Origin of the sequence: Acinetobacter sp. XS-4, assembly GCF_023920705.1 — a bacterium.
Taxonomy (GTDB): domain Bacteria; phylum Pseudomonadota; class Gammaproteobacteria; order Pseudomonadales; family Moraxellaceae; genus Acinetobacter.
Genome location: NZ_CP094657.1, coordinates 3,112,967 through 3,170,637, shown reverse-complemented (window position 1 = coordinate 3,170,637; position 57,671 = coordinate 3,112,967). Strand labels below are relative to the sequence as shown.

The following is a 57,671-nucleotide window of genomic DNA, read 5'->3' as shown; positions in this document are numbered from 1 at the left end:
TTCATGCCGACACCCGGTTTAAATACATAGGCAATGATAATGCCTAAAACTAAAGCAATACTGGTGACTACTTCAAAATAGAGAATGGTTTTTGCACCGACTTTGCCCATTTTTTTGATGTCATTTGCACCATAAATACCGAGCACAACTACACAAAAAACAATGGGTGCAATCAGCATTTTAATTAAAGAAATAAAACCATCACCCAAAGGCTTTAAAGATAGAGAGAAATCATGAAAACCAGCCCCAACTGCAACTCCAAGAAAGAGAGCACAAAGAACCTGTAAAAATAAACTACGTTTAAGCTTTTGCCACATAAGTCATCAATTTAAGCAAGAGGAGAATATTTCTCTTTCAAGCAAAAAACCGGCCAACTCTAAAATCAGCAGAGCGTTTTGGAAGAATATGCAAATTTCATGTCGGGATGTTTTGCATTGCTCAGTTTTTTTATAAATTTTTATCTAAAATCGAGTATCCTTAGCGCCAAATTTTGGAACATATTAATCATGGCGCTTAAAGCAACAATTTATAAGGCAGACTTGAATATTGCCAATATGGACGACCATATTTATGGTGATTATCAACTGACGCTTGCCTTGCATCCTTCGGAAACTTTAGAACGTTTAATGGTTCGTTTAATGGCCTTTGCTCGTTTCGCAAGTGATGAGCTTGAGTTTACAAAAGATCTTTTTGAAACTGACGAACCAGCGTTATGGCAAAAAGATTTAACAGGTCAGTTAGAAGCATGGATTGAAGTGGGTCTGCCGTCTGAAGATAAAGTCAAAAAAGCCAGTTCGCGCTGTAAAAAAGTTGCGGTTGTTGTTTATGGCACACAAGTCGAAGAATGGTGGAAGCGAAACAGTAAGATTAAAACGTTAAGTAACGTTCAGGTTTGGCAGATTGCCCCTCAAAGCACAGCTGAGCTAGAACAACTCTGTGAACGCACCATGCAACTACAATTAAATGTGATGGACAACGAGTGGACGCTTTTAGGTGAAAAGGGTCAGGCCAATGTTGTTTGGACACAGTTACAGTAACATAGAAAAGCGCAACAAATTCTACAGATTGAGTTGGTACACTAAGTACTAATTACGATTTTAGAAATTCAGTTTAAGGGTTAAACCATGTCAAATGAATTAGAAATTATCGATTTAAAAGTAGGTGAAGGCAAAGAAGCGGTTAAAGGCGCTTTGATTACAACTCACTATACAGGTTGGTTAGAAGACGGCACTAAATTCGACTCTTCAATTGACCGTGGTAATTATTTTGAATGTGTGATTGGAACAGGCCGTGTGATTAAAGGTTGGGACCAAGGCATTATGGGAATGAAAGTTGGCGGCAAGCGTAAATTAATCGTGCCTGCTCATTTAGCTTATGGTGAGCGTAAAATGGGTAAGATTATTCCAGCTAATTCTAATTTAATTTTTGAAATTGAATTATTCGATGTGAAAACTCGTGACTAGTGAAAAATTGAAAGCCCTTTAGGGGGCTTTCTTGTTTATATGAGCTTTAAATATAAATACATTATTAATTTATATTTTAGCTTTTTGAATATTTAAGATTATTTTCAGATTATTTGATTATAAATGCTGACTGAAAAACTGTTCATTTGTGAGCAGTGTGATATTAAGACCAACTTTCAAAAAGTTCGTGCCCTAACATCAAATTTCACATAAGTAATCTATATTGTTATTGAGACGCTATTTCATGATTATCCGCTTTGCATCTCCTTTGTTGAACATATCACTTGGCTTGGCCTTGGCAGGTTTGTCAGGCATGGCATTAGCCAAACCACCTAAACTGGACGCTTCAACACTCACGGTGATTGGTTATCATGAAATTACCGATACTAAAAATGCGTTAATTCCTCAATATGCGGTGACGACTCAACAATTTACACAGCACGTTGAGTGGCTGCAAAAGAATGGGTTCCATTTTATTACGGTTGATCAGTTGATCCGTGCTCATCAGGGCAAATTTCAACTGCCTACAAAACCGGTTTTATTAACTGTAGATGACGGTTATCAGTCTTTTTATCAAAATGCTTATCCAGTTATTAAAGCTAAAAAGATTCCGGTTGTTTTGGCTGTAGTGGGTTCATGGTTAGAACCAAAAGCTGGTCAAAAAGTTGATTTTTCGGGTGAAGAAATTCCACGTGATAAAATCTTAAGCTGGAATGAACTTAAAGAGATGCAAGATAGTGGCTTTGTAGAAATCGCCAATCATAGCTATCACTTACACCGTGGTATTACAGGGAATCCGCAAGGCAACTCTGAACCTGCCGCAACGACTCGTTTTTATGATGTTAAAACTCAAACTTATGAAAACGATAAACAATATCAGGCACGAATCTATGACGACCTGAAAAAGAACAATGACTTATTAAAAGCGCATGGCTTACGTTCGCCGCGTATTATGGTGTGGCCATATGGTCGTTATAATATGCAAACTGTCCAAATTGCAAAAAAATTAGGCATGCCTGTGACCATTACACTTGATGATGGGGCAGACCATGCAAAACAATCTCTACAAAATATGAGCCGTATTTTGGTAGAGGGCGGAATGACAACTGATGATTTGGCTCAAGAAATTAAAAACCGTGAATTAAATTTAACGGATAATAATCGTCCGCAAAAAATCATGCATGTCGATTTGGACTATATTTATGATCCAGACCCGAAACAACAAGAGCGTAATCTAGGTCACTTGTTAGATCGAATTAATGGTATGGGTGTAAATACAGTTTATTTACAGGCATTTTCAGATCCAGATGCAAATGGTTCTGCTGATATGGTCTATTTCCCAAACCGCCATATTCCAATGCGTGCAGACTTGTTTAACCGTGTTGCATGGCAAATTCAAACCCGTACTTCTGTAAGCCGTATTTATGCATGGATGCCGTTATTGGCGTGGGAACTACCAAAAACCGACCCTGTTTCTAAGGACTTGGTCGTGACTCAGCAGGAAAAAACGGGTGAACACCTTAATATGGGTTATATCCGTTTAAGTCCATTTTCAAAAGATGCACGCCAAACTATTCGTGAAATTTATCAGGATTTGGCTAAGTCAACGCCGTTTAACGGACTTTTATTCCATGACGATGTAACTTTATCTGATTATGAAGATGCAAGTCCTGATGCTTTAAAAGCTTATGCGAAACAAGGGTTGCCAACAGATTTAGCAAAAATTCGTGAAAATGATCAAGACTTACAGAAATGGACTGCATATAAGACAAAATATTTAGATGATTTTGCAATGCAACTCGTTGATGACGTGCGACAATATGAACCGTTCTTGGTCACTGCACGTAACTTATATGCGCAAGTGGCTTTAAAACCATATGCAGAAAACTGGTATTCACAATCGCTTGAAGAGTCATTAAAGCGTTATGATTTTACAGCTATTATGGCAATGCCTTATATGGAGCAGGTCGAGAATTCAGATCAGTTCTATAAAGACATGATTGATCGCGTGAAACAATATCCTAATGGCATCAAGAAAACCGTTTTTGAATTACAGGCAACCGACTGGCGTAAAAATGAAAAGGTACCTTCAACTGAAATGGCAGCAACAATTCATTCACTGTATCAGCAAGGTGTAATGCATGTCGGATATTACCCTGATGACCCAATCAAAGATCACCCGGATGTTGACGTAATGCATAAAGCATTTGCCGAAAAATCATCTCGTCTTGTGCCGTAGTCGAGGCTGAAACATGACAATCTTTGCTGCAATATGGTCGCATGCCTTAAAATTCGTTTTTTATTATCCATTATTCATGTCGTATTTATGGATGATTGGTGCGATCATTTTCTATTGGAAAGAACGTCAGGCTCCGCCTTACGATCAACCAGCCCCTTTAGAAAGTTATCCCAAAGTCGCTGTATTAGTTCCTTGTTTTAATGAAGGGGATAATGCAGAGGAAACCATTAGCCATGCTTTAAAACTGGACTATCCTCATTTTGAAGTCATTGCGATTAATGATGGCAGCTCAGATAATACAGGTGAAGTACTTGATCGTTTAGCAGAACAACATGAAAAACTACGTGTTGTTCATTTGGCGCAAAATCAAGGTAAAGCCATGGGATTGCAAGCCGGGAGCTTAATGACCGATGCCGAATTCTTAATTGGTATTGATGGTGATGCTTTACTTGATCCACATGCAGCAAAGTGGATGATTCGTCATTTCCTTGAAAATCCAACAGTTGCAGCCGTTACTGGAAACCCACGTATTCGTACTCGTTCAACTTTATTGGGGCGTATTCAGGTCGGTGAGTTTTCTTCGATTGTGGGCATGATTAAACGTGCACAGCGTACTTTTGGTCGCTTGTTTACCGTATCTGGTGTAATTACGGCTTTTCGTAAAAGCGCCGTTCACCAAGTCGATTATTGGTCACCCAATATGTTGACTGAAGATATCGATATTACGTGGAAGTTACAGCGTGCAGGTTGGGATATCGAGTTTGAACCAAATGCCTTGGTTTGGATTTTAATGCCTGAAACCCTAAATGGGTTGTGGAAACAACGTTTACGTTGGGCAATGGGTGGCGCACAAGTATTAATTAAAAATATTGATGTGTTCACTAAACCAAAATTGAATTTTTTATGGCCTTTAATGTTTGAGCTTTGCTTAACTTTAGTTTGGTCATATTTAATGCTGGCAATGGCTTTGTTGTGGTTGGTACATTTTATTTTCCCAGTCCCTGCATTAGCAGTTGTGAGTTCCCCATTTTTACCTTATGGTACCGGTATTTTATTGGGGGCAACCTGTCTAATTCAGTTTGCTTTAAGCAAATGGATGGATAGTCGTTATGAACCGCATCTAGGAAAAAACTATTTCTGGATGATCTGGTATCCATTGGTCTTTTGGCTAAGCACTATTTCAGCAACCATTGTGGCATTTCCAAAAGTCTTACGACGTGGAGATGAGAAACGAGCACGTTGGGTGAGCCCAGATCGGGGCATTCGTTAGAATGAAATGCAAGAGTCATGAGATTTTAAAGATCGTGCTGTATTGATGTCTGGGGAAAAACCACAGCACTTCGTTAGGTAAAGAGAGAAATGAAGACAAATTCGTTGATTATTGATTTACGCCGCCAGTTACCATGGCATAAACGCTATGCTTCTACAACAAGCACAGCCATGATGTGGGCGGTTTGGTTGTTGTTGTGGCGTCCATTTGTATTTATCTGGGTATTGGCTGAGTTACAAAAAACTCATTTGGTACACCGTTTATTTAGTGCCTTTGGTGTGGGTATTGAACATGGTCTTACAGCATTAATTGCTTGTGCAATTTGCTTATTGTTATGGAGTCATTTGCTACCAGAGCGTCGTGTCGGTGGCAGTGCACTTAAAGCAAAACAGACTGATGATTATGCGCGCTATTTTGATTTACCTGAACATCAAATTGAGCAGGGGCGTAGCCAAAAAATTACAGTCGTTCACCACGATGAATTAGGTAAAATCGTGAGAGTTGAATAACGATTACCCTTAAAAAATAAAACCCACTTAAAGTGGGCTTTATTTTTTAAGAATGAAGAAATCCAAGGATACGTTGCTTGACTTGATCTATGTAAAATTCATCATGAGTGACACGGTACATTAAGATCGCACCTTCATAATCAGCAATACTTTGTTTTGCTAAAATCTCAGCTTGATCTTGAGCAATACAACAAGCAAAAATAGACTGGATCGCAAGTTGCCAGTCCTGAAAAATATTACGTATTTTGGCTAAAATTTCAGGCGAGCCATATGCTACTTCCATTGAAATTACACCAATTAGACAACCATTCACCCCTTGGGTAAAAAATTGAACAGCACGTTTATGCATTTGCTCGAAACGTTCAATGGCTGAGTGTTCTGAATTTATAGCAGTTCCAAATAAAGAATGGATTAAATATTGATGAGTGCTATTTAACACCTCAAGTAAAAGTGCTTCTTTATTTGGATAATAGTAATAAAAAGAAGCTTTGGTGAGGCCGCAAGCCTTTGCCAGCATGTCCATGCTCGTTCCTGTATATCCATAAGTTTTGAACTGCAAAGCACAGTGCTTAAGCAGGTCTTCTTTGGTTAGTTTTTGCGGTCTCATTTCACATCATCCAAAACATAAAGCAGGTTTATAAAAAACCATCAAAAGTGGTGCGGATTTTACTCCAGATCTGTTCAGCATCTTTTTTAAAGTAGCCCATGTGGCCAATGGATTTCATAGCAACATCTTGAGGTTGAAGACTGACGTATGAGATTTGAGCTTGTCGATAATGTTGCATAAATGCGTGGCAAGAAGCGGGTAAAGCCCAATCATCATCTAGAGCAGAGACCGCATAAATTGGAACTTTGACAGAGGCATATTGTTCAATTAAGTGTTGCTGTTCTGGGTCTGCAAAAAAATATTTAGGGTTTTTACACCATTTACGCCACTGTTTATAAACATTGAGGGGTAAATCAGAACCCATATTAAATTTGCTCCAAGGCAAATAACCTGTCACGGCAACGATAGGTGGAAACACGATATTCCAGACCACTTGCACTTTAAAACGTTCTTTAAGTGGCATGTAGCCATGCCAACCAGCACCTGTACCAAATGTATAGCACGCCAATAATTTATCATGATTAGGTAGCAAACCTAGTGCATGGCCACCATAGGAATGACCAACCATCAAAAGAGGTAATGGTTCTTTTGATAAATATTCAATTGAACCTGCTAAGTCATATTGCCCCCAATCTAAATAAGACATATCAAATCCTTTCAAAGATTTTGGACTCGATTTTCCAACGCCTCGATAGTCAAAGGTGAATATTTGATAGCCAAATTGCGTCATATATTCAGCGAAGCGGCGGTAAAACTCATGGGGTACACCTGTCGCACCAGCAACGACAATATTTGCTTTAGCTGGTGTCGTTGTAAAGTAACGTGTGCCCTTGAGTTGATAGCCATCTAAAGCTGGAAATTGTATAGTCTGGCTAAGCTGTTCATTTATTTGAGTTGCTGATTGCATTGCTTTTCTCTTTATTTTTCTAGCGTGGTGAAGTTTTATTTACCTTTAAAAACAGGTGGTCTTTTTTGCAACATGGCAAAAACACCTTCTTGAACATCTTCTGTGCTTAGCAAAGGTTGAAGATGGCCCTGTAATTGGCTAAATGCAGTTTCATAACCTTCATTCATAGCTTCACGTGCAGAAGCGAGAGTGGCTTTTACAGCAAGTGGTGCAGCTTGAGCGATATGTTCAGCCAGTTCTATTGCACGGTTGATTTGAGTACCTTCTGGGCATATCTCTGTAATCAGGTTCATATCAAAAGCTGCTTTGGCATCGAAGCTGTCACCTGTTAACAAATAGCGCATGGCTTTGGCCCAACCCGCGGCTTGAGTAAATCGTGCTGTAGCTCCACCAAAAGGTAAGATGCCGCGTTGAACTTCCATCTGTGCAAATTGAGTATTTTCACTTGCTAAAGCAATATCTGCATTCAGAAATAGTTCGATACCAGCGGTATAGCAATAACCCTGAACCGCTACAATCAAAGGTTTACTCAGTTTTCTTCCAACTGTACCCCAAGGGTTAACTTCTTCATCACTAAAATCGAAAACACCAGTAGCGAGCTTGGGTTGTAACTCAACTAGATCTAATCCAGCCGTAAAATGTTCGCCATGAGCAAAGATAATTGCACAGCGAAGAGCATCATTATTTTCATATTCGGTAAGTGCCAGTGATAAATCTTTAATCAGGTGGCTATCAAAGGCATTACGTTTTGCTGCCCGATCTAGACCAATTAAAAAAATATGTCCGCGGATTTCACGGCTGACTTTTCCTTCTTGATTTGACATTTTTCCGATGTCCTTTGTTTATTTTTAATAAGTTTTTAAACGATCGTTTAAAAATTGTCAAATACAATTTGTTGACTAGTCCGTAAACAAAAATAAAAGGAGGATTAAAATAAAACTAAGTTTTATTCTTAAGATCAATGTAAAGATGAGGGGGGAGAATAACCTGATGAGTGTTCTCAATCAGGTTATAAATATTATGTTGGACGGCGTGAATACATCAATAGCCCTATGCATAACAGGGTTAAACCTAAAATAAGATGTGAGCTGAGCTGTTCATGGTTAAACCATGTTCCCCAAAATGTAGCTAAGACTGGGGTGATAATGGTAATAAGTAGCACAGTCGTCGGTTGTAGTATCTTGATGAGTTGATAATAAAAAATCATGGCAAGTACAGATGAAAAAACCGCGCTGTAGAGTACTGCTAGCGAAATTTTCAGGCTTGGAAATTCAGTGGGAAGATGCGACCAAAAGAAAGGTAACAAACATATATAACCGACCCATGAGACAAGGGTAGCGCCTGTCATTTGTGTAATGGGTGGAATATGCGCTCCAACAGATTTCACGGCAAACGTCGACAAGACATAAAACAGCATAGCGATCAGTTCTAATACAATACCAATGCGGTTGAGCTGCAAACCTGATGAAGACAGTCCTAAAGTAAAACTCATTCCGACAAGAGCAATACCGAGTCCAAGCCATTGCCATACTGAAAAACGTTCACGTCCTAATAAAAAGGAGCTAATCAGTCCAGATAGCAACGGAGAGGTGCCGTAAATAATTGAAATAATGGCAGAGGGGACTTTATCTGCACCCATGTAGCAAAAGGCCATTGAACCAAATAAGCCAATAGCTCCTGCACAGTAACTTAAAACAGCTTTTTTAGTAAAGATGAGCTTTAAACGGAAAAACCTTAGACATAGTAAAGCAATTGGAATCGCCAAACTGAATCGAATAAATAATCCCCATGACCAGTGAATTTCTTGTACTGTCCAGACGGCCGCGAGTGGAGTAAGCGACCAAATAATGACGACAGCAACAAATTGGCCGGCTGTAGCAAGGCGAGTCGGAGATGAAGATAATGCTACAGCCGGCTGAATCTGCGGGGTGGCTATACTCTGTTGTTCAAATAATGGCTTCATATAAAGCTCCAGAAATTTTGTACTTTGGTGTTTTAAAAGGGCATAAAAAAAGCCGCGTTTTATGGCGGCTTGTGATGAAAATCAGGGGATATATTACAAATTAAATATCTCGACTTTCATATCCAAAGCGCCAAATTGTCCAAAATTAGGACGTCGCCAATTGACCACATAGAACTTAATCTCTGGGGCGTATGATTGACGCGCTAGACAACATTGGGCTTTAGATAAAAACATGATAAGTATATTAAAAATACAGATGTTATTTTTATAGCATAGAAATAGGAAAGTACAAATTATATTCAAGTATGAAACATAGATTTTTTGATTATATTAAATTAGTAGTTTGCTTAACTTCATATTTTTCTCATAATATTCCCGTCAAATTGATCTCAATAAGCAGCTGTTTTTATGTCACCTCTAGAAATCTTTGCAGTCTTAATTAGTCTCATTGGAGTCGGATTAACCGTCATCCGTAATATGTGGTGTTGGCTGTTTAATTTCTTTGCCTTTGTTTTATATGCCTATTTGTTTTACGAATTTAAGCTATATGGCGAAACAATTTTGCAGTTCTTTTTTATGGTCGTAAATTTTTATGGCTTTTACTATTGGTTCAAAGGAAAACAGCAAGATCACGACATTCGAATTGAACCCATTGCAGTTCAAACCGCAATCATCCAAATGATTATTGCTGCGGTAGGTGGTTTACTGTTTGGTTTAGTTCTTAAAAACTTTACCGATGCAGCAGTGCCGATGCTTGACTCACAGCTTGCAGCATTTAGTTTGCTCGCAACTTATTGGACCAGTCGTAAGCATATTGCAACATGGGTACTTTGGGTGTTCGTTGATATTATTTATGTGGGCATGTTTATCTATAAAGATTTATTTTTAACAGCTGCTTTGTATGCAGCATTTGTTTTGATGGCGGCTTATGGTTGGTATCAATGGGAAAAAGTTAAAAAGAAACAGCTTTTAGCCTCAAACCAGCTTTAATTTAGAGAGTGATCATGCTGTTAAGCTTAGATGTTTATAAACAACAACAGTTTGATCTAATCGCTGCAAAAATAATGGCAGAGCCAAAACAGTATTGTGAATTTAGTTCAGTGTCAGATTTTTATAATGCTGCATGGCTCAAAGATTTCCCACAAGGTAGCCAGATTTCTGCCACTGGTTTAGATGACGGTGCTGAAGAGTTTTATGCGGTTGTTCAATTTAAACAGCAGTATTTAAAATTTGATATTAAAGAAAGCTTTTCGGCACTGATTTTTCAAGATATGAATGGAAAAGTATTGAAGTGTAATTTTTAATTTAAGAAATAAAACCACAAAAAAAGCGACTTAACGTCGCTTTTTTTTAATAAATAAATTTTGAAATTTTATTTGCTGTTTCAATAACGAGGCTTGCGATATCCTCTTTAAATGTTCTTTCATCGTAAGTTGTAATTGGGCAACTCACTGAAATAACAGCCACCATTTTACCATTGGACTGTTTAAAAATAGGTGCCGCACAGGCTGCCATATCATGATTGTAATGACCCCAGCTCACCATGGTTTTTTGGGTTTTTACATACACTAATCTTTGTAATAAGTTTTTTAAATTGGTTGGAGTCAGTTCAGAAAAACTATCCCAATCATCAAAGTTACGGTAACGCTGACGTACTTCAGTTTCAGGTAAATCGGACAATAACATTTGACCAATGACAGTTGCATGGGCAGGCCAGCGAGTTCCTAAGCTAATGTTGCTTGTGAAGGTTCCCATCGACTGAATGTTATTTACAAAAACAATGTGCGTGCCTTCTAAAATAGAAAGGTGTACGGCAAGTTTAGTTTGGTCACGTAGTTCTTTCATTAATGGTGTCGATAAATCGAGTAATGAAAGTTTAGATAAACTATTAAAACCAAGTTCCATGACTTTTGAATCGAGTGCATAAGTTTTTTGAGATGCTTTTCTTAAATAGCCACAAGATTCGAGTGTATAGATCAGACGAAATGCACTAGAACGGTTCACTTCTAAAATTTCAGCAATTTCTGTAATGGTCATTTCTTGCGCTTGTTGGTTAAATGCTTGCAAGATAGCTAAACCCCGTACAAGTCCGGGTACTAAATATCGATCATCATTTTTTGTTGTTTCCGATTCTTGCGAATCTTCTTCAATTGCTATGCTCATTCGTTCATTTTCCTATAAATAAAACATGATTCAATTTGGGGCATGCTGCTTTATTTTATAACTATTGTAATTGTTAAAAATGCATAAAACAATTTTTATATTTAAAACTTTGTTTCTTGTTTGAAACGTAACAAAATATTTAAAATTAATCAAATCTATGAATTTTATATTTATTTTTACTTTGACAAAAAATGATCAAGCAGATTATGCTTAGCTCATGTTTTGAAAATCAAATTATGTTTTGTATATAAAACAAAATGAGGACGCAAGGTATGAGTTGGATCTCAGTTTGTCAGCAGGGTGACATTAGCGAAGATGAGCCGAAAGCCATCGAAATTGAAGGAAAGAAAATAGGCGTATTTTTTGTCGATGAAAATTACTTTGCTATCGAAAATGTTTGCCCTCATGCGTATGCCTTATTAACCGAAGGATTTATCGAAGATCAAACTGTTGAATGTCCATTGCACGAAGCAATTTTTGACATTCAGACAGGTGAGCTCAAAAGTGGACCCGGGTGTAGAAACCTATGTACTTACCCAGTTCGTGTTGAAGGACAGGATATTCAAATTCAACTCTAGTCCTCTCATGTACAAGGAAGCAGAACAATGAAGACATTTAATGAAAAGTTGGCAAGCTGGATTCATGCAACGCCATCAACTGAAGCAGGCATCAACAATATTCAAGTTCCAGGCCGATCTGAATTGTTGGTTTGGCAAACACGTTATAAAGAACCGACTCTCTATGAACAAGATTTTGTAAAGAACTTGATTCAGGCATTTTCTGCGGGCGCAACAGAATTAGATCATGTTGTTTCTGCACTTAATCAGCAAGGTTTCCGTGGTGAATCTGGTGATGAGTGGACTTCTGCAAGCTTTACAGAAGAAATGCAACGTTTAGGTTATTGAGTCAGGGAAGAATAAAATGAACGCAATCGTATCAACTTCACAAAGTGCTGAAGAATATTTAGAACTTGGTTTACGCGACCAATGGCATCCGGTTTTAGCAAGTTGGGAAGTCGCTGCTAATCCAGTTGGAATTACTCGTTTAGGTGAAAACATTGTGGTTTGGCGTGATGCCGAAGGTCAGGTTCATGCGCTTGAAGATCGCTGTCCGCACCGCGGTGCTCGTCTTTCCCTTGGTTGGAACTTGGGTGACCGAGTTGCTTGCTGGTATCACGGTGTTGAAGTTCGTGCTGATGGTGTGGTTGCTGATGTGCCAGCCGTTCATGAATGTCCAATGACTGGAACTAAATGTTTAAAGAATTATCCGGTAATTGAGCAACATGGCGCAATCTTTATTTGGTTTGGTATTGATGCAAATGAACAGCCAAAACAGCTTGAGTTTCCAGAGCAACTTGCAAGCGAAGAGTGGAGCGCATTTCTTTGCCAAGCAGATTGGAAAGTAAACCATCAATACGCCATTGATAACGTGATGGACCCAATGCATGGGACCTATTTACACTGTACTTCACATTCTATGGCAGATGGTGAACGTACCGCAGAGATGAAGCACCGCACAACCGATAATGGCTTCGTTTTTGAAAAAGAAGGCCAAACAGGTGTGAACTTCGACTGGGTCGAATATGGTTCAACAGGTGCAAGTTGGTTACGTCTTTCAATTCCATATCGTAAACAATTTGGTCCAGGTGGTGAATTCTGGATTGTGGGTTATGCAACTCCAATTGATGCTAACAATACTCGCGTATTTTTCTGGCGTTGTCGTAAGGTAAACGGCTGGCAACGTAATGTATGGCGCTTCTTATATCGCAATCATTTAGAGCAGTTGCATTGGGACGTATTGGAACAAGACCGAATTATTTTAGAAAACCTTGCACCAAATGCACGTGAAAAAGAGTTCCTCTATCAACACGATGTTGGCCTTGCTCGTTTACGCCGTTTAATGAAAAAAGAAGCTGAGAAGCAATTAAAGAAAATTGCTGCGCTAAATGCATCAAACCGTATCGAGATGCAGGAAGAAGCTCATGGCTAATGTAGCGTTGCTGCAAGGCAAAAAAGTTTTAGTGACTGGTGCTGCACGTGGTTTAGGCCGAGATTTCGCTCAAGCCATTGCTGAGGCAGGTGCTGAAGTTGTGATGGCAGATATTCTATCTGACTTGGTGCAACAAGAAGCACAAGCGTTACAGAAACAAGGGTTAAACGTTCATGCTGTTACTGTTGACCTTGCCAATGCAGACTCTATTGAAAATGCGGTTACAAAAAGCGTGGAAGTATTACAAGGACTAGATGGCCTTGTGAACTGTGCGGCACTGGCAACCAATGTCGGTGGAAAAAATATGATTGATTACGATCCTGAACTTTGGGATCGGGTCATGAATATTAATGTGAAAGGTACATGGCTCATCAGTAAGACATGCGTTCCCCATTTAAAGCAATCGGCTGCCGGCAAAATTATTAATGTTGCTTCTGATACAGCACTTTGGGGCGCACCGAACCTGATGGCTTATGTTGCGAGTAAAGGTGCAATCGTTGCCATGACGCGTTCAATGGCAAGAGAGTTGGGGCAGTCCAATATTTGCGTAAACACGTTGTCTCCAGGGTTAACTCTGGTTGAAGCAACCGAGTATGTACCTCAAGAACGTCATGATTTATATGTCAACGGAAGAGCGATTCAACGTCAGCAACTTCCACAAGATTTAAATGGAACAGCATTGTATCTACTGTCGGATTTGTCCTCTTTTGTGACAGGTCAAAATATTCCGGTCAATGGCGGTTTTGTCTTTAACTAAGGAGTGGTCAAATGATTACAGGGATCGAGATTTTAAAGTTTGGAGTTGAAGATAGAGCCGCTTCAAACAAGTTTTTAGCAGATTTTGGTTTAAGCAAAAGTACTTCGGATATTGAAGGTACAGATCTTTACCAAACTCAAAATGGCAGCAAGATTTATCTATTTAATTGTGATGATGCGCGTTTGCCCGCTGCAATTGAACAAGGTTCAACTTTACGTGAAGTGACTTGGGGCGTTGATAGTGCTCAAGACCTTGAAGACTTGGCAGCTCGTTTGGCTGATGTAGAAGGTTTTAAACGTTCTGAAAATACAGTTCAGTGTCTTGACCCAAATGGCATGACCATTCGTTTTGAACAAAGCTTTGTTAAAGATGTGTCTGAACTCAAAACGCAAGGCATTAACCAATATGGCAACATTCAACGTGTTAATGCAGCAAGTCCTGTCTATGAAAAAGGTCAGCCTGTTGCGATTGGACATGTGGTGTTCTTTACACCAGATTTGGCAACAACTGAAAACTTCTATATTGAAAAAGTAAGCTTTCATTTATCGGATGCCTATAAAAATCGCGGTGCATTCTTACGTTGTCGCGGTGAAGGTTATCACCATGATTTATTCTTGCTCAGTGTTCCAAATAAACCTGCTGGCTTAAATCATGTTGCGTTTGTAGTACGTGATATTCACGAGGTGATTGGGGGCGGTTTAAATATGAATCGTTCGGAATGGTCAACCTTTATTGGGCCGGGACGTCACCCAATTTCTTCTGCTTATTTCTGGTACGTCAACTCACCATTGGGTGGTGCATTTGAATATTACACCAACGATGACTATTTGACAGAAGAATGGCAGCCACGCGTGGAAGAACATCGTCTAGAGCTTTTCACCGAATGGGCGATTGAAGGTGGTCTTGATGACACAACTCGCCGTCAGGTGAAGCCTGTTTAACAGGTATTGCTGAACAAGGAAGATGGCTATGGAAAAGATCGTAATTGTAGGTGCCGGACAGGCAGCGGGTTGGGCAGTAAGTACCTTACGTCAAAATGGTTATATTGGCGAAATTCACGTGGTTTCAAATGAAAATCAAGTGTTTTATGAGCGTCCGCCACTGTCTAAGCAAGTACTTTCAAAAGAAGCAACTTATGAAAGTTTGAATCTGTTTTCTCCTGAGCAAGTTCAAGAATTCAATATTCACTGGCACAAGCCGGAAATTGCGACAAAAGTCGACCGTGAACAAAAACAGGTTCATCTCGAAAGTGGTCAGGTTTTGCCCTATGACAAATTACTGATTGCAACTGGAAGTCGTGCACGTGTGCCAGTGAATACATGGCAGTTCATTCCAAATGTTGTGACCTTACGTAATGTCTATGACTGTGAACGCTTGGCTAAAATTTTAAAGAATGCAAAGAATGTTGCTGTGATTGGCGGCGGATGGATTGGTCTTGAAATTGCTGCAACTGCACGTAAGCAAGGTAAAGAAGTTCATATTTTTGAATATGGCGACCGTTTATGTGCAAGAAGTGTGAGTCCTGAAGTCTCTGCATTTTTAAAAAATATGCATGAGACTCAAGGTACACAAATTCATTTAGACAGCAAGAGCCTTCATTTGGTTGAAGCTCCAGATAAAAAAGTTGAAGTGGTAAACCACCCTCAAAATAGTCAGTTATTTGACTGTGTTGTGGTAGGTGCGGGTGCTGAAATTGCCAAAGAGTTAGGTGTACATGCTGGTCTCGATGTGAAAGATGGCATTGTGGTGAATTGCTTTGGGCAAACTTCAGATCAAAACATTTATGCCGCAGGCGATGTCGCAATTCATCCGAGCTTGGGCTACTGCATCCAGTCTTGGGCAAATGCACAAAATCAGGCAATTGCCACAGCGAAGTCGATGCTCGGAATTGAAACTGAATATAGTGATATTCCATGGCTTTGGTCTGATCAATATCACTTCAATATTCAGATTTTAGGAACATATCAGCCTGAAAAAACCAAAGAAGTGGTGATTCGCCAAGGTGGTGAAGATCAGGTGAGCTATTTATATCTGGACCATGAAAATCGTTTGCTCAACATGATTGCCGTTAATGATTCTAAACTGGTCAAACTGGCAAAGCGTTGGATGCAAGCCAACACCATTTTAGATCCAAACCTGTTAGCAGATTCTGAATTTAATGTCATGAAGTTAAAACCGTAAACATTAAATCTGGTTCTCATTACCAAATCGAAGGAATGACACATGAGTAATGAAGAAAAAAGTGGATTGAAGCATTGGGTACCTGCTTTTGTCCTTATGGTGTGTGTGGTACTGGCATTTTTCGACAAGATTAGTATTGCGGTTTTATTTTCAGATCCTCATTTTCAAAGTGCAATGGGAATTGCTGAAGATAAGGCCAAGCTCGGATGGCTCATGACAAGTTTCTTGCTTGCTTATGGTTTTTCATCAGTTTTTCTAAGCTTTTTGGGTGACATTTTTAACCCAAAGAAAATGCTGTTTTGGAGCGTAACGTCGTGGGGTTTACTCATGTTTTGCATGGGATTTACTACCAGTTACTCAGGCATGTTGATTTTACGTGTGTTACTTGGTTTGGCAGAAGGTCCATTGTTTGCTTTGGCCTATGCCATTGTTAAGCAGACTTATACAGACCGCCAGCAAGCACGTGCTTCAACCATGTTCTTACTTGGAACGCCAATTGGTGCATTTCTCGGGTTCCCAATCACGGCAAATGTCTTGGCGCACCATGACTGGCATACCACTTTTTTTGTGATGGCTGGTTTAACACTAATCGCCATTTTCAGTATTGTTTTTGGCCTACGTAATTTGCAACTTAAGAAAACTGTCGAAATTGATGGTGAGAGTAAACGTACCAATTTCAAAGGTCACATTGCCAATACTAAATTGCTCTTAAGCAATAGTGCATTCTGGTTGGTTTGTCTCTTTAACATTGCTTTGATGACATATTTATGGGGCTTAAATAGCTGGGTTCCTTCTTATCTTATTCAAGACAAAGGATTCAATCTCAAAGAATTTGGGATGTATTCAAGCTTTCCATTCATTGCCATGTTAATTGGCGAAATCATCGGTGCATTCTTATCTGACAAGTTAGGTCGCCGCGCCATTCAAGTATTTAGCGGCTTATTACTCGCGGGCATTTTCATGTATGTGATGGTTCTTATGACCGAGCCATTATTGATTATTGCTGCTATGTCTTTAAGTGCTATGGCGTGGGGTTTTGGAGTAGCGGCTATATTTGCTCTGCTTGCAAAAGTAACGACTTCAAATGTAGGGGCGACTGCGGGTGGAATATTCAACGGTTTAGGTAATTTTGCAAGTGCAATTGCACCTGTTCTTATCGGTTACATCGTGATGCAAACACATAGTTTTAATTTGGGAATTACCTTCTTGGCTGCTGTCGCTGTCATTGGATCGTTGTTCTTGGTTCCTCTCTTAAAACGTTATTAATTCACTGTATAGGAGTTTAAAAAATGACTACACAACAATTCGAATCGTGGGCACAACCAGAAAATGCTTCTTTAGAAGATTGGTTAAACACGCGTATTGCTCGCTTTGAAACACGTAAATATGACTTTGATGCTTTGAAGTTCCAAGCGGATTACGACCCGAAATATCGCCGTGCACAAATGCGTTACATGGGTACGGGTGCAACAGGTGTTGTAAATGACGGCAACACTGTACCAGCAGAAAACTTCACATTTTCAACCATGGTTTTGCCACCACAGTGTGAAGGTCCTTTGCACATTCACCACGATGTTGAAGAAGTTTTCTTTATGCTTCGCGGCGAAATTGATTTGTTCATTGAGCACAACGGTGAAAAATTTGAGACCCGTTTAAAAGAGCGTGACCTGATTTCAATTCCACCGGGAATTTACCGTGGTCTGTTTAACCCAGGTCAAGAAGATGCCTTGATGTGTGTGATGTTGGGAACAGGTAAACCCACCATTCCGAACTATCCACCAGAGCATCCATTGTCTCAAATCAAACGTTAATTGTTTGATGAAGTGAATGAAAGGAAAGAATTGAAAATGATGACACTCATTGAAAAGTTAGCAGAATTTCCAGTGAAAATGGTCACTGTTCAAGGCCAGCAACAAGCTTATCGTGAAGCGGGTCAGGGCGAGTACCTTGTACTTTTGCATGGCATTAGTTCAGGTTCTGCTTCATGGGTGAATCAACTTGAAGTGTTGTCTCATCATTTTCATGTCGTTGCCTGGGATGCACCGGGCTATGGCAAATCAGATGAACTTTTAACTGATCAACCCAATGCTACCGACTACGCAAAGCGTTTGGCAGCATTGTTAGATGTTTTAAAAATTGAAAAAGCAATTGTGGTCGGACACTCATTAGGTGCCTTACAGGCGAGTGCATTTGCTGCACTTTACCCAGAGCGAGTGGAACACTTGGTTGTCGCTAACTTAGCTCAAGGCTACCAACGCCACGATGAACAGACACAAACTCAGGTTTTTGAAAAAAGACCAAAAATGTTGAAAGAGTTAGGTGCTAAAGGAATGGCCGAAAGCCGTGGGCCTCATTTGATTTATAAACAAGAACCACAAGCCTTAGCTTTAGTTTCAGAGGTGATGCAACAGTTGACCCTAAAGGGGTTCACACATGCATCGTACTTACTGGCATATGACGAAATACGTAATTATTTAACTCATTTAAAAGTCCCATGCACAGTGATTGCAGGGCAGCAAGATCAAATCACTCCTGCGTTAGGTATACAAGCGCTTGCTCAGGAATTGCAGTTGGAACAGCGCTTCGTCATAGAAGATGCAGGACATTTAAGTTATGTCGACCAACCGCAAGCATTTAACCAAATTATGTTGACGATTCAGGAACAATCGTAAGAGAGATTAAGGATTATGAGCTTCCAAGTTGAAGAAAAAGTTGCAGTTGTTACCGGTGGCTCATCTGGGATTGGGCTGGCTGCTGTTGAAATACTGGTTGCAGAGGGTGCAAAAGTAGCTTGGTGTGGTCGCGATGAAGAACGTTTAAATGCGTCTAAGCACTATATTTTAGAAAAATTTCCGCAAGCCAATATTTTTACCAAAGCATGTAATGTGTTGAAAAAAGAAGAAGTTCAGCAATTTGCTAAAGACGTCAAACTCAATTTGGGCAATGTGGACATGCTCATTAACAATGCTGGGCAAGGGCGTGTTTCAAACTTTGAAAATACGCAAGATGAAGACTGGATGAAAGAAATTGAGCTGAAATATTTCAGTGTTTTACATCCGGTACGGGCTTTTCTTGACGACTTAAAACAGTCAGCAAATGCCTCAATTACCAATGTGAACTCGTTACTAGCATTGCAGCCAGAGCCACATATGATTGCGACTTCATCTGCACGCGCTGCACTGTTGAATTTAACCCATTCTTTGGCACATGAGTTTACTCAATATGGCGTTCGTGTGAACTCGATTTTACTTGGAATGGTTGAGTCTGCGCAGTGGAAACGTCGTTATGAAACTCGTTCAGATTTGAATCTGTCTTGGGAGGAATGGACTGGCAATATCGCAAAAAACCGCGGTATTCCCATGCAGCGTTTAGGTCGTCCAGAAGAACCTGCACGTGCTTTAGTTTTCTTGGCATCACCATTGGCATCTTACACCACAGGTTCGGCAATAGATGTCTCGGGTGGTTTTAATAAACATTTATAAATATTAGGTGCTGTCATGAAAAAGTTGATGATGATTGGTTTTGGCGCAATGGCAGCAGAAGTGTATGCCCATTTGCCTCAAGATCTGCAACTCAAATGGATTGTAGTGCCATCTCGCAGCATTGAAAAAGTTCAATCGCAAGTGTCTTCTGACATTCAAGTGATTTCAGATATTGAGCAATGTGATGGTACGCCAGACTATGTCATTGAAGTGGCAGGTCAAGCAGCAGTGAAAGAACATGCTCAAAAAGTTTTAGCGAAAGGCTGGACCATTGGTCTGATTTCGGTGGGTACTTTGGCTGATAGCGAATTTTTAATTCAGCTTAAACAAACTGCCGAAAAAAATGATGCCCATCTGCATTTACTTGCAGGGGCTATCGCAGGCATTGACGGTATTTCTGCGGCTAAAGAAGGTGGTTTGCAAAAAGTCACTTACAAGGGCTGTAAAAGCCCAAAAAGCTGGAAGGGCAGTTATGCAGAGCAATTGGTCGATTTAGACCATGTTGCTGAAGCTACAGTCTTTTTCACAGGAACTGCGCGTGAAGCTGCGACCAAATTTCCAGCCAATGCCAACGTTGCAGCAACGATTGCACTTGCAGGGCTTGGAATGGATGAAACCATGGTTGAGTTAACTGTTGATCCAGCCATCAACAAAAACAAACACACCATTGTGGTAGAAGGTGGCTTTGGGCAAATGACCATTGAACTGGTGGGCGTGCCGTTGCCAAGTAACCCGAAAACATCAACTTTGGCTGCGCTTAGCGTGATTCGTGCTTGTCGCAACAGTGTAGAAGCAATACAGATTTAAGAAGGATTTGATCATGGCGAAGGAAATTTATATTGCAGGTGAATGGCGATTAGGCCGTGGTGCAGTCATTCAAAGCCTGTTTCCGGCAGATCAGTCGGTTAATGCAGAGCTTTCAACAGCAACGCTTGATGATGTAAATGAAGCAATTGAAAAAGCAGATCAGGCTTGGCGTCAACCAAGCTGGAGAAACAGCTTGCCGCATGAGCGTGCGCGTATTCTCTACAAAGTTGCAGACATTATTGAAGCGCGTGTAGACGAATTAGCGAAATTACAAACACGTGATAATGGTAAGCCTTTAACCGAAACTCGTGGTTTGGTGATGAGCGCTGCGGCGACTGCACGTTATGTTGCAGCAGCATGTGAAACGTTGAACGATGAGCTCACTACTCAACGTGCTCCAGACTTTATGACCATGAGCGTGCATGAACCTGTGGGCGTTGTGGCAGCCATTACCCCTTGGAACTCTCCAATTGCGAGTGAAGTTCAAAAGCTTGCTCCAGCTTTGGCAGCGGGAAATGCAGTGGTGTTAAAACCAGCAGAAGCAACTTCACTGATTGCCTTAGAGCTTGCCAAAATTTTTGAAGAAGCAGGCTTACCAAAAGGTTTACTCAGTGTGTTGGTTGGTCGTGGTTCTGTGATTGGTGACGCAATTGCTCAACATCCATTGGTTCGTAAAATTTCTTTTACGGGTGGAACAAGCACGGGTCGTCATTTGGCACATATTGCCGCAGATAAATTGATTACCACTTCACTTGAGTTGGGTGGAAAGTCACCAACCATCGTTTTACCTGATGCAGATGTCGAACTGGCTGCGAAAGGTGTGGCGTACGGAATTTTTAGCTCGGCAGGCCAAGCGTGTATTGCAGGTTCTCGCTTGTTTATTCATAGCAGTCTTTACGATCAGTTTTTAACGCGTCTGGTAGAAATTACCAAAGGCTTACGCGTGGGCCATCCGGAACAGGTTGGTGTGCATTTAGGGCCACTTGTAAATGACAAACATTTGCAGTCAGTTGACCGCTATGTGCAGCTTGCCAAAAGCGAAGGTGGTCAGATTCTGATTGGTGGTGAAGCGCTTACGACTGGTGACTATGCCAAAGGAAGTTATTACTTACCAACCATTATCACGGGTTTAAATAACAGTGCTCAAACTTGTCAGGAAGAAATTTTTGGCCCTGTTTTAGTCGTTATGAAATATGACAACGAGCAAGATTTAATTGCCCAAGCCAATGACAGTTGTTTTGGCCTTGCCGCAGGCATCTGGACTGAAAGCTATCGCAAAGCTTGGCGCATCGCACGTGCCTTAGAAGTGGGAACGGTGTGGATTAATACCTACAAAAAATTCTCGATTAGTGCGCCGTTTGGTGGCTTTAAAGACAGTGGTATCGGGCGCGAAAAAGGCCGTTTGGGCATTTTATCGTACATGCAACAAAAGAGTATTTATATGGGGCTGAATGAACAGCCTAACCCTTGGTGCGATTAATAAATTCAAGGACTGAAAAAACAAATTTTGAGGAACAGACATGACTGAACGTGTAAATGTAGGCGAAGCAATCGCAAGAGTTTTAGAAGCGCACCAAGTTGATAGTATTTATGGTGTTATTTCCATCCACAATTTACCTATTGCCGATGCAGTAGGGCGCCGTGAAAAAATGCGTTTTGTCGCAGCACGCGGTGAGGCTGGCGCAGTCACCATGGCAGATGCACACTCACGCTTTAAAGGCCTAGGTGTAGCGTTAACCAGTACGGGTGCTGGTGCAGGTAATGCGGTGGGTTCACTCATTGAAGCAATGAACGCGGGTAGCCCTGTATTGCATTTAACGGGTCAAGTTGAGCGTGAATATCTCGACCGTGATGCAAGCTTCATTCATGAAACTAAAGACCAACTTACGTTTTTACGTGCATCAAGCAAAGCGGCATTCCGAATTACTAGTCCAGACAATGCTGTTGGCGTGATTCGTGAAGCAATTCGAGTAGCAACTACAGTTCCAATGGGACCGGTAAGTGTTGAGTTACCCATTGATGTACAAGCAGCAGAAATCGATTTGCCACTTAATCTTGGGCCAGTGAAAGCACTTGAGTTGCCACAGGCAGAGCAAGTTGAAATTGATCTTCTTGTCAGTGAAATCAAAAAAGCAAAGCGCCCGATTTTCTGGATTGGTGGTGGAACTTTAAACAGTGTTGCTGAAGTTAAAGCAATTGCAGATTTAGGTATTCCGGTGGTGTCGTCTACGCATGGCCGCGGTGTGTTGGCAGATGATCATCCACGTAGCTTAGGTGCTTTCCATAACTCAGCAGGTGTGGAGCAGTTATTAAAAGATGCTGACTTAATGGTTGTTGTGGGTTCACGTTTACGTAGTAATGAAACTAAAACCTATTCGGTTGAGTTCCCTGAAAATATTATTCAGGTAGATGCAAACCCAGTGGCTCAGCAACGTAATTACAAAATCCGAAACTTCATTTGTGGCGATGCCAAAGATGTCTTAACACGTGTGTTAGAACAGCTTCAAGGAACCTCAAAAATCGATGCCGATTACGATGCTGCTGTAGTGGCTGCTAAACAGGCTGCAATTGATGCACTGCGTAAGCAAATCGACCAATATGCTTTAATTTGTGATCACTTACGTGCAGCTTTACCGCAAGATGGCATTTTTGTACGAGACATTACCATGTCGGGTAGCACATGGGGCAGCCGTTTATTCCCTGTACAAGCACCAAACCAAAACATTCACTCACTTGCGGGTGCAATTGGTTTAGGTCTTGCAACTGCAATCGGTGCTTCGGTAGCCAACCCTGACAAAAAAGTGATTGGTTTAGTCGGCGATGGCGGCTTAATGCTTGGCATTGGTGAGATTGCAACCATGGTGCAAGAAAACACCAACATGGTTTTGATGATTATGAATGACGGTGGCTATGGTGTAATGCGTGGCATTCAAAATAACTACTTTGGTGGTCGCCAGTATTTCAATGAATTGCATACACCAGACTACAAACTTCTTGGTGAATCAATGGGTGTGAAGAGCTGGAAAGTCGGTAGTGCAGATGAATTTAAAACGGTTATTCAAGAGGCTGTTGCTTTTGAAGGGCCAACCGTGATTGAGCTCGATATGAACTCGATTGGACCATTAAATTTTGCGGGTCCACCGCAAAAGAAACTGTATTAACCAGTTTGGATGGTTTAGTACATATGCGATGGGAGCTGCTAAACCATCCTTTTTTTAGATAAATTTTTTTGTCTAAAAAACAATAAAAACTAAGTTTTACAGGTAAAACAAATAAAGTTCCAGCAGGACGCTGGAACTCAATCAAGGATGTAGAGATGAAAAAGACTTCATTGATCATGGCATTCATTGCGCAGCTTACGCTGGGGGTAAGCGTCAATGCTTTTGCAAAAGATTCATTGCTTGAATGGAAAAGTGATGATGGAACTGACTCATTAAAGTTAGGTGGGGTGGTTCGCTTAAATCAACGTTACGAAGATTGGGAAGGGCCAAACCGTGGTTTTGGTAAGCTCTATTTTGATATTTTCAGGGTTGATCTCAAAGGTAAGTTTGATGATGCTTACATCAACGCCAGCTATCTATTTCAAGATCAACAAAAAACGTCCATTGAAAAAGCATACGTGGGCTATAACTTAGATGCCAATAACAGCATTGAAGCAGGTCTGGTTTATAAACCATTTACGATTTATCCCTATCCGCAAAATGGCTGGACTTACCATATTCCATTCTTTTTAGGTTATGGCAACAATATTGCTCCAGGACTTAACTGGAATTATCATGACAAAGATTGGGATGTAAAACTCGGCTATTACCCGAAAATGTTAGAGACTAACTTGCGTTATTCACCTGAAAGTGCAACTTATGATGACTTGGAAGAAAACGCATTTCCATCTCAAAAAGCCTATCAAAATGAAAAACGCAATCAGGTGAATACCCGTATTGTGCGCAAGTTAGAAACTGATTTTGGTAAGCAAGAGTTTGGTGTATCGGGTGCAATCGCGCAGCTACATAACAAAGTTACCGATAAAGATGGTAAATATTATGCAGTCGGTTTGCACACTGAAAACAACTACAAACGCTTTAATTTACAAAGCTCGGTCATTCACTATCAATACGATGCTAAAAATCCGGACGGTGTAAGTAACGATATGACTTTAATGGGCAATAATGGCTTTACACCTGCTTATTTCATTGCTTCAGAAGGAACGATTGCGAGTTTAAACCTTGCTTATACTTTGCCTGTTACTAGTATGGGTAAGCTAAAAGCCATTAAGTTTTACAATGACTATAGTTACCTTGATAAAAAACGTGATGATTGGTCAGATTCGCAAATGAACACTACAGGTATGATGTTTATTGCTTCACCATTTATGGTTTGGGCAGACTATACGTGGGGTAAAAACTCCAACATTATTGGTGGTTCGACCAACTCAACGGGTTATACCTCTGCAACTTCGCCAAACAGTGATAAATGGCTATATCGTTTAAACTTTAATATTGGGTTTACTTTCTAAAGTGAACCGCAATAAAAAAACCACGCAATCGGCGTGGTTTTTTTTATGAGTTAAAACTTTTAATATCTGTTTTTTTCAAACTTATTCCAAAACACAAAAGCAGTCACAAAGGCCAAAATGGTCAGCGCGAAAATATAATACATCGCACCAATATCACTATATTGACTGAGCCAATGCACTAACGGCAGTGTCATACCACCAACAATCGCATACGACAAATTATAAGAAAATGAAATGCCCGAGAAACGAATAGGTGCAGGGAACATTTTGACCATACTACTCGACACCATGCCGACAGTACCTGAACATAGACCTAACAACATATATAAACCAAAAATGGTTGAGTGTGCGGCATGTCCTAAACTGTTATAAAAAACTGCTGCTGTGAGTGCCACGGCTAGTGCACCGACCATCATGACTTTACCGCAACCAAAACGGTCAGCAAAATAGCCAGCCAAAATACAGCCGACCATTTGCATGACAATGGCGGCACTTTGCATTTCAAAAGTCTGTGCGCGCTCAAAACCAAATGAACCAATCAATAAATTTGGCATGGCTAAAATTACCACCACCACACAGCCTGTTAAAAACCATGTAAATAACATGCCAATCGCAACAGCTGTTTTATGCGTTTTTAGCACTTGCTTGACTGGCATTTCTTTGGAAACTTCTTTACGAGCTTGCATGGCTTTAAACACAGGTGTTTCTTTTAAATAAGTTCGTAAATAAAGTGCGACTAGACCAAAAATACCACCTGCAATGAAAGGAATACGCCATGCCCAGTCATGGATTTGCCCTTCACTAAAATTCAGTGAAATCCATAAAGACATGAGTGCGCCTAGTAAAATTCCTAAAGATAGCCCAGCAGTCAATAAACCATTTGCTAGTCCAATTTTTCTTTCGGGAACATGTTCTGACACAAATGTCCACGCGGCTGGAATTTCACCCCCAATCGCAATACCTTGCACAACACGCATGAGTAGTAAAAGTAGGGGAGCTAAATAACCAATATTTTCAAAAGTGGGCAGAATCCCGATAAACAGGGTAGGCAGCGCCATCAGTAAAATAGAAAGCGAAAATAGTTTTTTACGCCCGACCAGATCACCAAAATGGGCCATTACAACTCCGCCTAAAGGACGAAAAAAGTAACCTGCTGCAAAAATGCCATATGTGTTAAGCATGGCCCAAAAAGGACTAAGCGTGCTGGGGAAAAAGAGGTCGGAAATGATTTTGGCGTAAAACACATAAATCACGAAATCGTAAAATTCTAAAGCTCCACCCAGTGAAGAAAGGGCAAGGGTTCTTTTATCTTCTTTATTAAGATAGTTCGCATCCTGCAAAGTTAAGTCCTGATCCATTTTTTTACTTAATTGTTGTAATTGAAGTTTAGATATTAATGGAAAAGTGAAGTAAAAGTAAATGGAGGAAATTTGTTCTATGAGGAGGTATAGATTTTAATCACACAGATAAAAAAGCTTTAAAACAAAAAACGCATTAGATGAAACAAAAACAGATGTAGGAATGACTTTTCTTTTGAGCCGTTCAGCGACACAATAAAACTTGTCATAGCCAATTTAATGAGAGATTCAAAGGATGAGTGTAGTTTTACCTGTGGCTAAGCGTGGTGAAGATATTTTGACGTTGATTGCTGCTCCTGTCTCGGCAAATGAGCTAAACAGTGATTGGCTTTATCAACTTGCAGCGGCTATGCAAGCAACGATGCTTGAACGTAATGGGGTGGGAATTGCCGCACCGCAAGTTTATATCTCTAAACGAGTCATTATTGTGGCTTCTAGGCCGAACCCACGCTATCCCGACGCACCTGAAATGGACGCTGTGGTGATGGTGAATCCTGAAATTTTAGAGTTCTCAAATGAAACCCTTTTAGGTGAAGAAGGTTGCTTAAGCGTGCCAGATGAACGCGGACAAGTTGAACGCGCAGAAATGGTAAAGGTTAAATATTCAACACTTCGGGGTGAAGTTGTTGAAACGATTTTTCATGGTTTTCCTGCTCGAATTGTTCAACATGAAGTCGATCATTTAAATGGAGTTCTATTTGTAGAAAGAATAATCTAATCTTCTATTTAAAGTTTTTAAAAACGTATAATGAGCTTGAAATAAATAAGTTATCGGAATTACAATACTTATATCGTGATTTTTACTTCACTTAAAAATTATAATTTTAATATTATCAGTAGGTTGTGCTGAAAAATTGCTCGAAAGCGTAAATCTCCTCATTTAAGGTTACTGACCATGAAAACCCCTCTCCCAGATTATTTGGCAAATGTGATAGAAGCCTGTGAGGTAGATAATAGCGGACATCTAGCTGACTATATTCCAGAGTTAGCAAATGCAAATCCAAACCGATTAGCTTTGGCCATGTCTACGGTAGACGGTGAAATTTATTCGATTGGAGATGATGATACTGAATTCACCATTCAATCGATTTCTAAGCCATTTGTATATGCCTATGTTATGCAACAGCTTGGCATTGATGCAGTACTCGATAAAGTAGGAGTGGAACCTTCAGGGGAAGCTTTCAATGAAATTTCATTGGGCAAAGATGGTCGTCCGAAAAACCCGATGATCAACTCTGGCGCAATTACGACACATTCTTTAATTCAAGTTAAACATGGTCTACATAGTGCAGAAATTCTACGCCGTTTTATGAGCGAGCTTGCGGGGCGTGAATTAAGTTTTGATGAGTCTGTCTATGATTCAGAAGTCAAAACGGCTTACCGTAATCTTTCGATCGGTTATATGTTGCGAACTGTCGGAATTTTAGAAACTGATCCTGTCGATATTGTGAACGGTTATATTCGTCAATGTGCGATTTTGGTGACGGTTAAAGATCTGGTACGTATGGGCAGTGTGCTTGCCAATGGAGGGGTTGACCCTAAAACTGGAAAGCGTTTGTTAAACCGATCTGTGGTTAGACAAGTACTCAGTGTCATGATGAGCTGTGGTATGTATGATGCCGCGGGTGACTGGCTTTCAACTGTAGGCATTCCTGCTAAGAGTGGTGTGGCAGGTGGTATTTTAGGTGTGCTGCCGGGTCAGGTCAGTATTGCTGCTTTCTCTCCTCGTTTAGATGAGCATGGTCACAGTATTCGAGGTATCGATATTTTAGAGCGCCTATCTCGTGACATGGGATTACACCTCATGGAAGGTACACCTTCTGCACAAACGATTGTGCAAAGCCATTACCGTACAGGAAAAGATGCTTCATTAAGTGTATATGTGCTTCGCGGCGTATTGAAATTTACCGAAGCTGAAATGTTGTTACGCATTTTACAAGATGAGACGACTGACCAAAGCACAATCGTCATTGATTTAACCCAGATTTCACTGATTCACGATGTGGGTAAGCGTATGTTTTTAGAAGGTGTAGATCGTCTGATTGATGATGGTCATACCCTTGTTTTAGTAGATCCTGAACAACGTTTAGATCATGCGAGAACAGCCAAAGATCGGGAACTTCATGTCTATCATGATTTCGATGATTTATTGGAAAAACATGAGATCCGTTCCAAAAAAAAGACTTATAGCGACATCGTGGCACTTCTAAACTGTTGAGGTGTTTTTCCTAGATGTCGCTTAAACATCGTACTGAACGCGCTGGGGTTGTTATATCCCAGTGATTCAGAAATTTGAGCAATAGATTCACTATTCGCGATTTTACTCAAGGCAAGTGCAATATGCATTTGCTGTACCCACGCCCGATAAGACAGCCCAGTTTCTTTTTGGAACATGCGCATTAAAGTTCTCGAACTCGCACCAATATCATCTGCCCAATCCGTTAAATCTTTTGATTGATTCGGAGCGTGCAATAATGCTTGGCAAATTTTTAATAGTCGTTTGTCTTTTGGCCACGGAATCTGGATAGGCAATAAATTTGCTCGATGAATTTCTTCAAAAATCAGAATTTGCAAAGAACGAGAAAGCTCCTGAGAGGTCGTAATATTAGGTGATTCCTCTCTTTCAATTTCGTTTAAACGAATTAAAAGCTCATGCAAAAGATTGCTCACCCGAATAATAAAGCAATGTTGCCCCATTAAAGCGGCTGCATTTATTTCAACCAGCGCTGTATTTAACTTAACGTGACTGAGTGAAATCACACTGTGCTCGACATGAGCAGGAATCCATAAAGCACACATGGGCGGCACAATCCAGACATTATTTGGTGTAAATACCTGAATGTTTCCTGTTGATGCATACAAAAACTGAGCGCGTGTATGTGTATGAGTCGGCGTGATTTCTCGGTAGGCATGCTCAGAAGATAGCCCAATCACAAGTTCGGACAAATCAGACTGAATAAGAGAATCGGACATAATCTATCCTAAAAATTGTCACTTATACGATGATTATTGGAAGATAACTTTATAAGCGACAATTTACAATAAGCACCTTACTTAGAATATTGGAGTTTTTCAGGTATGACGTCTTCAATACAATTGAAAGATGGTATTGCCAATACCGTTGCAAATGATCAGCCTCAAGGAATGATTATTAAAATTGTAGGCGCCGTGGCGGTTGCACATTTATTGAATGATTTGATTCAAGCAGTGCTACCCGCTATTTATCCAATGCTAAAAGCAAACTTTTCGCTGAGTTTTGCTCAGGTCGGCCTGATCTCGTTTGTATATCAAATTACAGGTTCGCTGCTTCAGCCTTGGATTGGACTTTATACCGATAAACATCCAAAACCGTATCTTTTACCACTCGGAATGATGGTCACATTCTGCGGCATTATCTTGTTGGCATTTTCACCAAGCTTTACAGTATTGTTATGTGCATCTGCGCTTATTGGGGTAGGCTCTGCAACTTTTCACCCTGAAGCTTCGCGGGTGGCACGAATGGCATCGGGTGGGCGCTTCGGTACAGCACAGTCGACTTTTCAGGTGGGCGGAAATACGGGCACTGCGATTGGCCCATTGTTAGCAGCGTTATTGATTGTTCCATTTGGGCAGCATGCAGTTGCGGGCTTAGTGATATTTGCACTTTTAGCCATTTGGGTTTTATTTGGCGTAAGCCGTTGGACGGTGAGTCATGCTAAAAATCAGGTAGCTACACGTGCAAACCAAGCACAGAGTAAATTGCATGGCCGTAAGCTTATTATTGCTTTGAGCACGATTAGTGTGTTGATGTTTGCTAAATTTACCTACATTGCCAGCATTAGCAACTACTTTACTTTTTACTTAATTCAAAAGTTCCATATCAGCATCCAGACTGCTCAGTTGCATTTATTTGCTTTTTTAGCCGCTGTCGCTTTAGGTACATTTGCAGGTGGTCCAATTGGTGACAAAATTGGCCGTAAAGCTGTTATTTGGGTTTCATTTGTTGGTATGGCGCCATTTGCATTAATGATGCCGTATGCAAACTTATTTTGGACAACAGTGTTTTCAATTATTGCAGGTTTGGTGTTGTCATCTGCTTTTGCTGCAATGGTGGTTTACGCACAAGAAGCTGTTCCGGGCCGTGTCGGTATGATTGCAGGCTTAATGTTTGGTCTTATGTTTGGGGTAAGTGGTATTGCCGCAGCAGGGTTGGGACATTTAGCAGATGTTAACGGCATTGAATGGGTATTTGGTTTATGTTCATTCTTGCCATTACTTGGGTTTGCAACCGCATTTTTACCAAACACAAAAGTTAAATAAATAAAAAGACTCTCAGTCATATTCAGCTGAGAGTCTTTTTTAGCCAAATATATCTCTAATTAAAAGACTATTTTTGAACATCAAACTTAAATACGGTGACACTGTTATAAGTTTGATTTGGGTTCAAACGTGTAGACGGGAAAGATGGTTGATTCGGGCTATCTGGAAAATGCTGTGTTTCTAATGCTAGCGCATCTGCTTGTCGATAGAGTACGCCATTTGCACCCGCAATATTTCCTAATAAATGATTGGCTGTATACATTTGGACGCTTGGTTCAGTAGTTAAGACTTGCAATGTCCGTTTAGATTTTGGATCAACCACACTAGCTGCAAGATTGAGTTTCCCTTGAGACTTTTGATTAATTACCCAAGTTTGGTCATAGCCATATCCATAGGCCAATTGCTGATTATTCGCTCGAATATCTTTCACAATCGCCTTAGGCCTCCGAAAATCAAAAGATGTACCTGCAACTGAAGCAATTTCACCTGTGGGTAAGGAGTTTTGGTCGGTTACCAATATACGGTCTGCATTGAGTTGTACCACATGATCTAGTACGCCATAAGGATTATTCCCAGCGCCTGATAAGTTGAAATAACTGTGGTTGGTGAGATTGACGACTGTCGGTTGATCAGTTTTGGCTTTATATTCAATCTGGAATTCATTTTGATCTGAAAGACTGTAGATCACTTCTACATCTAATTTTCCGGGAAAACCTTGATCACCATTTGGACTGGTTAACTTAAGAGAAGCTTTAACGGTTTCACCTTTAGAAACCAATGGCTTAACTTGCCAAACACGTTTATCAAAACCCGGATTACCGCTATGTAATGAATTCGGTCCATTATTTTTTTCAAGGTTATACGTTTTTCCATCTAAGCTAAATTTAGCATTGCCAATACGGTTCGCATAACGACCAATTAATCCGCCAAAATGAATGCCTTCCTTGGTATCAGTGACTTCATAGCCTTTTAGGTCATCGAAGCCTAAAACGATATTATTTTGTTTACCTTGTGCATCAGGAGTCAAAATTTGTGTAATTACACCACCGAAGCTAATAAAAGAAACTGAGACTCCTTTGTTATTGCTCATGGTGTATAGATCAACTTTTTGGCCATCTTGAGTTGTGCCATATGGTTTTATATTTAGTGTTGCAGCATTTGTAATTTGTGCAAAGCTATAGATTGTGAAAGTTAAAATTACTAATTTTTTCATGCTTATACTCTATTTTTTAATCGTAAGATTAGATGAATATAAGATTCATTTTTCGTCTTTTTAAAGAGTTTTTTATTATATATAGTGTTAATGATGATTAGCGCTGTCAACTCTAAGTATTGAACAAACTCGCACTAACCCTATTAATAAAACTCAACGGTAAGCTTTTTTTATGAATCATCCCGACTCGGTTTTAAAGTTTTCACTTGGTCCTAATGGCTTGTCATTTGACTTAGACAACCAGCACATTCAACTTGAAAAGGGCTTGGGTTTTGTTGATTCAAAAAGTATCGGCCATGGTGTTATTGATGAACTTGCTATCGAAAAGATGATTTATTTCATTGAAGAAATCATAGAGTCACAGCCACTCAGAAATTTAAATATAAGTGGGGTAGCTGTTACGTCTGATACTGCCATGACACAACTCAGTGAGTTATTTTTTAGTGCTAAAAAGCAAATCAGCCGTATTGAGCTTGAGCATGGGTTTAATGATTTTATTGAGCGTTTGAGCTACTACACAAGCCAAGTGTCCCCAAATCAGCTTTATATTTTTACCTACTTTGTATTTGTTCGAGAGATGATGCATCACTTAAGAGTTGAGCAAATTCAAATCATTTAAAAATTACTTTCTCAATCCGCCAACTCATCATGAATCCAGTTTAAAAACAGCTCAATTTTAGGAATAAATTGATGCGTTCGCGGATACACCAAATGATGAGCAGAAATAGGAATCGATAGCTCATCTGCAAAAACTCTAACCAACTTTCCAGAGTCCAAATAATTTTGAGTAAGCAAATTACTTTCTAAAACAAAACCTAGCCCATGTGTGGCTGCTTCAAGTGACATATAAGAGCGGTCAAAACTCAAAGTATAGGGAAACTCAGGAATACTTAGACCCTGATGGGCAAACCATTGTGGCCAAGTAACTAAGGTTGAGCGCGATAAAATCAGTTCTTTTTTTAATAAATCCTGAGGCTTATATACAGGACTGCGTTCAAGTAGTTTGGGAGATGCAAGTACTTCTAACTTTTCATTACGAATGGTTCTGATTTCTACCCCTGTCCAGTTGGGTAAACCATGACGGATATCAATATCGATCTTGTCGCGGGTAAAGTGCAAATTTTCATAAGAACACGACAGATTGACCTGAATCATTGGAAATTTTTCTTTAAATGATTCAAGGCGAGGCAGTAACCAGAGCAAACCAAAACTTGGAGATGAGTGAATATATAGACTGTCTTTAGGACTTTTATCGGCAGCTTTTTCAGTCGCTAACATTAGGTTATGCAAAATGGTGGTGACGTCTTGAAAATAGCGTTCGCCAGAAGGGGTAAGCGTCACACCACGAGCACCACGAATAAATAAACTCTGCCCAATCATTTCTTCAAGCTTAGCAATTTGATGACTTACTGCTGAAGGGGTGAGATTCAAATGCTCGGCTGCTTTGGCAACATTGCCGAAACGGGCGGTTTGTTCAAAAGCCTGTAATGTTTTAATTGAGGGCATCTGGTTGAAATTGTTTTCACTACTATCCATGAAATGATCCATTTTTATCCCTAAAACTTATTTAAAAATAGCATAGGCATGAATTTTTTTCATGCCTTGTTGAATTCGAGCTGATTGCTGGGCTTTGTGAAAAAAGAGATTCTAAGTCAGAACTCAGGAAATAAAGCGTAAAAGAGGATTGAACATGTTATTACAAGGAAAAGTGGCATTAATTACCGGTGCAGCATCAGAACGTGGAATTGGGCGAGCAACCGCAGAAATCTTTGCACAACAAGGTGCTAAGGTCATTATTGTTGATTTAGATCTTGCTCAAAGCCAAAACGCTGCAAAGGCCCTTGGTGAAGGACATTTAGGTCTTGCTGCAAATGTTGCAAATGAAGAGCAGGTCAAAGCAGCTGTTGAACAAGCACTACAGCACTACGGCAAGATTGATATTTTAATTAACAATGCAGGGATTACTCAGCCAGTTAAAACACTCGATATTCAGCGCAATGACTATGACCGTATTTTAGATGTCAGCCTGCGTGGAACACTGATTATGTCGCAAGCTGTTATTCCCTCGATGAAAGCAAATGGTGGTGGAAGCATTGTGTGCTTATCTTCAGTTTCAGCTCAACGCGGTGGTGGTATTTTTGGCGGGCCACATTATAGCGCTGCAAAAGCTGGTGTTTTAGGTTTGGCAAAAGCGATGGCTCGTGAGTTTGGTCCTGACCAAATTCGTGTAAATTCTCTTACTCCGGGTCTAATCCATACTGATATTACTGGCGGTTTAATGAATGATGACCGTCGCCATGACATTCTTGCTGGTATTCCACTCGGACGTTTAGGCAAAGCACAAGACGTTGCAAATGCAGCATTATTTTTGGCAAGTGATCTATCAACTTATTTAACTGGCGTAACACTTGATGTAAATGGTGGCATGCTGATTCATTAATCACTTGTCATTTAAAAACTAAAAATAGAATGATGGTCACAAGAGGATACTGTGGCCAAATGTAAAGGGATTCGCATGATGGATACAGTATTTTCATCTGAAGTAGATACAACGGTTCGTAAATCGGCGTATCGAAAAATTGCATTTCGGCTCATGCCATTTTTAATGCTTTGTTATTTTTGTGCCTATTTAGATCGAGTAAATGTGGGTTTTGCCAAGCTCCAGATGATGAGTGATTTACAGTTTAGTGAAGCTGTATATGGGCTAGGCGCAGGGATTTTCTTTATTGGTTATTTTCTTTGTGAAGTGCCAAGCAACATCGTACTCCATAAGGTAGGGGCAAGACGTTGGATTGCCCGTATCATGATTACATGGGGCATTTTATCTGGCTGTTTTGCCTTTGTTGAAACTGAATGGCAATTTTACACCTTGCGTTTTTTACTTGGTGTTGCTGAAGCTGGTTTGGCTCCGGGATTGTTGCTCTACCTCACTTATTGGTTCCCATCTTACCGCCGTGCACGCATGACTGTACTTTGGTTTATCGCTATTCCAATTTCAGGAATGATTGGAGGGCCACTTTCAGGCTTAATCATGGACCGAATGAGCGGTGTACATGGCTGGTTCGGCTGGCAGTGGATGTTCCTCATTGAAGCCATTCCTACTGTGTTTGTTGGCTTATTGGTACTCGCTGTTTTAAAAGATTCAGTTCAAGACGCCAATTGGTTAACTCAAGACGAAAAAAACTTGGTGAAGCAAGAGCTTGCTCAAGATAACCAGCACAAAGAAGGTCATGCTAGCGTTAAAGAGTTCATCGCAGATAAACGCTTATGGTTGCTCGCAGGCATCTATTTTTGTGTGGTAATGGGCCAATACGCCATTACCTTTTGGTTGCCAACTCTCATTCGTAACTCAGGCATTAGTGATAACTGGCATATCGGTTTGCTCACAAGCCTGCCTTATATGTGTGCGATTGTGGTCATGATTTTGGCAGGGCGTAGTGGTGACCATTTCCAAGAACGCCGTTGGCACTTAATTATTCCAATGTGTGCAGGCGCTATAGCACTCACATTTGCGACTTTATTCGCTTCAAATCTAACCCTCTCTTTAATTTGCCTTTGCATCGCAGCCTCAGGTGTGCTGACAGCATCCTCTTTATTTTGGATGTTACCGACCAACTTTTTGGGTGGTGTTTCCGCAGCGGCAGGTATTGCAGCCGTCAATAGCTTCGCCAACCTCGCAGGCTTCTGCTCACCTTATTTAATCGGTTGGGTCACCACCAACACAGGTTCAAATGCAATCGGCATGTTCTTAATCACAGCAGTATTAATTTTCGGTGCCAGCTTGGTTCTGCGTGTTCCAGCAAAACTGGTTAATCGTTAATAAGGAATAGTAAATGACAATGTTAAATGTTGATAAAGCAGGCCAAATTGCCGAATTGCAACAACGTGCCTACCACATTCGCCAACATGCTTTACGCATGGGGCAAGTACAAGGTCAAGGCTATGTTGGTCAAGCTTTGGGTGCGGCAGATCTACTGGCAGTATCTTATTTTCATGCTATGAAATATCAGCCAGAAAACCCAGAATGGGAAGGCCGTGACCGTTTTTATCTCTCTATTGGGCACTATGCAATTGCACTCTATGCAGCCTTGATTGAAGCAAAAATTATTCCGCTTGAAGAACTTGAAACTTATGGAGCAGATGACAGTCGTCTACCGATGTCGGGCATGGCTTCATATACACCAGGCATGGAAATTACAGGTGGCTCATTGGGTCATGGTCTTGGAATAGCAGTCGGCGCATGTTTAGGACTGAAACAGAAAGAGTCGAATGCTTTTATCTATAACTTACTGTCCGATGGTGAGTTAAATGAAGGCTCAACATGGGAGGCGGTGATGTCTGCTTCTCATTGGAAACTAGATAACTTGATTGCCATTATTGATGTGAATAATCAGCAGGCAGATGGGCACTCAAGCGAAATTTTAGCGTTTGAACCCATTGTAGACCGTTGGCAATCATTTGGTTGGTACACCCAACGCGTAGATGGCAACGATATGGAAGCTTTGCTTGAGGCATTCGATCAAGCACGAAACCATAAGGGAACATGCCCACGCGTCATTATTTGTGAAACCAAGATGGGTAAGGGCGTGTCGTTCTTGGAAAGCCGCGAAAAAACACATTTCATTCGTGTTGATGAACATGAGTGGGATGATGCTTTAAATATTTTGACCCACTACGGACAGTAAGGAATACACCATGAGCCAGTTAGCCAATCCTCCTAAGAAAAAACTAACCACTTCGGCAATGATTGCTTCTATTGCTGCCGATGGCCAACCGACCAAACCCGCACCATTTGGACATGCACTGAATGCCTTGGCAAAAGAGCGTGACGATATCGTAGGTTTGTCAGCAGATTTATCTAAATACACTGACCTACATATCTTTGCTAAAGAAAACCCAGACAAGTTTTTCCAAATGGGCATGGCAGAACAACTTTTGATGAGTGCAGCAGCAGGACTTGCTCGTGAAGGATTTGTTCCCTTTGCGACCACCTATGCTGTTTTTGCATCACGCCGTGCCTATGACTTTATTTGTATGGCGATTGCGGAAGATAATCTGAATGTCAAAATTGTGGCTGCACTTCCGGGATTAACTACGGGCTATGGCCCAAGTCATCAGGCAACTGATGACATTGCGATTTTCCGTGCAATGCCGAACTTGATGGTCATTGACCCATGTGATGCCTTGGAAATCGAACAAGTAATTCCTCAAATTGCCGCTCATAATGGCCCTGTATATATGCGTCTATTGCGTGGGCAGGTTCCATTAGTACTCGATAAATACAATTACCAGTTTAAATTGGGTAAGGCACAGGTGATTAAGCCGGGTAAAGATTTACTTATCATTTCGACTGGCTTATTGACCATGCGTGCACTTGAGGCAGCCGAAGAGCTTGAAAAAGAGGGCATTGAGGTTTCAGTGTTACATGTGCCTATAATTAAACCTTTAGATGAACAAACTATTTTGGATGAAGTCGCAAAAGGTGGTCGACCTGTTTTAACAGCCGAAAATCATTCAGTCATTGGTGGGTTAGGGGAAGCTGTCGGGTCCTTACTTTTAAGAAATGGTCAACACCCTCGTTTTGACATGATTGGTTTGCCAGATGCATTTTTAGATGCAGGGGCGTTACCAACTTTGCATGATCGATATGGTATTTCAACTGAGGCGGTTAAAGAAAAGATTAAGGCACATTTGAAGTAAAAGTAATGTCTGCTTGATATAAGTAATATTGAAATAGATTCTTTGAAATCTCTCAATTTTAAAAGTTGGGAGATTTTTTATCTCAATATGCTAATGAAATGTAGACATCAATTAACAGGAAGTTGGCTATTTTGAAGGTTTGGTTTAAATAATTATCTGTTATAAGATGAATAAAAATTATAAATAGGATTTGAAAAAATGAAAAAAATACACTTTAGTCTATTAAGTTTTTTAATGTTGACTGGATGTGGTGAAAATAACCAAAGTATAGTACCAAATAAAGATAATACATTGTTTATACAAGGCATTAGTGTTAATGAAAAGGTTGAATTAAACCCAGCAATAACCAACTATGACCTAATTGCTTATGGTAATGAACCTACTGAGGCTGTCTTGATTAATTTAACGGGACAGGAAAAAAAGCTCTTGGGCTCAATTTCATTAAAACCTTATTCAAATATAGCGAGTTTAGATTATTTAGTATGGAAGGATACTTTAAATAAGGCACTTATATGTTTACCACTCTTAACTTGTTCAGATGGTACGACATATAAGATAGAAAATTTCGGGGATAAATTTAAATTGAGTTTTGATTTGAATCAGTCCAAAAATGAGTTCTCAGTAACTTCTATAAATGGAGAGGAGATAGGAAATGGAGTTCCCGTAGTTGTGTCTGGAAATATAAATTTTACGGTTCCTTCAAATTGGCCATTGTTTCAAAAAGATAGGTTTTCAGCTATCAAAGTTAATGATATTGCTATTGATGGAAGTATTTTTAAAATTATAGATTTTGAAGAGTCAAAGCAATATTATAATAATGAATTAATATACACTACAAAAAAATTTACTTTGAAGAAAAATGAAGATATTTCATATTTAAGTATAATATTTTATGAAAATAAGGTGGAAAGTAATGCATTAATTAATTTGGTATATAAAGGTGGGGATTTTGAAAATATAGAGAAATTGAGCGATCAGTTTTGGAAGGAAGATCAAAAAAATATAGAGTTTAATCTCGAAAATATAGAGTTGATTGATCGCATTAATAGTAAAAAAATAAAGATTAGTGTAAATATGAATATGCCAAAAACTTATAGTGATTTACAATTGGGTGGGCAAAAAATAGTAATGTTGCCTATTGATAGTCGTTATATAGCTACAGTTAAAAATGATCAAAAAATTTATAATCTAGGTTTTGAAAATAATAATGAATTGATTGATATATCTATCATTCAAGAGCTTGCAGGACATTTAAGCGTTAAGACAATAATTGGTGAACAAGAATTCATGTGCGGAAATCGAGAAATTCTTTGTTCTGGCATAACTTCAGATAGTAATAGACAAACCTTTTATTTTCATAATGTAAAAGCAGGAGCGAATACACTAAATGGTATGACTCATATTACAGGTGTTTTTGAACAATATTAAATCCCCTCAATTGAGGGGATTTAATATTGTTACTTAAGCTTAAACAATCGAATCATCTAAATTCGGTCCTAACCAGCGTTTTGCTTCATCAAGTGTCCAACCTTTACGTTTTGCATAATCTTCAAGTTGATCCTGAGAGATTTTGCCCACGTTAAAGTATTCACTTTGTGGATGAGAATAATAGAAACCACTTACTGAAGATGGTGGCATCATTGCAAAGTGTTCAGTTAGTTTGGTGCCGATTTTGTCTGTAGAACCTAACCAGTCGAATAACACTGCTTTTTCAGAGTGCTCTGGGCAAGCTGGGTAACCCGGCGCAGGGCGAATACCGACATATTTCTCTTTAATCAGTTCTTCATTGCCTAGCTGTTCGTCAGCTTTATAACCCCAGAACTCTTTACGAATGCGTTCATGTAAGTGTTCTGCAAAGGCTTCAGCAAAACGGTCGGCTAGTGACTGAACTAAAATTGCAGAGTAGTCATCACCTTTAGCTTTGTATTCATTTGCCAGTTCTTCTGCACCAAAAATTGATACAGTGAATCCGCCCAAGTAGTCCTGTTGCTCACGGTCAGTGCGAATGTAATCTGCTAAAGACAAGTTTGGTTTACCTGTCACTTTGTCAGATTGTTGACGCAAATGTTCAAAAGTATGCGTAACCTTTTGACCCGCTTCATCAAATACGCTGACGGTGTCAGCATCAGTGCGCTGAGCAGGGAACATACCAAATACAGCACGTGCATCAAAAAGGTTGTTGTCGATAATATCTTTCAACATTGCTTGAGCTTGGTTGTACAAATCTGTTGCAGCTTCACCGACCACTTCATCTTCTAAAATTTTCGGGAACTTACCTGCCAAGCTCCAAGAAATGAAGAATGGTGTCCAGTCAAAATATTCTACAAGTGTTGCAAGTGGGTAATTGGTTAAGACCTGTGTTCCTAAAAGATTTGGTTTTGCGGGAACATAACTCTCATCAATTTTAAAGCCGTTTTTAACAGACTCTGCATAAGTTAGCTTGGCAGCTTTAGGCTGTTTGTTGGCTAAGCGCTCACGAATTTTGACATATTCAGCACGGTGCTCTTCAATGAATTTTCCACGCATTTCTTTTGAAAGCAGGGTAGTTGCAACGCCCACAGCACGTGAAGCATCTGCAACATAAATCACCGCATCGTTTTGGTACTGAGGGTCAATTTTTACTGCTGTGTGTGCTTTTGACGTTGTTGCACCACCAATTAATAAAGGAATGTTAAAACCTTTACGTTGCATTTCTTTCGCAACAAACACCATTTCATCTAAAGATGGGGTAATCAGACCTGACAACCCAATGATGTCACATTTTTCATCAATTGCAGTTTGCAAGATCTTCTCGCAAGGCACCATCACGCCAAGGTCAACAATGTCGTAACCATTACAGCCTAGTACCACGCCTACAATATTTTTACCAATATCGTGTACGTCGCCCTTAACAGTTGCCATCAAGACTTTACCTTTAGATTGGCTACCGGTTTTTTCAGCTTCAATGTACGGGTTGAGCCAAGCCACAGCTTGCTTCATGACACGTGCAGATTTCACAACCTGAGGTAAGAACATTTTGCCTGAACCGAACAAGTCACCAACAACGTTCATGCCATCCATCAAAGCGCCTTCGATTACATCTAAAGGACGTTTGGCTTTTAGGCGGGCTTCTTCGGTATCTTCGTCAATGTAAGTGGTAATACCTTTAACCAAAGCATATTCAAGACGTTTTTCTACAGCTTCATTACGCCATTCAAGGTTTTCAGCTTCGCGTTGAGCACCACTATGACCACGGAACTTTTCAGCGACTTCAAGCAATTTTTCAGTAGCAAGTTGACCAGATTCACCTTGGTTCTGGTTTAAAACAACATCTTCAACGGCATCTTTGAGTTCTTTAGGAATATCGTCATAAATCGCCATTTGACCAGCATTTACAATCCCCATGGTCATGCCTTGTTTAATGGCATGGTACAAGAACACAGAGTGAATTGCTTCACGAACAGGCTCATTACCACGGAACGAGAATGAAACGTTCGATACACCACCAGAAATCATGGCGTGAGGTAAATTCTGTTTAATCCAACCTGTGGCTTCAATAAAATCGACGCCATAGTTATTGTGTTCTTCAATACCTGTTGCCACTGCAAACACGTTCGGGTCAAAAATAATATCTTCAGCAGGGAAGCCTACATCATTAACCAAAACATCATAAGAACGTTTACAGATTTCGCGTTTACGCTCAGCAGTATCGGCCTGACCAGTTTCATCAAAAGCCATCACAATAATTGCAGCACCATATTGGCGACACAGGCGAGCTTTTTCGACAAACTCGTCATAACCTTCTTTTAAGGAAATCGAGTTAACAACGGGCTTACCTTGTACGCATTTTAAGCCTGCTTCAATGATTTCCCATTTTGATGAGTCAATCATGATTGGCACACGTGAAATATCTGGCTCAGATGCCACAAGGTTTAAGAAATGTACCATCGCATTTTGCGAATCGAGCATCCCTTCATCCATGTTAATGTCGATAATCTGTGCGCCAGCTTCGACTTGCTGCTGGGCAACTTCTAAAGCTTCGGTAAAGTTTTCTTCACGAATAAGACGTAAGAATTTTTTTGAACCAGTAACGTTGGTACGTTCACCGACGTTAACGAACAATGAGTCATCATAAATGTTAAATGGTTCTAAACCACTTAAGCGACAAGCTGGTTTAGTTTCAGGAATTTGACGTGGTGCAATTTCTTTTACAGCATTGGCAATCGCACGAATATGATCTGGTGTCGTACCACAGCAACCGCCGGTAATATTGATCAAACCACTTTCTGCAAATTCTTTTAAGAAAGCAGCAGTTTGCTCTGGTGTTTCATCATATTCACCAAAAGCGTTTGGTAAGCCTGCATTTGGATGGGCAGAAATGAATGTATCAGCCACATCAGACACGGTTTTAACGTGAGGACGCATGGCATCTGCACCAAGGGCACAGTTAAAACCAATTGAAAGTAAGTCACCATGGCGTACAGAGTTCCAGAACGCTTCAGCAGTTTGACCTGTTAAGGTACGACCTGAGGCATCGGTAATGGTCCCCGAAATCATGAGTGGTAATTCATAGCCAAGTTGCTTAAAGACTTCTTTCACCGCAAAAATTGCAGCTTTACAGTTTAATGTATCAAAAACGGTTTCAATCAGAAGGATATCTGCACCGCCTTCAATCAGCGCATGAGTTGCCTCAATATAGTTTTCTTTTAGCTCATCAAAGGTAATGTTACGAAAGGCAGGGTCATTTACATTGGGTGAAATTGAACAGGTACGCGATGTTGGGCCGAGTACACCTGCTACAAAACGAGGTTTATCTGGAGTCGAATACTTTTCACAAGCTGCTTTAGCTAAACGTGCTGCTTCACGGTTAATCTCTGGAACAAGATCTTCCATGTGGTAGTCAGACATTGAAACACGCGTGCCGTTAAAGCTGTTGGTTTCAATAATGTCTGCACCTGCATCAAGATAAGCTTCATGAATACCTTGAATGATTTCGGGTTGAGTCAGTACAAGAAGGTCATTGTTACCTTTTAAGTCATGTGCCCAATCGGCAAAACGCTCACCACGGTAGTCGGCTTCTTCTAGTTTATGGCGTTGAATCATGGTACCCATCGCACCATCAATAATCAGAATGCGTTTGGCAAGAAGCGCTTTTAGGGTGGCAAGCGTGGACATATAAAACCCCGATATTGTACAAATTTAAAAATGCGGCGCTATTGTAACAGAATAGTTGCGCAATTGATGAGCTATAACGACCCATCATTCACTTGTAATAGATTCATTAGAAAAATGGCTTTTATGACAAATGAGACTGTTTTTTCATCAAATATTCATGAAATGATCATTATATTGAAATATTTCATCTCCAATATTCCGTTTTATGACATTTAATCTGTTTAAAAAATAATCATACAGCTAATTTTGTAGATATTTTTGCTTTAAAAATAGTCATAAATAAGGAAGATATAAATTGAATTAAATTATTGTATTTTAATAAAAAAATAAATTGGATAGAGGAAAGGTGCATCAAATGAGGTCAAAATATGAAAAATTGACTTCATCAGGCGCTGCTTTGTCATATAATTGTCATAATTTAATTTAAGAATACAGAGGATTTTTCTATCCTCTTACCGTCTGCATGAATTCTAATCTACCCCCTGTTTCGGATTCAAAACTTGCGGCAAACCTGCAAGTCAAATCGACGAATGTACATGTCCCAACACCTAAGTTTTTTATGCCGGTGTTTTTGACGATTATTGTTGCAACACTTATTTATATTGGATTTCAGGTGAGTGCTGATTTAGCACACGTACCACCTTTGAGTCTCTATTCGGTTATCCTTTTATCTACTGCACTCTTGATTGCTTTAGGCTTTGAGTTTGTAAATGGCTTCCACGATACTGCAAATGCAGTAGCAACAGTGATTTACACCAATGCTTTACCTGCACCAGTTGCAGTCATGTGGGCAGGTTTTTGTAATTTTCTTGGGGTAATGGTTGCAAGCGGCGCAGTCGCTTACGGCATTATTGCTTTGTTGCCTGTTGAACTGATTATGAACATGGGTAGCGGTGCAGGTTTCGCAATGGTTTTTGCGCTTCTTATTGCTGCGATTCTCTGGAACTTAGGTACTTGGTTCTTAGGTATTCCTGCTTCTAGTTCTCATACCTTGATTGGTTCAATCTTGGGTGTGGGCATTATGAACCATCTGTTGAGTGCATCGACTGGCGTAACGACCAGCGGTGTTGATATGGATCAGGTGATTAAAGTCGGTAAGGCATTATTATTTTCGCCTTTAATTGGTTTTGCTTTTGCAGCGATTGTATTCTTGTTGGTTAAAACTGTTTTTAAACGCCAATTAGAATTATTCCAACCACCAGAAGGTAATAAACCACCACCTGCAATCATTCGTGCAATTTTAATCTTTACCTGTACAGGTGTAAGTTTTGCACATGGTTCTAATGACGGTCAAAAAGGTATGGGTCTCATCATGCTGATTTTGGTTGGTCTGGTGCCGTTAGCTTATTCATTAAATAAAAATCTTGATACTCAACAAGTTCAATCATTCCATCAGCTTTCTTCTCAGACTGCCGTATTTTTGAATCAAAATCAGCCAGAATTAACCGATGAAAAAGCGCGTGTTATTCTGACTAAATATATTCAAACTAAACAGCAGACTCCAGAAGTAGTGCCTGCATTGGCAAGCATGACTGACCACTTGGGTGAGCGAGTTTCTAGCTATAACAACTTAAAAGACATTCCAGAAGCTGCAATTAGCGAAATTCGTAATGACATGTATTTAAGTACCACTTCGTTTAAGCGTTTGGATAAAGCGAATGCATTACCAAAAATGGATCAGTCACAAGAAAAACTTGTGAAAGAATACCGCAGTAGCTTAGATTCATTCTTACAATACATTCCAACTTGGGTGAAAGTGGCAGTTGCTTTGGCACTTGGCTTAGGCACTATGGTTGGCTGGAAGCGTATTGTTGTGACTGTAGGTGAGCGTATTGGTAAGCATCACATGACTTATGGTCAAGGGATGTCTGCTGAGCTTGTTGCAATGAGTACAATTGCCGCTGCTGATGGTTTAGGTATGCCTGTTTCAACAACACACGTTTTAAACAGTGCTGTTGCAGGTACCATGGTCGCGAATAGATCAGGCTTAAACTTCAATACAGTTAAAACAATTTTATCTGCATGGGTATTTACACTTCCTGCAACAATCTGTTTATCAGGTGGTTTGTACTGGTTGTTCTTGCAGTTTGTATAAACGCATTTAAAAAATTAAAGCCACTGTAAACAGTGGCTTTTTTATTTGTTTCTTTTTAAGTTCAGTCCATTTTCATGTACATTCAATTATAAATTAACAAGTCGTTATAGAGCATCAAGTAGCTCCCAAAACTGGGCTTAAAACTTTGATATCAGGATAGATTATGGATGCGATTCAAATAGATCAGCTAAAACAACAATTCCCACTTATTGAGGCATTGCAAACCTATCAAGAGACATTTTGGTTTACACCTCATCGTTATCCTTTAACTGAAGCTTTAGAAAAAGTTGGACTCACAGCAGAGGACGTAAGTGATGCGGAAGCAAGGCTAGCGCGTTTCGCACCTTATTTAGCAAAAGTGTTTCCTGAAACTCAAGCGCAAGATGGAAAAATTGAATCAGATATCGTTGAAATTCCGAAAATGCAGCAAGCACTTTCTTCAACAGAACAAGTGCAACTGAGTGGAACATTCTGGCTAAAAAAAGATAGCCATTTACCTATTTCAGGTTCAATTAAAGCGCGTGGAGGTATTTATGAAGTCTTGGCTCATGCCGAAAAGTTGGCAATTGAGACAGGGCTTCTCAAGTTTGAAGACGATTACAGTAAGTTAGATCAAGATTCATTTCGAACGTTTTTTTCTAAGTATCAAATTGCAGTAGGTTCTACAGGCAACCTTGGGCTTTCTATCGGTATTATGAGCGCCAAACTGGGTTTTAGAGTTACAGTTCATATGTCTGCCGATGCGAGACAGTGGAAAAAAGACAAACTGCGTTCACTGGGCGTCAATGTTGTGGAATATGCTAGTGACTATGGCGTAGCTGTTGAAGAGGGAAGAAAAGCCGCAGAGCAAGATCCACACTGCTTTTTTATTGATGATGAAAACTCAAAAACATTATTTTTAGGCTATGCCGTTGCAGGAATACGCCTAAAACAGCAATTTAAGCAAAAACAAATTACAGTTGATGCCGAACACCCATTATTTGTTTATTTGCCGTGTGGCGTGGGTGGTGGCCCAGGTGGGGTGAGTTTTGGGTTGAAACTGGCTTTTGGTGAGCATGTACATTGTATTTTTGCCGAACCAACTCATTCGCCTTGCATGTTACTTGGTGTACACACAGGCTTGCATGATCAGATTTCAGTAAATGACATTGGCATCGATAATGTAACCGCCGCAGATGGACTTGCAGTAGGGCGTGCTTCAGGTTTTGTTGGACGTGCTATGCAACAGCTAATCGATGGCTATTACACCATTCATGACGAACGTTTGTACGAACTAATAGCACTTCTAAATCAAACTGAAAATATTCAGCTTGAGCCTTCTGCGGTGGCAGGAATGATGGGGCCATATTATGTCCAGACGAATCCTGATTATTTAGCTTTACATCAACTATCAGCCGAGAAATTAAAACAGGCAATCCATGTAGTATGGGCGACAGGAGGTGGTATGGTGCCGTCTGACGAAATGCAAAAATATCTTTCACACTTTCAAAATAAATAGATAAACACAGAAAAAAGCCCAATTCTAGAATTGGGCTTCAATCAAATTATTTTTTTGATGATTTTCCAAAAGGTAGTTTTTCGGTGGCGAAGCCATAGATCGCAGCAAAAGGCAGGGCGGTTCTTGCTAAATAAGCAACACGCCACAATCCGCCGTGGTTGGCACCTTCCATCATGAGTTCAAGCGGATGATCCAACTCAGTTTCAGGATTTGCTACAGAAGACTCATTTCTTAAGTCATGAATCCAGATTGCTGCCATAATGGCATTAGTAGTTTCAGGACTAAATGCTTCTACATCAAAAAGCTCTGCACCATTAAAAGCTGCTTTCAATAATGGGTTTTTAGTCACAGAGTGAGTGGTTGTAGATGGCGCAATATTAATACTTACATGTTGCCCCTGATGACGCGCCAAAATAGCACGCCATTGTTGAATACGTTTTGCCAAGGCATAATTTGGCCCTTGTTCAACGACTAGACAGTCGGCAATACCATAAGTTTTTCCATTTTCACAATCAATCAGATCTTGATAAGGTGCTTGAAAAAAACGGTTTAAAGAAAGTGCAGAAACACCTTTCACTGCCATTTTTTGTATTTTTGTGCGTGATTTAAATTTTTGTTGAGCAGCTTTGGCTACGTCTTTAGGAACCGCGTAAACATCGGTTGGCGTGCACATAAACATAAGGCTTGTATCAGACTTATGCTCACTCACATATTGCATAATGCTATCCATTGCCATGGACACACGAACATGCTTTTCACCATCTAAATAGGCGATTGCAGCCAAATCTAACTTTTGTGGAAACTGAACTAACCATTGTGCAATTTCTGGTAATTGAGTCAATAAATTTGCACCCAATTTATCTCTTAATTCTGAAACTTTTGCTGATGAATCAACTTGTTCAATACTTGGCGCAATCAGAGTTGCGTTTCCTTTTTGAATCGTATGTAAAATTTTGCCCCAGACACGTGGGTTTGGTAAGTCGACAGCAATAATATTTGCTTTCCACTTCGCTAACCAAGGTAGAGGACCAGCTTCTGAAGCCGCACCAAACAACACCATGGTACGGTCAGATAAATCAAACCATTCTGGGTGTGCAGTAGCTTCACGCAAAGCTTTTGCATGACTTGGTTCAATAATACCAGCCTCTTCCCAAAGTTGAATTTGGTCTAGTAAGCTTTGTCCACTGAGTTTTTGTCCTTTGTAAGGAACATACCACTCTGGAGCTGCATCACTTTCACCTTTAAGTTTTACTGTGTGAAGGGGCGTAGATGAAGCAATATGAACCGCATCTTTTAAAAGATAATGTTTACTATCACGATAATAGTCAAAAATATGGTGAGCTTTATGCAAACCTTGCTTAGCAATAGTAATTGGGTTGCTACTATTTGAAATTCCTTGCTTAACAAGCGCTTTAAAATAAATAGGGTAGTTTTTTCGCCAGTTTTTTTCATTCAACACTTGTTGCGCGGTTTTATTATCTACAACAGATAAAGCCTCTGACAAAATCTCTTGGCCTGTAAGAGATGTGCTTTGTTTTTTTGTTGAGGCGTGTACTGGAAATTGTAGACCTTCGACTTGACTTGTGCTGGACATAAAATATCTCGTTATAAGACTGGGTTAATATACAGATGTATACATTATCTATGCCAATGAAAGGAAACGAGTGGCAATAACTGACAAAATAATATTGATTATTTATGTGATGAAACATGAAAGAGCAATTTATTATGATAATTTCATCTCATTTTGGCCTTAATTTTTTTCACATTTTTAGAACATTTTTATAGACTTACGTTACATAAATGATTATTTTGTATTAAGCAAATACATCAGTTTTAACCTGAAGGTAAAATGTTCAAAATGTATCAATAATACAGATGCAGAAATGATTAAAAACTAGACTTTTTTCTTAAAGGATAAGAAAAGTCAGATGGAATAAGAAAGAATTGGGGTGAAACTAGATAGAAGACAACGTAAGATTGTCTTTTAAAAATCTTGGGGATATGGTGATTTTTTTACACCATAATTTTCTAGTTTCATCCCATCTATTTTGGGGGTGGAACCCGCCATTTTCGTACTCACTTTATCATTCAATCAAACTCTATTTCTTTAACGTAACTTCAAAATTACTTTAAAAGAATATATCTCTAACAGCGTCCTTTTTTCGCTTGTCCTGGTGGGCAAAAGTCTCCGGGATGATTGTGATAAGGTGAATCTGGATCAATCACAATACTACCTTCCCGTGTATGAACTGCACAGGCTGATAATGACATTGTGAAAATTGCTGCTACACAGAGAAATAATGCTTTCATCATGTTCTCACTTTTTTATCATTCTCCTTTGTACTATAGAAATATATTGATTATTTTTCGATCTAATTTTCGTTAAAAAAATATTAAATAATTCTGATTAAAAGAAACTAGTCAGATCTTAAAATTGTTCGAAAGCCAACATGGGTTGCTGCTAAATCAAAGTCTTGCGGATAACGACTACTGCTTCTATAACGCGAACAATAATTTTGAGCACACAGAAAAGATCCACCTTTAATTACATATTGTGTACTCGCAATTTGCTGTTGTCTTAAATCAGAATAATTTCCCATATGTTGATCATGGGCACCTTGATAAGGAGAGGATGTCCATTCCCATACATTTCCAATCGTATCAAATAGTTTGAAATTATTTGCCGCAAAACATCCAACGGGTGCCACATCTTTAAAGTGATCTTGATTTAAGTTTTGAAAAGGGAATTCGCCTTGCCAGTAATTTGCTTGTGGATGTTGGTGTTCATCGGTAGGAGCTTGATGTAAGGGCGTATCAGTTTTTGAATTGGCTTTAGCTGCATATTCCCATTCTAATTCTGTTGGTAAATCATGCCCGAGCCAGACTGCATAATGTTCAGCATCATTTTTACTCACATATCGCACAGGCTCATTAGGATTAGCTACAGCACCATGACTGCCATTTGGAGTTTTCCATGTATAACCTGATTTTAGCTGCCACCATTGCTGTGGATGATGAGGATCTGGTGAAAAAACAGCAGCCTGCTTTTGTTTCTCAGCATCGGTAATATAGCCTGTTGCTTTTACGAAACTTGCAAATTGAGCAATCGTAACTTCAGTCTGATCAATCCAGAATCCTTTGACTTCTCTTTGTTTTTTTCCAAAATTAAGTTCGTCGGGATAGGCTTTTTCAGAACCAAAATTAAAATTCCCATCGGCAATTAGAACCATTCCAGCTGTAGGTTGTTTGAGCCAACCTTGGGGTAGTCCAGTATAGTTTTTACACTTTTCAATAGAACCTAGGTCAGCTAAAGATGTTTGCTGTTGAGTTGTAGGTACAGACTCAGAAATATGTGAAGATTGGCTACAGCCTGTCATAACAGACAGACTGATTGTGGTAACTAAAAATAGTTTTAATCTCATTTGGCGTTATATTCCTGCACACCATTTTTCTCAGTATATTTTTGATAAACCGATAACAACTCTTGCACTTTTGCTGGGTAAAGTTGTGCAACATTGTGTTTTTCTCCACGATCAGTGGCAATGTTATACAACTCCCAAGTTCCTGTGCCTAACTCAGGGCGTCCTTGAACTGCAATTTTCCATTCACCTTGTTTTGCATATTTGCTGCCATGTAATTCATCGGCAAAACTAAAATTTGCAGGGCGAATGGTGGTGGTTTTATTTTCAAGTAAAGGCTTCCATGAAACCCCTGATGGCGTATTAATGGTACGACCATTGTATTGGCCTTGAGGTACTGGAATATGAGCATATTCTAATAGGGTTGGGAAAACATCGAGTACAGATGCAAAACTATTATTGGTTTCTTCTGCTTTTTTCTGGTTTGGTAATTTCACAATAGCAGGGGCAGTGGTTGCACCTTCACCAGCTGTATCTTTCCATAAATGAAAAGGTGCAGCGCTGACCTCGGCCCAACGTGGCCCAATATAGTGATATGAAGTTGGTGTGCCCACATTTGTTACAGAGTTATCAAAACCAGATTCACTGCCATATCCGCCACGTACAAAACCTTCGGCACCGTTATCGGAAACAAAGAAAATTAAAGTGTTGTCATAAAGATTATTTTGTTTGAGGTATTGAATAATTCGGCCGACATTGGCATCGAGATTTTCTACCATGCCCGCATAGATTTCCATTTTACGGGCTTCTAGAGCCTTTTGTTCGGCTGTTAACTCATCCCATTTTCCATATTTTTGTGGGGCATTTTGAGTTGCAATTGGTTCTGCTGCTTCAAACCCTGCAGGGATAATTCCAAGTTGTTTTTGCCTAGCAATACGTGCGTTACGAATAGCATCGTAACCGACATCATAAACTCCGTGATATTTTTCACGGTATTCAGCAGGTGCTTGAATTGGCCAATGAGGCGCTGTATAGGCAGCATAAGCAAAGAACGGTTTGCCACTATTTTTGCCTGAGTCTAAATAGCTTAGTAATTTATCGGTAAAATAATTTGTCGAGAAAAAGTCATCAGGCAAAGCTGAAACAGGAATAACTTGACCATCTTCTGTATAAGTTGAATTTCGTTTAAACGCACTTGGCGCTTGCTTAAAATGGTGATCTAAACCTTGTAATAAGGTAAATGAATGATCAAAACCTTTTGCGTGTGCATTCGTTTCAGGTGTTAGCCCTAAATGCCATTTACCGCTGATGTACGTGCGGTAGCCATTATCTTTAAGTACTTGAGCGATAGATAAAGAGCGTTCATTTAAATATCCCTCGTAGCCTGGTTGCCCTTTCAAATGTTCCGGTGTGAGTTCAGCCATTGCCCCAATACCAGCTAAATGGTGATCAGTACCAGAAATGAGTTGAGAGCGTGTTGGAGAACAGGTAGGGGCAGTATGATAATCCGTTAAAAGGCGGCCTTCTTGAGCCAAACTATCAATATTAGGGGTGTGAATTTCACCACCAAAAGCGCCTAAATCTGAATAGCCTAAGTCATCAGCCATAATAAATAAGATATTCGGCTGCTTAGGTGTGGTTGCTACATTTTCTTGATTATCGTTGTCATTACATCCAGCTAAAGATAAGCTAAATAAAGCAATGGAAAGGCTAGATAAAATTGCTTTGTACTTCATTGTATCATCTGAATTATTAAAAGAATTGGCACGAGTTTAATCAGATGGTTTTTGCAATCAAAACAAAGAAAAGATCAAAGATAATCAGAAAAAAGACTGAGAATTTATAGTGATAAATTAATGAGAAAAAAAGAAAAGCACACAAAGGGCCTTTCTTTAATTTATTTTGTTTAGAAAGGAAGGCGAGTCAGTTGGTCTAAGAAATGCGGAATAACTTTTGGTTCAAGTAAAATTGTTACGATGATTCCGTAAGCCGCCCCCCATAAATGAGCACTATGGTTAATATGGGTATTACCACGCTTACCAGCCCAAATACTGTATGCCACATATAAAATTGCAAAAATAATAGCGGGCACAGGAATAAAAAATACAAAAATCAGCTTCCATGGCTGAAACAGAATATAAGCAAATAAAACGGCTGAAACAGCACCTGAGGCACCTAGGCTGGCCCAATTTGCATCATTTTTATGTTGTAGGTAGCTTGGTAAAATCGCGAAAATTAAACCGCCTAAATAGAACAACACAAAACCCATGTCATAAAAATATTGGCGGTAAAAACTTTCAATAATACTGCCAAAGAAAAACAGGGTAATCATGTTGAAAAGTAGATGTGTTCCATCAGCATGGATAAAGCCATGAGTAATGAAGCGATCAATTTGTCCACGTTGCATAGCCGGTGGCCAAAAAATCAATCGGTTCATCACGTTCTGGTTGCTAAAAGCAATTAAAGAGATAATGACCGTAATAATAATAAGAGTAACTGTATGGTTAAATGGCAAATGCAACATAAGAAATATTTAAAAAATGATCAATACTGGCTCAATAATGCCATTAAAAACTTAAGTTGAAACCCTGTTGTGTATAAATCCGACAAATTTAGTTGATTTTTTTTAAATCCACCTCATCTTCGGTTAATATAAAGGCATCAGCTTGAGGAATATTGTTATGTCGACTGAGAACACCAACACTGCTGTTGCAGAAGAAATTCCAAACCTTTTGATTACACCATCTGCACAAGAGTATTTGCACGATTTATTAACGAAGCAAAATACTCCGGGAATTGGCGTTCGAGTTTTTGTTGAACATCCGGGTACGCCACGTGCAGAATGCTGTATGGCATATAGTGCACCAGAAGAAGTGGTCCCAACGGATTATAAACAGGACTATCCTGATTTTCCTGCGTATATTGATGCGCCATCTATTCCTTATCTTTTAGATGCCGTAATTGATTACAACAAGGACCGTTTTGGTGGTCAGCTTACTTTCCGTGCTCCAAATTCTAAAGTTCCACGTGTTGGTCCAGATGCTTCGATTGAAGAACGTATTACTTACATTCTTCAAGCAGAAATTAACCCAGGTCTTGCAGGGCATGGCGGAAATTGTAGCTTGGTAGAAGTACAAGATGACCCGGAACACGGTTTAACTGCTGTATTAAAATTTGGTGGCGGTTGCCAAGGCTGTTCTGCAATTGACGTTACCTTGAAACAGGGCGTTGAAACTACTTTAAGAGAGCAGATTCCTGAGCTTCAACGTGTGGTTGACCAAACAGACCATACGCAAGCTGAAGGTGCTTATTTCAAATAATCAAATTGTTTGAAAAGTGAAATAAAAAAGCCTCGACATGAGGTTTTTTTATTATTCAATACAAATAATGATAATTATTATCAATATCATTTGTAATTTTATTTAGATTTGTTACAATGCGGAACTTAAAATGAGAGATGTTTAATAAATCAATATATTGGGAATACTTATGTCGAAGCGTATTATCCAGTCAGTGCTTTCTGTTTCAGTACTGGCAAGTATGATGTCTATGGCTTATGCTGCACAAAATGAGCAAGAACAAGCATTAGAAAAGCCTGCTGAACCTGTGAAATTGGAAACAATTTTCGTAACAGCTGAAGAGCAAGTGAAGCAATCGCTCGGTGTATCGGTTATTACCAAAGAAGATTTAGAAAAACTACCCGTTCGTAATGATATTTCTGATTATGTGCGTCGTATGCCGGGTGTCAATTTAACGGGCAATAGCGCAACGGGGCAGCGTGGTAATAATAGACAAATTGATATTCGTGGAATGGGTCCAGAAAATACGCTCATTTTAGTGGATGGAAAACCAATTAACTCTCGTAATTCAGTTCGTTATGGCTGGAAAGGAGAGCGTGATACACGAGGTGACTCAAATTGGGTACCAGCCGAAGCTATCGAATCAATTGAAGTTTTACGTGGACCAGCCGCAGCTCGATATGGTTCGGGTGCAGCAGGTGGTGTAGTCAACATCATTACTAAAAAAGTGACGAATGAAACCCATGGTTCGGTAGAGTTTTATACTTCTCAACCTGAGGACTCTAAAGAAGGTTCATCAAATCGTGTTGGTTTTAATGTAAGTGGGCCACTGATTAAAGATGTTTTGTCATATCGCTTATATGGTAATTACAATAAAACAGAAGCGGACGATGTCGATATTAATAAATCAATAGGCAGTACCGCAGCTGGCCGTGAAGGCGTTAAAAATAAAGATATTTCAGGACGTTTAGCTTGGCAAGCAACAGACCAACAAACTGTCTTGCTCGATGTCTCTTCTAGTAAACAAGGTAATATTTATTCTGGTGATTCTCAGTTAAATGCAAATGCTGAAGCCGATGCAATTCTTTCGGAACTCATAGGTAAAGAAACCAATACCATGTACCGTGATAGCTATGCATTAACGCATGAAGGGGATTGGTCTTGGGGTAAGAGTAAGTTAGTTGCTCAATATGATAAAACTCATAATAAACGTTTGCCTGAAGGCCTCGCAGGAAGTGTAGAAGGAAAAATTAATAATCTTGATAATAAAGCCACCTCACGTTTAGAAACTCTTCGTTTAAATGGTGAAGCCAATATTCCTTTTGAATATTATGTACCACACGTGTTAACACTCGGGACTGAATGGGTTGAAGACAGATTTAAAGATAATGTTTCGACAACTCAAGGTGTGGACAGTAGTGGTTCAGGTTACGGCGATCAATTAGCTAAAGGCAATCGCAGTAAAATGGAATCACGTATTGCTTCTGCATATATCGAAGATAACCTAAAACTTACAGATAGCACCGATGCCGTGTTAGGTTTACGTTTCGATGACCACAGCAAATCTGGTTCTAACTGGAGCCCAAGCTTAAACGTTACTCAAAGACTCAATGATTATTTCACTTTAAAAGGTGGAGTAGCAAAAGCGTATAAAGCACCGAATATGTATCAAAATGCCGAAGGGTACTTACTCAGTACGAACGGCAATGGTTGTCCATCTAATATTGAGTCACGTTGTTTATTGCAAGGTAATGGTGATTTAAAACCAGAAACTTCAGTAAACAAAGAGTTAGGCATCCAGTTTCAAAAAGACATTGTCAATGCAAGCTTAACGTGGTTCCGCAATGACTATAAAGATAAGATTGTGGCTGGTACAAATGTTATTGGAACAGTTGATGGCTCAAGTACCAACGCAAATACAGGTGCTGTGACCAACACCAAGTGGAATATCTTACGTTGGGAAAATACGCCTAAAGCATTAATTCAAGGTTTTGAAGGAAGTTTAGGCTTAGACTTTGGAGACATTCGCTGGACCAATAACTTTACTTACATGATGGACTCAAAAGATAAGCAAACGGGGAACCCATTATCTTTGGTTCCAAACTATACGATTAACTCAATTTTCGATTATGACATTACAGATCAGTTAGATGTGAATTTTGTCTTCACTCAATATGGCCGTCAAAAGTCGCGTCAGTTTGCTGAAAATAGAATCGAATCGGGCATTGGTTCAGGTGGAACAAATTCTGCGATTAAGCCAAGTACTGTAAAAAGTTATAGCACTGCTGGAATTAATGTTGGTTATAAAATTTCAGACAATATTAGTACGCGTGTTGGTGTAAGTAACTTGTTTGATAAACAAATTTTAAGAGACAGTAATTCAATCAGTCAAACTTACAATGAGCCAGGTCGAGCTTATTATGCTTCTTTAAAATATTCATTTTAATCAATAGCAATAACAAAGGCGCTTTAAGCGCCTTTGTTATTGATAATATTTAATGCTTTTTCAGAATAATAAAATTTCTCTAGGTAAACACGGGCACGACGTCTTAAATGTCCTGTTGTAACTAATTGCTGTAATACCGGCACAAGCAACTGAGTCAGTTCATGTTGTATCAAACTTTCATTAATATTAAGGTCGCGTAGTAGCAAGTCAAAATTACGTTCCTGATTTCGAACATACCAAGTGTAAATACCATCATGAACTTGTTGTTTCAGGTAAGAAGTTTGGCGAATGTGATCCCAAATCTCGTGTCCTAAACCTACAGTTTTTGATAAATCTTGAACTTCTACATAGTTTTTCAAAACAGAAAGTGGCATAGATTTAACTTTATGCCAAACATTTGCCTGAAAATGATAGAGCTTATCATTGTCAAAATGTTGGTTTAAAACGCGCTCACTCATTTGACTCAGTTTTAAAATATTCTTTTGCAAATAATGATTAATCGTGTCGTCTAGATTTGAATCAGTCACTGTTTCTAGAACAGATTTCCCCATTTTCATAAAACGGCCCACACCTGGCGCACGTTTTGACATAGATTCATCTAAGTAATCATGCATTGTTTGTTGAATCAGTTGAGTCAAAAGTGCTGAAAATGCAGAATTATTAACAATCGTTTTAATGATTTTTTTACGATGCTGTTCTTTACTTGCAACGTATTGCGCTATCCCATCAATTGTTAAAACAGGAATAACATCTTCAATTGTTGTATTTTCATTAGCTGGATGAATAAGTGCAAAGCGAATATGTTCTGCAATTTGTTCAAGCAAAAAATCAGAAGCAGGAGTTTCTAGAATCTGTTTTTGAATGAGCTGCTGAATTTGTTCAAAGGTCCAGAGGTGTTGTAGTTGCCGACTACCCAACCAATGATAAAATTGCTCAAATTCTTGTTGGATAACATGAGGATGAGCAAATTCCTCATCTAAAAAATCAAGATGAGCTTCAATGAGTTTTTCTATAAGCGGTTGGGTAGACATAAGGTCTCACAAGTCCGAAGTTTTATTTAAGGTGTAGTCGTTTTTGAAGACTGATTTGTTTCTACTTTAAGTAAAAACGGTACATATTGTTGAATAACCAGTTGCTCAGCTTCCAATATTGGCATATGGCCGACATTCTCTAAAATAACGGGAGGCTGGGCATTTTTTAAAAGTCGTTTTAGTTCACTTGCTACTTCAACATTAATAATCTTATCTTGCTTACCCCATAAAATCAGTGTCGGTGCATCGATTGTCTTAGTGAGCACTGCAAATGAATCTGGCGTGTAGACTTTATTGAGGGCAATAAGCTGATCAACCAGTTTTTGTGTTTGAGGTGCCTGATTAATCATGAGCTTTTCTTGAGCTTGAAGAAATTCTTTAGGAATAAATGGAGGATTAAACATGGTTTGCTTTAACAAATAGTTAAAGTCACCTTTTTTAGATACTAAAAGTTGTTTTAAGTAGGCTGGATCTTTTAAATAAATTGTATTTGCAGAACGGAAAATACCACCACTATCAACCAAGAATAGACTTTTGGTTTCAAAAGGATATTGTCCAGCATAGAGTAGGGCAATTGAACCACCAAGTGAGTGGCCAGCAATGTGAATTGGCCCTTTTAAATTTGCAGCTTCAACAAATCGACGTAACTTTTCGGCAAGATTAGGTACTGAGTAGTCGAAATCCTGTGCAACTATGGTTTCACCACTACCCGGTAAGTCTGGAATAATAACATGGTAATTTGCTGTGAGATAACGCGCAACTCGGTTCCAGTTATCACGACTCCCTCCTAATCCATGAATAAGAAGCAATGTCGGTTTAGTCGTAGAACCACCTTCACTATATGACCATGTAACCTCGCCAACTTTTAAACTTTTACTTTGTAAACCTGCCCAACTACGCTCTTGCTGTAAAATATTCTGAAAGTTTATATCCATCGTATCAGCTGCTTGCGTCTGAAAAACACCTGTTATTGTTGTAAGGCTACAAGCCAAGGCAAGTGCCATAGCTGTTTTCTTTATGGTTGTTTTGGTTGATACAAACAGCGTCGTCATAAGATTTCATCCTTGAGGCATAAGCGAGTTTGAAAATTATTGAAAAACTTTGCCAATGAGTCATTTGCCAAATGATCAAAAGGAGAAAAATTATAGTCAATCCGAGAACCAAAGTATGTCTATTTTTTCGCTAAACAGTAAGGAATTTGCGATAAACATTCCATTTAAATAGAGAACGTATTTTTAAAATTTTTCATGGAAAAGGATTTAATTTTTTGTCAGTGACATTCAAATTTTGACACATTAAAATGATTTCCAACCTTGAAAAAACAATGGAAATATAAAATGCCTACTGCGCAAGAAGTTTTAGATCG

General features: G+C 39.6%; 53 protein-coding genes (2 of these 53 running past the window's edge). 35 read left to right on the top strand and 18 right to left on the bottom strand.

What is annotated here, in order from left to right:
* A protein-coding gene (gene dctA / locus MMY79_RS14725; RefSeq protein ID WP_252609785.1) for a C4-dicarboxylate transporter DctA crosses the window boundary here: on the bottom strand, positions 1-317 show its 5' portion. Its footprint begins 946 nt before the window's first position; only the first 317 of its 1,263 coding nucleotides appear in the window; it begins with the start codon at positions 315-317; its stop codon lies off the left edge, out of view.
* A 189-nt stretch (positions 318-506) separates the two neighbouring features.
* Between dctA and MMY79_RS14720 the strand changes: the two genes are divergently transcribed.
* The 5 genes from MMY79_RS14720 (at position 507) to pgaD (ending at position 5,481) form a co-directional block, all read left to right on the top strand.
* Positions 507-1,037, top strand: coding sequence for a YaeQ family protein (locus MMY79_RS14720; RefSeq protein ID WP_252609784.1), 531 nt, complete (start codon positions 507-509; stop codon positions 1,035-1,037).
* A gap of 87 nt (positions 1,038-1,124) precedes the next feature.
* On the top strand, positions 1,125-1,463 hold the full coding sequence (locus MMY79_RS14715; RefSeq protein ID WP_002117532.1) for an FKBP-type peptidyl-prolyl cis-trans isomerase: 339 nt from the start codon (positions 1,125-1,127) through the stop codon (positions 1,461-1,463).
* 244 nt (positions 1,464-1,707) lie between these two features.
* Positions 1,708-3,702: a poly-beta-1,6-N-acetyl-D-glucosamine N-deacetylase PgaB gene (pgaB, locus tag MMY79_RS14710; RefSeq protein ID WP_252609783.1), complete on the top strand. Its 1,995-nt coding sequence runs from the start codon at positions 1,708-1,710 to the stop codon at positions 3,700-3,702.
* Positions 3,703-3,715: 13 nt separating this feature from the next.
* Positions 3,716-4,972, top strand: coding sequence for a poly-beta-1,6-N-acetyl-D-glucosamine synthase (gene pgaC, locus MMY79_RS14705; protein ID WP_252609782.1), 1,257 nt, complete (start codon positions 3,716-3,718; stop codon positions 4,970-4,972).
* Positions 4,973-5,061: 89 nt separating this feature from the next.
* A complete protein-coding gene (gene pgaD / locus MMY79_RS14700; RefSeq protein WP_252609781.1) occupies positions 5,062-5,481 on the top strand; it encodes a poly-beta-1,6-N-acetyl-D-glucosamine biosynthesis protein PgaD in 420 nt (139 codons plus the stop codon).
* Positions 5,482-5,527: 46 nt separating this feature from the next.
* On the opposite strand, the gene MMY79_RS14695 is transcribed toward pgaD, so the two are convergent.
* From MMY79_RS14695 to MMY79_RS14680, 4 genes are all read right to left on the bottom strand, one after another.
* On the bottom strand, positions 5,528-6,088 hold the full coding sequence (locus MMY79_RS14695) for a TetR/AcrR family transcriptional regulator (protein ID WP_252609779.1): 561 nt from the start codon (positions 6,086-6,088) through the stop codon (positions 5,528-5,530).
* Positions 6,089-6,116: 28 nt separating this feature from the next.
* Entirely contained in the window at positions 6,117-6,995 is an 879-nt protein-coding gene (locus MMY79_RS14690; RefSeq protein WP_252609777.1) for an alpha/beta fold hydrolase, read from the bottom strand.
* Positions 6,996-7,030: 35 nt separating this feature from the next.
* The gene (locus MMY79_RS14685) at positions 7,031-7,819 is read right to left on the bottom strand and encodes a crotonase/enoyl-CoA hydratase family protein (RefSeq protein WP_252609775.1); all 789 of its coding nucleotides are present in this window, start codon (positions 7,817-7,819) and stop codon (positions 7,031-7,033) included.
* Positions 7,820-8,013: 194 nt separating this feature from the next.
* Positions 8,014-8,958 (bottom strand): DMT family transporter, encoded by a 945-nt coding sequence (locus tag MMY79_RS14680; protein ID WP_252609773.1) that lies wholly within the window; start codon positions 8,956-8,958, stop codon positions 8,014-8,016.
* A 408-nt stretch (positions 8,959-9,366) separates the two neighbouring features.
* On the opposite strand from MMY79_RS14680, the gene pnuC reads away from it, so the two are divergent.
* Both pnuC and MMY79_RS14670 read left to right on the top strand, forming a co-directional pair.
* On the top strand, positions 9,367-9,948 hold the full coding sequence (pnuC, locus tag MMY79_RS14675) for a nicotinamide riboside transporter PnuC (protein ID WP_107881090.1): 582 nt from the start codon (positions 9,367-9,369) through the stop codon (positions 9,946-9,948).
* Between the two features lie 14 nt (positions 9,949-9,962).
* Positions 9,963-10,262: a hypothetical protein gene (locus tag MMY79_RS14670; protein WP_252609771.1), complete on the top strand. Its 300-nt coding sequence runs from the start codon at positions 9,963-9,965 to the stop codon at positions 10,260-10,262.
* Between the two features lie 46 nt (positions 10,263-10,308).
* Here the strand turns inward: MMY79_RS14670 and MMY79_RS14665 are convergent, their stop codons facing one another.
* On the bottom strand, positions 10,309-11,121 hold the full coding sequence (locus MMY79_RS14665) for an IclR family transcriptional regulator (protein ID WP_252609769.1): 813 nt from the start codon (positions 11,119-11,121) through the stop codon (positions 10,309-10,311).
* Positions 11,122-11,393: 272 nt separating this feature from the next.
* Between MMY79_RS14665 and MMY79_RS14660 the strand changes: the two genes are divergently transcribed.
* The 14 genes from MMY79_RS14660 (at position 11,394) to MMY79_RS14595 (ending at position 24,850) form a co-directional block, all read left to right on the top strand.
* Positions 11,394-11,699 (top strand): non-heme iron oxygenase ferredoxin subunit, encoded by a 306-nt coding sequence (locus MMY79_RS14660; RefSeq protein WP_004794037.1) that lies wholly within the window; start codon positions 11,394-11,396, stop codon positions 11,697-11,699.
* Positions 11,700-11,726: 27 nt separating this feature from the next.
* Positions 11,727-12,026, top strand: coding sequence for a recombinase-like helix-turn-helix domain-containing protein (locus tag MMY79_RS14655; RefSeq protein ID WP_252609767.1), 300 nt, complete (start codon positions 11,727-11,729; stop codon positions 12,024-12,026).
* A gap of 16 nt (positions 12,027-12,042) precedes the next feature.
* A complete protein-coding gene (locus MMY79_RS14650) occupies positions 12,043-13,110 on the top strand; it encodes an aromatic ring-hydroxylating dioxygenase subunit alpha (RefSeq protein WP_252609766.1) in 1,068 nt (355 codons plus the stop codon).
* On the top strand, positions 13,103-13,867 hold the full coding sequence (locus MMY79_RS14645) for an SDR family oxidoreductase (RefSeq protein WP_252609765.1): 765 nt from the start codon (positions 13,103-13,105) through the stop codon (positions 13,865-13,867). Before MMY79_RS14650 ends, MMY79_RS14645 begins: the two co-directional genes overlap by 8 nt.
* Before the next feature lie 11 nt (positions 13,868-13,878).
* On the top strand, positions 13,879-14,808 hold the full coding sequence (locus MMY79_RS14640; RefSeq protein WP_252609764.1) for a VOC family protein: 930 nt from the start codon (positions 13,879-13,881) through the stop codon (positions 14,806-14,808).
* A gap of 28 nt (positions 14,809-14,836) precedes the next feature.
* Positions 14,837-16,048 carry an FAD-dependent oxidoreductase gene (locus MMY79_RS14635; protein ID WP_252609763.1) on the top strand — a complete coding sequence of 404 codons (1,212 nt, stop codon included), beginning with the start codon at positions 14,837-14,839 and terminating at the stop codon, positions 16,046-16,048.
* A 42-nt stretch (positions 16,049-16,090) separates the two neighbouring features.
* Positions 16,091-17,314 (top strand): MFS transporter, encoded by a 1,224-nt coding sequence (locus MMY79_RS14630; RefSeq protein WP_252609762.1) that lies wholly within the window; start codon positions 16,091-16,093, stop codon positions 17,312-17,314.
* Between the two features lie 23 nt (positions 17,315-17,337).
* Positions 17,338-17,859 (top strand): cupin domain-containing protein, encoded by a 522-nt coding sequence (locus tag MMY79_RS14625; protein ID WP_252609761.1) that lies wholly within the window; start codon positions 17,338-17,340, stop codon positions 17,857-17,859.
* A 36-nt stretch (positions 17,860-17,895) separates the two neighbouring features.
* Entirely contained in the window at positions 17,896-18,720 is an 825-nt protein-coding gene (locus MMY79_RS14620; protein WP_252609760.1) for an alpha/beta hydrolase, read from the top strand.
* Between the two features lie 15 nt (positions 18,721-18,735).
* Positions 18,736-19,530 (top strand): SDR family oxidoreductase, encoded by a 795-nt coding sequence (locus tag MMY79_RS14615; RefSeq protein WP_252609758.1) that lies wholly within the window; start codon positions 18,736-18,738, stop codon positions 19,528-19,530.
* A 15-nt stretch (positions 19,531-19,545) separates the two neighbouring features.
* On the top strand, positions 19,546-20,337 hold the full coding sequence (locus MMY79_RS14610) for an aspartate dehydrogenase (RefSeq protein ID WP_252609756.1): 792 nt from the start codon (positions 19,546-19,548) through the stop codon (positions 20,335-20,337).
* Positions 20,338-20,350: 13 nt separating this feature from the next.
* On the top strand, positions 20,351-21,817 hold the full coding sequence (locus MMY79_RS14605) for an aldehyde dehydrogenase (protein ID WP_252609754.1): 1,467 nt from the start codon (positions 20,351-20,353) through the stop codon (positions 21,815-21,817).
* Between the two features lie 40 nt (positions 21,818-21,857).
* Entirely contained in the window at positions 21,858-23,498 is a 1,641-nt protein-coding gene (locus tag MMY79_RS14600) for a thiamine pyrophosphate-binding protein (protein ID WP_252609752.1), read from the top strand.
* Between the two features lie 155 nt (positions 23,499-23,653).
* Positions 23,654-24,850, top strand: a complete 1,197-nt coding sequence (locus MMY79_RS14595; protein WP_252609744.1) for a hypothetical protein — start codon at positions 23,654-23,656, stop codon at positions 24,848-24,850.
* A gap of 59 nt (positions 24,851-24,909) precedes the next feature.
* Here the strand turns inward: MMY79_RS14595 and MMY79_RS14590 are convergent, their stop codons facing one another.
* Positions 24,910-26,208 carry an MFS transporter gene (locus MMY79_RS14590; RefSeq protein ID WP_252609741.1) on the bottom strand — a complete coding sequence of 433 codons (1,299 nt, stop codon included), beginning with the start codon at positions 26,206-26,208 and terminating at the stop codon, positions 24,910-24,912.
* Positions 26,209-26,443: 235 nt separating this feature from the next.
* Here MMY79_RS14590 and def point away from each other — a divergent pair, with 235 nt between their 5' ends.
* Together def and MMY79_RS14580 are read left to right on the top strand one after the other, a co-directional pair.
* Positions 26,444-26,926, top strand: a complete 483-nt coding sequence (gene def, locus MMY79_RS14585) for a peptide deformylase (protein WP_252609739.1) — start codon at positions 26,444-26,446, stop codon at positions 26,924-26,926.
* Between the two features lie 177 nt (positions 26,927-27,103).
* Positions 27,104-28,426, top strand: a complete 1,323-nt coding sequence (locus MMY79_RS14580; RefSeq protein ID WP_252609737.1) for a glutaminase — start codon at positions 27,104-27,106, stop codon at positions 28,424-28,426.
* Here the strand turns inward: MMY79_RS14580 and MMY79_RS14575 are convergent.
* Positions 28,393-29,181, bottom strand: coding sequence for a helix-turn-helix transcriptional regulator (locus MMY79_RS14575; RefSeq protein ID WP_252609735.1), 789 nt, complete (start codon positions 29,179-29,181; stop codon positions 28,393-28,395). The genes MMY79_RS14580 and MMY79_RS14575 overlap by 34 nt on opposite strands.
* 105 nt (positions 29,182-29,286) lie before the next feature.
* Between MMY79_RS14575 and MMY79_RS14570 the strand changes: the two genes are divergently transcribed.
* The gene (locus MMY79_RS14570) at positions 29,287-30,507 is read left to right on the top strand and encodes an MFS transporter (RefSeq protein WP_252609733.1); all 1,221 of its coding nucleotides are present in this window, start codon (positions 29,287-29,289) and stop codon (positions 30,505-30,507) included.
* A gap of 67 nt (positions 30,508-30,574) precedes the next feature.
* Here MMY79_RS14570 and MMY79_RS14565 read toward each other — a convergent pair whose 3' ends face one another.
* Positions 30,575-31,720: an aldose epimerase family protein gene (locus tag MMY79_RS14565; protein WP_252609731.1), complete on the bottom strand. Its 1,146-nt coding sequence runs from the start codon at positions 31,718-31,720 to the stop codon at positions 30,575-30,577.
* A gap of 172 nt (positions 31,721-31,892) precedes the next feature.
* On the opposite strand from MMY79_RS14565, the gene MMY79_RS14560 reads away from it, so the two are divergent.
* Positions 31,893-32,339, top strand: a complete 447-nt coding sequence (locus tag MMY79_RS14560; protein WP_252609729.1) for a hypothetical protein — start codon at positions 31,893-31,895, stop codon at positions 32,337-32,339.
* A gap of 11 nt (positions 32,340-32,350) precedes the next feature.
* Here MMY79_RS14560 and MMY79_RS14555 read toward each other — a convergent pair whose 3' ends face one another.
* Positions 32,351-33,226, bottom strand: a complete 876-nt coding sequence (locus MMY79_RS14555) for a LysR substrate-binding domain-containing protein (protein WP_252613534.1) — start codon at positions 33,224-33,226, stop codon at positions 32,351-32,353.
* 184 nt (positions 33,227-33,410) lie between these two features.
* Here MMY79_RS14555 and MMY79_RS14550 point away from each other — a divergent pair, with 184 nt between their 5' ends.
* From MMY79_RS14550 to MMY79_RS14530, 5 genes are all read left to right on the top strand, one after another.
* On the top strand, positions 33,411-34,160 hold the full coding sequence (locus MMY79_RS14550) for an SDR family NAD(P)-dependent oxidoreductase (RefSeq protein WP_252609727.1): 750 nt from the start codon (positions 33,411-33,413) through the stop codon (positions 34,158-34,160).
* Between the two features lie 78 nt (positions 34,161-34,238).
* Complete coding sequence (locus MMY79_RS14545) at positions 34,239-35,540, top strand: MFS transporter (protein ID WP_252613533.1); 1,302 nt, start codon at positions 34,239-34,241, stop codon at positions 35,538-35,540.
* A 19-nt stretch (positions 35,541-35,559) separates the two neighbouring features.
* Entirely contained in the window at positions 35,560-36,405 is an 846-nt protein-coding gene (locus MMY79_RS14540; RefSeq protein WP_252613531.1) for a transketolase, read from the top strand.
* A 10-nt stretch (positions 36,406-36,415) separates the two neighbouring features.
* Entirely contained in the window at positions 36,416-37,420 is a 1,005-nt protein-coding gene (locus tag MMY79_RS14535) for a transketolase C-terminal domain-containing protein (RefSeq protein WP_252609725.1), read from the top strand.
* A gap of 198 nt (positions 37,421-37,618) precedes the next feature.
* Positions 37,619-38,848 carry a hypothetical protein gene (locus MMY79_RS14530; RefSeq protein ID WP_252609723.1) on the top strand — a complete coding sequence of 410 codons (1,230 nt, stop codon included), beginning with the start codon at positions 37,619-37,621 and terminating at the stop codon, positions 38,846-38,848.
* 39 nt (positions 38,849-38,887) lie between these two features.
* Here the strand turns inward: MMY79_RS14530 and metH are convergent, their stop codons facing one another.
* Positions 38,888-42,574 carry a methionine synthase gene (gene metH, locus MMY79_RS14525; protein WP_252609721.1) on the bottom strand — a complete coding sequence of 1,229 codons (3,687 nt, stop codon included), beginning with the start codon at positions 42,572-42,574 and terminating at the stop codon, positions 38,888-38,890.
* Between the two features lie 463 nt (positions 42,575-43,037).
* Between metH and MMY79_RS14520 the strand changes: the two genes are divergently transcribed.
* The gene (locus tag MMY79_RS14520) at positions 43,038-44,669 is read left to right on the top strand and encodes an inorganic phosphate transporter (protein ID WP_252609719.1); all 1,632 of its coding nucleotides are present in this window, start codon (positions 43,038-43,040) and stop codon (positions 44,667-44,669) included.
* Between the two features lie 163 nt (positions 44,670-44,832).
* On the top strand, positions 44,833-46,167 hold the full coding sequence (locus MMY79_RS14515) for a D-serine ammonia-lyase (protein WP_252609716.1): 1,335 nt from the start codon (positions 44,833-44,835) through the stop codon (positions 46,165-46,167).
* Between the two features lie 46 nt (positions 46,168-46,213).
* On the opposite strand, the gene MMY79_RS14510 is transcribed toward MMY79_RS14515, so the two are convergent.
* The 5 genes from MMY79_RS14510 to MMY79_RS14490 all read right to left on the bottom strand — a co-directional run bounded on the left by MMY79_RS14510 (position 46,214) and on the right by MMY79_RS14490 (position 52,053).
* Positions 46,214-47,761, bottom strand: a complete 1,548-nt coding sequence (locus tag MMY79_RS14510; RefSeq protein WP_252609714.1) for a hypothetical protein — start codon at positions 47,759-47,761, stop codon at positions 46,214-46,216.
* Positions 47,762-48,315: 554 nt separating this feature from the next.
* A complete protein-coding gene (locus MMY79_RS14505) occupies positions 48,316-48,480 on the bottom strand; it encodes a hypothetical protein (protein WP_016138934.1) in 165 nt (54 codons plus the stop codon).
* A gap of 107 nt (positions 48,481-48,587) precedes the next feature.
* The gene (locus MMY79_RS14500; RefSeq protein ID WP_252609712.1) at positions 48,588-49,592 is read right to left on the bottom strand and encodes an SUMF1/EgtB/PvdO family nonheme iron enzyme; all 1,005 of its coding nucleotides are present in this window, start codon (positions 49,590-49,592) and stop codon (positions 48,588-48,590) included.
* On the bottom strand, positions 49,589-51,265 hold the full coding sequence (locus MMY79_RS14495) for an arylsulfatase (protein WP_252609710.1): 1,677 nt from the start codon (positions 51,263-51,265) through the stop codon (positions 49,589-49,591). The genes MMY79_RS14500 and MMY79_RS14495 overlap by 4 nt, the downstream gene beginning before the upstream one ends.
* 170 nt (positions 51,266-51,435) lie before the next feature.
* A complete protein-coding gene (locus MMY79_RS14490) occupies positions 51,436-52,053 on the bottom strand; it encodes a rhomboid family intramembrane serine protease (RefSeq protein ID WP_004793994.1) in 618 nt (205 codons plus the stop codon).
* A gap of 157 nt (positions 52,054-52,210) precedes the next feature.
* Between MMY79_RS14490 and nfuA the strand changes: the two genes are divergently transcribed.
* Positions 52,211-52,849, top strand: a complete 639-nt coding sequence (gene nfuA / locus MMY79_RS14485) for a Fe-S biogenesis protein NfuA (protein ID WP_174759063.1) — start codon at positions 52,211-52,213, stop codon at positions 52,847-52,849.
* A gap of 169 nt (positions 52,850-53,018) precedes the next feature.
* Positions 53,019-55,274, top strand: coding sequence for a TonB-dependent siderophore receptor (locus MMY79_RS14480; RefSeq protein WP_252609708.1), 2,256 nt, complete (start codon positions 53,019-53,021; stop codon positions 55,272-55,274).
* 23 nt (positions 55,275-55,297) lie between these two features.
* Here MMY79_RS14480 and MMY79_RS14475 read toward each other — a convergent pair whose 3' ends face one another.
* Both MMY79_RS14475 and MMY79_RS14470 read right to left on the bottom strand, forming a co-directional pair.
* Entirely contained in the window at positions 55,298-56,305 is a 1,008-nt protein-coding gene (locus tag MMY79_RS14475) for a hypothetical protein (RefSeq protein WP_252609706.1), read from the bottom strand.
* 26 nt (positions 56,306-56,331) lie between these two features.
* Positions 56,332-57,357 (bottom strand): alpha/beta hydrolase, encoded by a 1,026-nt coding sequence (locus MMY79_RS14470; RefSeq protein ID WP_252609704.1) that lies wholly within the window; start codon positions 57,355-57,357, stop codon positions 56,332-56,334.
* A gap of 285 nt (positions 57,358-57,642) precedes the next feature.
* Between MMY79_RS14470 and MMY79_RS14465 the strand changes: the two genes are divergently transcribed.
* On the top strand, positions 57,643-57,671 hold the start of the coding sequence (locus tag MMY79_RS14465; protein WP_252609702.1) for a carbonic anhydrase. The gene runs 586 nt beyond the window's last position; the window shows 29 of its 615 coding nt (coding positions 1-29); it begins with the start codon at positions 57,643-57,645; the stop codon falls past the right edge of the window.

Coding starts and splice junctions, on each gene's coding strand:
- MMY79_RS14640 (WP_252609764.1), top strand. CDS start 13,879: ATGATTACAGGGATCGAGATTTTAAAGTTTGGAGTTGAAGATAGAGCC.
- pnuC (WP_107881090.1), top strand. CDS start 9,367: ATGTCACCTCTAGAAATCTTTGCAGTCTTAATTAGTCTCATTGGAGTC.
- MMY79_RS14515 (WP_252609716.1), top strand. CDS start 44,833: ATGGATGCGATTCAAATAGATCAGCTAAAACAACAATTCCCACTTATT.
- MMY79_RS14605 (WP_252609754.1), top strand. CDS start 20,351: ATGGCGAAGGAAATTTATATTGCAGGTGAATGGCGATTAGGCCGTGGT.
- MMY79_RS14530 (WP_252609723.1), top strand. CDS start 37,619: ATGAAAAAAATACACTTTAGTCTATTAAGTTTTTTAATGTTGACTGGA.
- MMY79_RS14645 (WP_252609765.1), top strand. CDS start 13,103: ATGGCTAATGTAGCGTTGCTGCAAGGCAAAAAAGTTTTAGTGACTGGT.
- MMY79_RS14475 (WP_252609706.1), bottom strand. CDS start 56,305: ATGTCTACCCAACCGCTTATAGAAAAACTCATTGAAGCTCATCTTGAT.
- MMY79_RS14610 (WP_252609756.1), top strand. CDS start 19,546: ATGAAAAAGTTGATGATGATTGGTTTTGGCGCAATGGCAGCAGAAGTG.
- nfuA (WP_174759063.1), top strand. CDS start 52,211: ATGTCGACTGAGAACACCAACACTGCTGTTGCAGAAGAAATTCCAAAC.
- MMY79_RS14715 (WP_002117532.1), top strand. CDS start 1,125: ATGTCAAATGAATTAGAAATTATCGATTTAAAAGTAGGTGAAGGCAAA.
- MMY79_RS14620 (WP_252609760.1), top strand. CDS start 17,896: ATGATGACACTCATTGAAAAGTTAGCAGAATTTCCAGTGAAAATGGTC.
- MMY79_RS14495 (WP_252609710.1), bottom strand. CDS start 51,265: ATGAAGTACAAAGCAATTTTATCTAGCCTTTCCATTGCTTTATTTAGC.
- MMY79_RS14720 (WP_252609784.1), top strand. CDS start 507: ATGGCGCTTAAAGCAACAATTTATAAGGCAGACTTGAATATTGCCAAT.
- MMY79_RS14545 (WP_252613533.1), top strand. CDS start 34,239: ATGGATACAGTATTTTCATCTGAAGTAGATACAACGGTTCGTAAATCG.
- MMY79_RS14685 (WP_252609775.1), bottom strand. CDS start 7,819: ATGTCAAATCAAGAAGGAAAAGTCAGCCGTGAAATCCGCGGACATATT.
- MMY79_RS14535 (WP_252609725.1), top strand. CDS start 36,416: ATGAGCCAGTTAGCCAATCCTCCTAAGAAAAAACTAACCACTTCGGCA.
- MMY79_RS14630 (WP_252609762.1), top strand. CDS start 16,091: ATGAGTAATGAAGAAAAAAGTGGATTGAAGCATTGGGTACCTGCTTTT.
- MMY79_RS14680 (WP_252609773.1), bottom strand. CDS start 8,958: ATGAAGCCATTATTTGAACAACAGAGTATAGCCACCCCGCAGATTCAG.
- MMY79_RS14470 (WP_252609704.1), bottom strand. CDS start 57,357: ATGACGACGCTGTTTGTATCAACCAAAACAACCATAAAGAAAACAGCT.
- MMY79_RS14520 (WP_252609719.1), top strand. CDS start 43,038: ATGAATTCTAATCTACCCCCTGTTTCGGATTCAAAACTTGCGGCAAAC.
- MMY79_RS14635 (WP_252609763.1), top strand. CDS start 14,837: ATGGAAAAGATCGTAATTGTAGGTGCCGGACAGGCAGCGGGTTGGGCA.
- MMY79_RS14550 (WP_252609727.1), top strand. CDS start 33,411: ATGTTATTACAAGGAAAAGTGGCATTAATTACCGGTGCAGCATCAGAA.
- MMY79_RS14570 (WP_252609733.1), top strand. CDS start 29,287: ATGACGTCTTCAATACAATTGAAAGATGGTATTGCCAATACCGTTGCA.
- MMY79_RS14565 (WP_252609731.1), bottom strand. CDS start 31,720: ATGAAAAAATTAGTAATTTTAACTTTCACAATCTATAGCTTTGCACAA.
- MMY79_RS14595 (WP_252609744.1), top strand. CDS start 23,654: ATGAAAAAGACTTCATTGATCATGGCATTCATTGCGCAGCTTACGCTG.
- MMY79_RS14625 (WP_252609761.1), top strand. CDS start 17,338: ATGACTACACAACAATTCGAATCGTGGGCACAACCAGAAAATGCTTCT.
- pgaB (WP_252609783.1), top strand. CDS start 1,708: ATGATTATCCGCTTTGCATCTCCTTTGTTGAACATATCACTTGGCTTG.
- metH (WP_252609721.1), bottom strand. CDS start 42,574: ATGTCCACGCTTGCCACCCTAAAAGCGCTTCTTGCCAAACGCATTCTG.
- MMY79_RS14540 (WP_252613531.1), top strand. CDS start 35,560: ATGTTAAATGTTGATAAAGCAGGCCAAATTGCCGAATTGCAACAACGT.
- pgaD (WP_252609781.1), top strand. CDS start 5,062: ATGAAGACAAATTCGTTGATTATTGATTTACGCCGCCAGTTACCATGG.
- MMY79_RS14590 (WP_252609741.1), bottom strand. CDS start 26,208: ATGGATCAGGACTTAACTTTGCAGGATGCGAACTATCTTAATAAAGAA.
- MMY79_RS14505 (WP_016138934.1), bottom strand. CDS start 48,480: ATGAAAGCATTATTTCTCTGTGTAGCAGCAATTTTCACAATGTCATTA.
- MMY79_RS14580 (WP_252609737.1), top strand. CDS start 27,104: ATGAAAACCCCTCTCCCAGATTATTTGGCAAATGTGATAGAAGCCTGT.
- MMY79_RS14650 (WP_252609766.1), top strand. CDS start 12,043: ATGAACGCAATCGTATCAACTTCACAAAGTGCTGAAGAATATTTAGAA.
- MMY79_RS14575 (WP_252609735.1), bottom strand. CDS start 29,181: ATGTCCGATTCTCTTATTCAGTCTGATTTGTCCGAACTTGTGATTGGG.
- MMY79_RS14500 (WP_252609712.1), bottom strand. CDS start 49,592: ATGAGATTAAAACTATTTTTAGTTACCACAATCAGTCTGTCTGTTATG.
- MMY79_RS14660 (WP_004794037.1), top strand. CDS start 11,394: ATGAGTTGGATCTCAGTTTGTCAGCAGGGTGACATTAGCGAAGATGAG.
- MMY79_RS14600 (WP_252609752.1), top strand. CDS start 21,858: ATGACTGAACGTGTAAATGTAGGCGAAGCAATCGCAAGAGTTTTAGAA.
- MMY79_RS14490 (WP_004793994.1), bottom strand. CDS start 52,053: ATGTTGCATTTGCCATTTAACCATACAGTTACTCTTATTATTATTACG.
- MMY79_RS14655 (WP_252609767.1), top strand. CDS start 11,727: ATGAAGACATTTAATGAAAAGTTGGCAAGCTGGATTCATGCAACGCCA.
- MMY79_RS14695 (WP_252609779.1), bottom strand. CDS start 6,088: ATGAGACCGCAAAAACTAACCAAAGAAGACCTGCTTAAGCACTGTGCT.
- MMY79_RS14480 (WP_252609708.1), top strand. CDS start 53,019: ATGTCGAAGCGTATTATCCAGTCAGTGCTTTCTGTTTCAGTACTGGCA.
- MMY79_RS14615 (WP_252609758.1), top strand. CDS start 18,736: ATGAGCTTCCAAGTTGAAGAAAAAGTTGCAGTTGTTACCGGTGGCTCA.
- MMY79_RS14670 (WP_252609771.1), top strand. CDS start 9,963: ATGCTGTTAAGCTTAGATGTTTATAAACAACAACAGTTTGATCTAATC.
- MMY79_RS14665 (WP_252609769.1), bottom strand. CDS start 11,121: ATGAGCATAGCAATTGAAGAAGATTCGCAAGAATCGGAAACAACAAAA.
- MMY79_RS14560 (WP_252609729.1), top strand. CDS start 31,893: ATGAATCATCCCGACTCGGTTTTAAAGTTTTCACTTGGTCCTAATGGC.
- MMY79_RS14690 (WP_252609777.1), bottom strand. CDS start 6,995: ATGCAATCAGCAACTCAAATAAATGAACAGCTTAGCCAGACTATACAA.
- pgaC (WP_252609782.1), top strand. CDS start 3,716: ATGACAATCTTTGCTGCAATATGGTCGCATGCCTTAAAATTCGTTTTT.
- MMY79_RS14510 (WP_252609714.1), bottom strand. CDS start 47,761: ATGTCCAGCACAAGTCAAGTCGAAGGTCTACAATTTCCAGTACACGCC.
- MMY79_RS14555 (WP_252613534.1), bottom strand. CDS start 33,226: ATGCCCTCAATTAAAACATTACAGGCTTTTGAACAAACCGCCCGTTTC.
- def (WP_252609739.1), top strand. CDS start 26,444: ATGAGTGTAGTTTTACCTGTGGCTAAGCGTGGTGAAGATATTTTGACG.